General features: G+C 46.1%; 34 protein-coding genes and 2 pseudogenes (2 of these 36 cut by a window edge). 14 read left to right on the top strand and 22 right to left on the bottom strand.

Features of this window, described 5'->3' with window-relative positions:
- The 3 genes from ACFSR5_RS17245 to ACFSR5_RS17235 form a co-directional block, all read left to right on the top strand.
- On the top strand, nucleotides 1-1067 hold the final stretch of the coding sequence (locus ACFSR5_RS17245) for a SusC/RagA family TonB-linked outer membrane protein (RefSeq protein ID WP_380905712.1). Its footprint begins 2035 nt before the window's first position; only the last 1067 of its 3102 coding nucleotides appear in the window; its start codon lies off the left edge, out of view; its stop codon occupies nucleotides 1065-1067.
- A gap of 18 nt (nucleotides 1068-1085) precedes the next feature.
- Entirely contained in the window at nucleotides 1086-2654 is a 1569-nt protein-coding gene (locus ACFSR5_RS17240; RefSeq protein ID WP_380905711.1) for a RagB/SusD family nutrient uptake outer membrane protein, read from the top strand.
- A gap of 126 nt (nucleotides 2655-2780) precedes the next feature.
- Nucleotides 2781-4724, top strand: a complete 1944-nt coding sequence (locus ACFSR5_RS17235; RefSeq protein WP_380905710.1) for an alkaline phosphatase — start codon at nucleotides 2781-2783, stop codon at nucleotides 4722-4724.
- 301 nt (nucleotides 4725-5025) lie between these two features.
- On the opposite strand, the gene ACFSR5_RS17230 is transcribed toward ACFSR5_RS17235, so the two are convergent.
- The 9 genes from ACFSR5_RS17230 to ACFSR5_RS17190 form a co-directional block, all read right to left on the bottom strand.
- A complete protein-coding gene (locus ACFSR5_RS17230) occupies nucleotides 5026-5895 on the bottom strand; it encodes an endonuclease/exonuclease/phosphatase family protein (RefSeq protein ID WP_380905709.1) in 870 nt (289 codons plus the stop codon).
- A 34-nt stretch (nucleotides 5896-5929) separates the two neighbouring features.
- A complete protein-coding gene (locus ACFSR5_RS17225) occupies nucleotides 5930-6817 on the bottom strand; it encodes a phosphodiester glycosidase family protein (RefSeq protein ID WP_380905708.1) in 888 nt (295 codons plus the stop codon).
- 6 nt (nucleotides 6818-6823) lie between these two features.
- Nucleotides 6824-7984: a YdcF family protein gene (locus ACFSR5_RS17220; protein ID WP_380905707.1), complete on the bottom strand. Its 1161-nt coding sequence runs from the start codon at nucleotides 7982-7984 to the stop codon at nucleotides 6824-6826.
- A 4-nt stretch (nucleotides 7985-7988) separates the two neighbouring features.
- Nucleotides 7989-9692: a right-handed parallel beta-helix repeat-containing protein gene (locus tag ACFSR5_RS17215; protein ID WP_380905706.1), complete on the bottom strand. Its 1704-nt coding sequence runs from the start codon at nucleotides 9690-9692 to the stop codon at nucleotides 7989-7991.
- Nucleotides 9693-9833: 141 nt separating this feature from the next.
- Nucleotides 9834-11594 carry a RagB/SusD family nutrient uptake outer membrane protein gene (locus ACFSR5_RS17210; RefSeq protein ID WP_380905705.1) on the bottom strand — a complete coding sequence of 587 codons (1761 nt, stop codon included), beginning with the start codon at nucleotides 11592-11594 and terminating at the stop codon, nucleotides 9834-9836.
- Between the two features lie 21 nt (nucleotides 11595-11615).
- Entirely contained in the window at nucleotides 11616-15197 is a 3582-nt protein-coding gene (locus ACFSR5_RS17205) for a TonB-dependent receptor (RefSeq protein ID WP_380905704.1), read from the bottom strand.
- Between the two features lie 106 nt (nucleotides 15198-15303).
- Nucleotides 15304-16509 carry a FecR family protein gene (locus tag ACFSR5_RS17200; protein WP_380905703.1) on the bottom strand — a complete coding sequence of 402 codons (1206 nt, stop codon included), beginning with the start codon at nucleotides 16507-16509 and terminating at the stop codon, nucleotides 15304-15306.
- Between the two features lie 82 nt (nucleotides 16510-16591).
- The gene (locus ACFSR5_RS17195; RefSeq protein WP_380905702.1) at nucleotides 16592-17158 is read right to left on the bottom strand and encodes an RNA polymerase sigma factor; all 567 of its coding nucleotides are present in this window, start codon (nucleotides 17156-17158) and stop codon (nucleotides 16592-16594) included.
- Nucleotides 17159-17247: 89 nt separating this feature from the next.
- On the bottom strand, nucleotides 17248-17457 hold the full coding sequence (locus tag ACFSR5_RS17190; protein ID WP_380905701.1) for a hypothetical protein: 210 nt from the start codon (nucleotides 17455-17457) through the stop codon (nucleotides 17248-17250).
- A 180-nt stretch (nucleotides 17458-17637) separates the two neighbouring features.
- Between ACFSR5_RS17190 and ACFSR5_RS17185 the strand changes: the two genes are divergently transcribed.
- Nucleotides 17638-18261, top strand: coding sequence for a hypothetical protein (locus ACFSR5_RS17185; RefSeq protein ID WP_380905700.1), 624 nt, complete (start codon nucleotides 17638-17640; stop codon nucleotides 18259-18261).
- Nucleotides 18258-18497 (top strand): hypothetical protein, encoded by a 240-nt coding sequence (locus ACFSR5_RS17180; RefSeq protein ID WP_380905699.1) that lies wholly within the window; start codon nucleotides 18258-18260, stop codon nucleotides 18495-18497. Before ACFSR5_RS17185 ends, ACFSR5_RS17180 begins: the two co-directional genes overlap by 4 nt.
- 41 nt (nucleotides 18498-18538) lie before the next feature.
- On the opposite strand, the gene ACFSR5_RS17175 is transcribed toward ACFSR5_RS17180, so the two are convergent.
- From ACFSR5_RS17175 to ACFSR5_RS17135, 9 genes are all read right to left on the bottom strand, one after another.
- Nucleotides 18539-22618 carry a hybrid sensor histidine kinase/response regulator transcription factor gene (locus ACFSR5_RS17175; protein ID WP_380905698.1) on the bottom strand — a complete coding sequence of 1360 codons (4080 nt, stop codon included), beginning with the start codon at nucleotides 22616-22618 and terminating at the stop codon, nucleotides 18539-18541.
- 95 nt (nucleotides 22619-22713) lie between these two features.
- Nucleotides 22714-23481: a hypothetical protein gene (locus ACFSR5_RS17170; RefSeq protein WP_380905697.1), complete on the bottom strand. Its 768-nt coding sequence runs from the start codon at nucleotides 23479-23481 to the stop codon at nucleotides 22714-22716.
- A gap of 9 nt (nucleotides 23482-23490) precedes the next feature.
- A complete protein-coding gene (locus ACFSR5_RS17165; protein WP_380905696.1) occupies nucleotides 23491-26220 on the bottom strand; it encodes a sugar-binding domain-containing protein in 2730 nt (909 codons plus the stop codon).
- 23 nt (nucleotides 26221-26243) lie between these two features.
- Complete coding sequence (locus ACFSR5_RS17160; RefSeq protein WP_380905695.1) at nucleotides 26244-27431, bottom strand: glycoside hydrolase family 88 protein; 1188 nt, start codon at nucleotides 27429-27431, stop codon at nucleotides 26244-26246.
- Between the two features lie 105 nt (nucleotides 27432-27536).
- Nucleotides 27537-27818: a hypothetical protein gene (locus ACFSR5_RS17155; RefSeq protein WP_380905694.1), complete on the bottom strand. Its 282-nt coding sequence runs from the start codon at nucleotides 27816-27818 to the stop codon at nucleotides 27537-27539.
- A 114-nt stretch (nucleotides 27819-27932) separates the two neighbouring features.
- Entirely contained in the window at nucleotides 27933-29504 is a 1572-nt protein-coding gene (locus tag ACFSR5_RS17150; RefSeq protein ID WP_380905693.1) for a DUF4832 domain-containing protein, read from the bottom strand.
- 52 nt (nucleotides 29505-29556) lie between these two features.
- Entirely contained in the window at nucleotides 29557-30786 is a 1230-nt protein-coding gene (locus ACFSR5_RS17145) for a SusE domain-containing protein (RefSeq protein ID WP_380905692.1), read from the bottom strand.
- A 279-nt stretch (nucleotides 30787-31065) separates the two neighbouring features.
- A complete protein-coding gene (locus tag ACFSR5_RS17140; RefSeq protein WP_380905691.1) occupies nucleotides 31066-32709 on the bottom strand; it encodes a RagB/SusD family nutrient uptake outer membrane protein in 1644 nt (547 codons plus the stop codon).
- 17 nt (nucleotides 32710-32726) lie between these two features.
- Nucleotides 32727-35744, bottom strand: coding sequence for a SusC/RagA family TonB-linked outer membrane protein (locus ACFSR5_RS17135; protein WP_380905690.1), 3018 nt, complete (start codon nucleotides 35742-35744; stop codon nucleotides 32727-32729).
- An 843-nt stretch (nucleotides 35745-36587) separates the two neighbouring features.
- Here ACFSR5_RS17135 and ACFSR5_RS17130 point away from each other — a divergent pair.
- A pseudogene (locus ACFSR5_RS17130) lies at nucleotides 36588-36824 on the top strand (DUF4134 domain-containing protein); the annotation flags it as partial.
- A gap of 20 nt (nucleotides 36825-36844) precedes the next feature.
- Nucleotides 36845-37152 (top strand): annotated as a pseudogene (locus tag ACFSR5_RS17125) (DUF4133 domain-containing protein).
- Nucleotides 37153-37330: 178 nt separating this feature from the next.
- Here ACFSR5_RS17125 and ACFSR5_RS17120 read toward each other — a convergent pair.
- A complete protein-coding gene (locus tag ACFSR5_RS17120; protein ID WP_380905689.1) occupies nucleotides 37331-37915 on the bottom strand; it encodes a hypothetical protein in 585 nt (194 codons plus the stop codon).
- A 37-nt stretch (nucleotides 37916-37952) separates the two neighbouring features.
- Nucleotides 37953-38672, bottom strand: a complete 720-nt coding sequence (locus ACFSR5_RS17115) for a hypothetical protein (protein ID WP_380905688.1) — start codon at nucleotides 38670-38672, stop codon at nucleotides 37953-37955.
- A gap of 234 nt (nucleotides 38673-38906) precedes the next feature.
- Between ACFSR5_RS17115 and ACFSR5_RS17110 the strand changes: the two genes are divergently transcribed.
- Entirely contained in the window at nucleotides 38907-39674 is a 768-nt protein-coding gene (locus ACFSR5_RS17110) for a LuxR C-terminal-related transcriptional regulator (protein WP_380905687.1), read from the top strand.
- 112 nt (nucleotides 39675-39786) lie between these two features.
- Entirely contained in the window at nucleotides 39787-40569 is a 783-nt protein-coding gene (locus ACFSR5_RS17105) for a LuxR C-terminal-related transcriptional regulator (protein WP_380905686.1), read from the top strand.
- A gap of 42 nt (nucleotides 40570-40611) precedes the next feature.
- Here the strand turns inward: ACFSR5_RS17105 and ACFSR5_RS17100 are convergent, their stop codons facing one another.
- The gene (locus ACFSR5_RS17100; RefSeq protein WP_380905685.1) at nucleotides 40612-41892 is read right to left on the bottom strand and encodes a replication-associated recombination protein A; all 1281 of its coding nucleotides are present in this window, start codon (nucleotides 41890-41892) and stop codon (nucleotides 40612-40614) included.
- A gap of 623 nt (nucleotides 41893-42515) precedes the next feature.
- On the opposite strand from ACFSR5_RS17100, the gene ACFSR5_RS17095 reads away from it, so the two are divergent.
- The 5 genes from ACFSR5_RS17095 to ACFSR5_RS17075 all read left to right on the top strand — a co-directional run bounded on the left by ACFSR5_RS17095 (nucleotide 42516) and on the right by ACFSR5_RS17075 (nucleotide 55370).
- On the top strand, nucleotides 42516-45314 hold the full coding sequence (locus ACFSR5_RS17095) for a metallophosphoesterase (protein WP_380905684.1): 2799 nt from the start codon (nucleotides 42516-42518) through the stop codon (nucleotides 45312-45314).
- A 614-nt stretch (nucleotides 45315-45928) separates the two neighbouring features.
- The gene (locus ACFSR5_RS17090; protein WP_380905683.1) at nucleotides 45929-49240 is read left to right on the top strand and encodes a SusC/RagA family TonB-linked outer membrane protein; all 3312 of its coding nucleotides are present in this window, start codon (nucleotides 45929-45931) and stop codon (nucleotides 49238-49240) included.
- A 42-nt stretch (nucleotides 49241-49282) separates the two neighbouring features.
- Entirely contained in the window at nucleotides 49283-51382 is a 2100-nt protein-coding gene (locus ACFSR5_RS17085; RefSeq protein ID WP_380905682.1) for a RagB/SusD family nutrient uptake outer membrane protein, read from the top strand.
- 44 nt (nucleotides 51383-51426) lie between these two features.
- A complete protein-coding gene (locus ACFSR5_RS17080) occupies nucleotides 51427-53955 on the top strand; it encodes a hypothetical protein (protein ID WP_380905681.1) in 2529 nt (842 codons plus the stop codon).
- Nucleotides 53956-54257: 302 nt separating this feature from the next.
- The gene (locus ACFSR5_RS17075) at nucleotides 54258-55370 is read left to right on the top strand and encodes a hypothetical protein (RefSeq protein ID WP_380905680.1); all 1113 of its coding nucleotides are present in this window, start codon (nucleotides 54258-54260) and stop codon (nucleotides 55368-55370) included.
- 376 nt (nucleotides 55371-55746) lie between these two features.
- Here ACFSR5_RS17075 and ACFSR5_RS17070 read toward each other — a convergent pair whose 3' ends face one another.
- A protein-coding gene (locus ACFSR5_RS17070) for a carboxy terminal-processing peptidase (RefSeq protein ID WP_380905679.1) crosses the window boundary here: on the bottom strand, nucleotides 55747-57671 show its 3' portion. The gene runs 196 nt beyond the window's last position; 1925 of the gene's 2121 nt are visible here — the last part of the coding sequence; the start codon falls outside the window, past its right edge; the stop codon is at nucleotides 55747-55749.

Here is a 57671-nt window from a genome sequence, read left to right as displayed (position 1 = left end):
TAGTGCGGCACTATGCGGTGACCAAACAGTTTAATCCGGATATTATCTGGGAACGTACAGAATCGCTGGATATCGGTTTGGACCTGACCGTACTGAACAAACTGAGCATCAACGCGGATTACTACAGAAAGACCACTCTGGGAATGATCCAAGAGAATGAGGCGAATCCACACCTCGGTCTGGAAAGAGGATCGACAGCTAACGTTGGCGACGTATTGAACAAAGGTTTCGAATTTGGCGCGCGTTACAACGATCAATTTGGGGATTGGAAATTGGGATTAAACGCCAATATCGGGTTCAATGAAAACGAACTGCTAAATCTTGATGGATACTATAACGATTTTATAGCCCATAGTTCGCATGTACGCGGCGTGTTGCTACCCTACAGATCAACGGCCGGGCAGCCGCTTTATTCGTACTACATGATTCCTACAGCAGGTATTTTTGCCTCCGATCAGGAAGCCGCAGATTATAAAGGTGCAAATGGCAACGTCCTTCAGGACCAAGCTAAAGGAGGAGATCTACGCTTTGTGGACAGCAATGGCGATGGTGCGATTAATGATGATGATAGACAGTATATGGGAAGTGCAATTCCTAAATTCACCTACGGCTTTTCAGCGAACCTGGAATATAAAAATTTCGACCTGAGCATCTTAACCTATGGTGTCGGCGGAACAAAGATCTTCAACGGATACAAGTACACGGCTTTTAATGCTGGTTTAAACGGTTACAACCTGGACGCACGTGTCCTTGACGCCTGGACTCCGGAAAATACGGACGCTACGATTCCACGCCTAACGCGCCAAGATCCAAACAGTAACTTTGGAACGGTATCGGACTTTTACTTGGAAGATGGGGACTATTTCCGCATCAAAAACATTACACTTGGCTACCGCATTCCAGAATTACTGGGCAAACTACAGTCAAGAGTCTATTTCTCCGCTGAAAATCCATTCACCTTCACTTCGTATTCAGGAATCGATCCAGAAGTCGGTGATATCGGACTCGATGTAGGTAGATATCCACTAGCTAAGACCTTCACCGTAGGATTAAATGTCAATTTTTAAAAGTCAAAAAGCGTAACAATGAATTTAAGATTTAATAAATATATAGCATTAGCAGTGATCGGTCTTAGCATGAGCACCCAATCCTGCAACAAATCGTTCACAGACCTGACCCCGGAGGGATCTATCACCGACGCGAATTACTGGAAGTCGGAAACTGACGCGATCTTCGCTGCCAACGGGCTTTACGAGCATTTCAGCGACGACGCTATGTTCGGTCGCGGTCTTTTCTGGTATGTGAACGCTTCCGACGACATGGTAACCGGACGTACCGACGCCGGCTCGGCCGCCGTACGAAACTTCACCGCTACAGGCAGTGAAAGCCGTGTCAACAGTATGTACAAGAAATTCTATCAGATCATCCAACGCGCCAATACCATTATATCAAAGGTACCGGCCATGGAAATCGGAGATGAGGTAAAAAACCGCGTACTGGGAGAAGCCTATTTTATGCGCGGATACGCATATTTCTATCTAGCGCAGTACTACGGTGACCAGCGTGCGGGAATACCGATCGTCACCGAGGAAAATATGCAAGAACTGCATTTTGATAGACCGGCCCATGTTAGCGAAAACTTCGAGCAGATTCAAGCAGACTTACTAAAGGCTGCAGAACTTCTTCCTTTGGTTACAGCTTACAAAGGTGATGACCTGGGACGTGCTAACAAAGATGCCGCGTTCGCTTATCTTGCTAAGACAAACCTCCAATGGGCACGATACGATCAGAGCAAATGGGCTGAGGTCGTGAAATACTGTGATATGGTGACTAACTCAGGGTCCGGCCGTGCGCTAATCGACACCGACAACCCTGCCGAAGACTTTGCGAGTGTTTTCTACATCCAGAACAATTACTCTTCAGAGTATATTTTCTCCGTCGTTTCAAACCGTACACGAGGCTCGATTTTACCGGCTGTGATGTTCGAAAACACCGGATATGGTATGTACAACGGATGGGGATATTTTCATCCCACGCTCGAATTGTACAACTCCTTTGAAAAAGGCGACGCCCGCTTGAAGGCGACAATCTTGGAATTCGGAGATACCTACACGCTTTTTGGAGAGGAGAGAAAATACTATTCATCCAACTCACAGACGGGTTTCCAGTTTAATAAATACATGCACCCGTTCCGCACACCGGCCTCTGAGCATTTAAATCCAAACGGAGATTACCCTACTTCCGACCTGAACATACCGCTGGTAAGATACGCCGACATCCTGTTGATGAAAGCCGAGGGACTCATCCAACAAGGCCAAAATGCGGACGCGCTAATCAATCAAGTACGTGACCGCGCTGGCCTTCCTGATATCCAAGGAGCGGACATGGCTGACCTTAAACAAGAACGCAGATCAGAATTTGCAGGAGAATACACAGACCGCCATTCCGACCTTGTCCGTTGGGGCGATGCGAAGGCCGCATATGCAAAGCCAGCCACTGGCAGACAGCATGTGAACAAGGCGGACCCGGAATCTGACTTTACCGTATTTGAAGCTTGGCCGGCACGGAACTTTGATCCATCGATACATCATGTGTGGCCGATTCCGCCTCAGGACCTGAGCAATGCCAAGATACCACAAAACGAAGGTTGGTAATCGGCAAAACACCTTTTTCATAACCTGGATGACTGCTTCACTGGCTGGACTACACGGAGCAGTCATCCTTTCTCTTGCTTAAGGAACCTTATAAAACGTACATTTGATCAACAGCGAAAAAGAAAAATGAGAACTAGAAACCTTAAAAAGTTCTGTTGCATGTTAGGGATGGCGATCCCCGTCATAGCGGCCGCCCAGCAGCCTGATATGCACAGCCGCTTCGAGCAGCTTATGTTTGGCGAACGACAAAGCGCCACCGTATCGGTTAGGGGACATAGCCATAACGATTACAAACAGGATATCCCCTTTTTTACTGCCCATTATGCCGGGATGGAGTCGATAGAGGTAGATCTGTTCCTGTACCAGGATTCACTGTACGCGGCGCATGAAAAAAAGGAAATCAAGCAGGGCCTTACGTTGGAAAGGACATATTTGCAGCCCCTCGCCTCTCTATTTGAAAAAAACGGAGGTAAACCTTTCGCTGAACCAAGCAAGCAGTTGCAGCTGCTTTTGGACTTTAAGGAAGATTACAAGAAGCTCATGCCTCCCCTACTTTCGCTACTGGAAAGCTACCGTTTCCTGGTCGATCCACAGCTGTCCAAAACACCGGTCAAAATAGTCATAAGCGGTAATATGCCCCCTGCTCAGGAGTTCGAAAAATTTCCGTCCTGGATCTACTTTGACGGCCGTCCGGGAATAACATATACCGCAGCACAGCAGAAACATCTCGCAATGATCAGCGACGACCTGAAATCTTATACGCACTGGAACGGGAAAGGTGTGCCTGCTCCGGACGCCCTACGCAGGATACAGCACCAGGCATCCCAAGCACAGATGATGGGGATTCCGTTCCGTCTATGGGGTACCCCTGAGAGTGTGAATACGTGGCTTACCCTAGAGAAAATGGGCATCACCTGGCTCAACACAGATCATCCCGTCACCCTGAAAGAATATATTGGCAGCCTTGCCTCAAGCCGTTACCGGTCCGCTAAGGCATATGAGGTTTATCAGCCATCGTATAACTCCGACGGGAAAGATGCAAGCAACGTGAAAAACGTGATCCTGTTAATCGGCGACGGTATGGGAATGGGTCACGTTCAGGCAGCGATTTCGGCAAACAGAGGCCAGACACATATGAGTCAGATGAAACATATCGGCTTTTCGTTCACCAGTTCCTTTAGCCCAGGAAATACAGACTCCGGCGCTGGTGGTTCTGCCATTGCTACGGGGCAGAAAACGTTTAACGAACACCTGAGCGTGGACACCAACGGCAATGCGTTGCCACGGATTCCCTCCATTATCCGGCCTCAGGGAATACATTCAGGCATTATCACCACGGGAGATCTCTCGGATGCCACGCCTGCAGCGTTCTATACCTCCCACAAGGACCGCAACGCGTCGGAAGCTATTACCGAGTCGTTAACGCGCACTAACGATATTGATATCCTGATCGGCGGAAAGCCGGGCGCCTATCAAGATGCCGGGAAATGGCAAACATTAGCATCCGGATTAAGGGCGAATAAATTTGCGTTGCCAAACACGAAACAAGAATTCGTTAGCAACAGATCTGAAAAAGCTATCTATTTTCTTTCGGACTCCCTGACAAAACCTGTAAAGGACGGTCGCGGACCAATTCTTGCGGAGATGCTATCTGCTACGATAGCAAAGCTCAACAATCGCGATAAGGGTTTCTTCATTATGGCCGAAGGAGCGCAGATCGACTGGGGAGGACATGCGCGCGACATGGAATACACCTTAACAGAAACGCAAGACTTTGACTTGGCTGTAGGCGAAGCTTTACGGTTTGCAGATAAGGATGGAAGAACCTTAGTGATTGTCGTAGCGGACCATGAAACTGGGGCTCTGTCGCTTCTGGACACGGACTGGAGATCGGGATACGTGCACGGAAATTTTGCCTCCAATGACCACAGCAGTATGGTTGTACCGGTCATGGCTTACGGCCCAGCGGCACAGGATTTTACCGGATTTTTCCAGAATACCGCCATCTTCGATCGGATTGTCGCACTCTTTCAGAAAAACGGTGATGAGATCGGCGAATCGAAAAGGTAGATAGCCCGCTTGCCCAGACTATAGCCCTGTGACATATGGGACGACCGGTTTATCATTGTTGACCTATAAAACGTCCGGAGGTGTCTAATATATTAGCCGTCGTCATCGTTACAATAAGGAGGAAGCTGACGAAGCAATCTGACCATGTCAAAACATAGATTGCTTCGCCGCGCTTCCTCTATAAATACATCTTTCTGGGGCGCCTCGAGGCGAAGACAGCAAAATTATCTCACCAACATGGTTTACCTCGAAACGAGTGCACGCATCATCCGCCAGGCGATGGCACGGCGTTTTGGTCCCATCAACGTTTCAGTTTTAGTTTCATCATCATCGGATAATGGTCCGAGTGGTTATCGGTAAATTGGTCGACAATCACTTCTGCTTTTGTTACGCGTGAGGAAAACCTTTTACTGACGAATATATAATCAATACGTGTAGGCACATCGCGTCCTTGCTTTGGTTCAAAACGCCTCGGGTGCACCGTCTTCACAAATTCTGGATGATGGATTTTTAGCGCATCGGAAAATCCGGCCGCCAGAACTTCATCGATGACCTGATAATCTATTTTATTATCGATAAGCTTTTTATAGGGCGGATACTTCGCTTCGTACTTTCGGAGATTTTCCTTTAGTCGTCCATCCCGATAAGCCAGCGAATCGACGGAGGAAAAGGAATTGAAATCACCCATCAATACCCAATCCGTTATCTGGGGCTGATTTTTTACGTGGGCCAATAACAAATCTACCTCCGTTCTTCTGGTGCGATAGTCAAATGGACTTAAATGCAAGACGATAAACGTTTGCCCACCAATTGTTGCCTGGATAAACCCCCTATCCATATTGTCCGTCACCTTTTGTACGCCAGTAATAGGATACTTAGAAGTAAAGGCGACCGGATATTTCTCTCCTTCGATAAGCAGTACGGCATACCTGTGGCCGTAACTTCTTGCCCATTCTTCCAGACTAGACTGGGTAAAACCTGTCACCTCCTGAAGCCCCACCACGTCGGCGTCTTGCTTTCGGAACCATTCGGAGAATACGTGCTTGTTCGCCGTCGTGTCGGTTTTCATGCCGACATAGATATTGTAACTAATTATTTTTAGCTCTTTCATTTGCGCCTGCGAGGCAAACATGATGCACATCAACAGGAGAGTAAACTGTATTTTTCTCATTTCTTTTTCGCTTATAGATCAATGGCTTCCTTGTTTACGGAGCCTTCACTAAAATTGCAGTAGCTACTTCCCGCTGTCCATTATGATCGAATATGCCATTGTCGGTTGGATGGTTAACCACGCCCTGACTCTTTGTCCACGCAGTCGATGAGCCGCCACCGTCCATATTCACGGCGGCAGTGCAACCTAACGAAAGCATGAGTTCAGCAAGCTGAGCTGTCGTAAGTCCTTGCGATTGCGTGTTGCGTCCGTCGACAACGACCATGATAAAATGATTATCGGATGTAACACCAATAACCGTCCTAGGATGCCGTGTCGTGTTGAAGGTGTGGTTCAGTTGTGGCACTTCTTCTCCGTCATACACCAGCAGTGGTCCTCCCGCCAGGACATACGGAGCGGGTACGTCATCCCATCCATTTACTGGTTTCTTAACGATACCAGGTCTGCCTGCCGCTGAGATTGTAAATGCGGCATTTTCCCGAAAGGAATCGAAATTCGGGACAGTTTGCGTAATAACCGCACCGTTCTTCTTAAAATAAACCGTAGAGCCCCCATAGTTTGCACCGAAGTAACTTCCGTTGATTGCCACATCGGCTCCCGCTTGTTCACTCACTTCGCTGACCGTAAATAGATCGCCGGTAGCGGTATGCGGAATTTCAAACGTCGGATTTTTGCTCAGGTCAATATCTAAAATATTAATGTATTGACGGGAATCAAAAATGCTGGCGAAGTGAAAATGTTTCCATACAATGCCTTCGGCAATCTCAACAGGTTGCCAATCGGTCTCCTCGATAAGCTCACCTAAACCACCGTCTGAGACGACTTCTTCTACATACGGGAGTTGCGTTCCGTCATCATATTTCTGACAGGCAGTAAAGGTCGCTGTCGCTATAAACAGAAAATAAACAAAGATCTTTTTCATGTGCTTTTAGTTGTTTGTCGTTAATTCTACCCACTCCAATTTCAGTGGTGCCAGGGTAGCGTGTCCTGTATTTTTTAGGTGAAATGTTAGCGTTTCCCGATTTTTAAACAGGCAAACCTGCTGGCTGTCGGGATCGTATGTCGCGGCACTTATATCACCATTTGCCCAACCATACGGAAAGGCGTTAATCCATTCTTTCATTAGCAGCGACTTTTGAACGTGGTATTGGTCGTCTTGCTTTCGCGCGATATAAACAGCATCTCCCGAAAATAGATAAAGCAGGTCTGCTGCGATAAAGCCGGCATCCACGTGATATACGTTTCCTGGAAGGCCCTGCACCCATTGCTGTAGCGCCCGGTATCCGGCGATCCTCTGGGACGGTAGATGTCGGCTCTGAAGCTCAAGCCCTCGGATTAGGTGCAGTTGTTTTCCCTTGGTGTCCTCAATAACCGCGTCTATCTGTCCCTCCCAAGTGGGAGGCAGCTCCACAAACAGATCTTGTAATGACGAGACTTTCGGAGGGTGACCGCTACCATCCAATTGGTAGACCCGATCCAAAAACAGCAAATGCTGCTCTTTGTCCAAATAGAATACACCTAAGGGCGTTGGCCATGTACTGCGCACAATAAACGCTCGGTTATCCGTTATTTTATTAAAAATCCCGACATAATCCAAGGGCGCTCCAGCAGGTGGATCCAGATCCCCTTCTATAAAAAAGCGCGCATCTACCTGGTCGTATTTACGAAATCTGGCAGCCACAGCAATGGCATGCCAATGGTCCGAAACGACAAAGAGACGATCGCCCGGCTGGATTATCCGCTGGCCAGATTCATCAGCAAGCGCCCTGGAAAAAACATAATTCTGCGCTGTCGTCTTCGAATTTTCCTCTTTATATATCTTCTCGCCAGAGATGCCATTTTCTTCCAGCAATGCTTTCATTTCTGTCGCCTCGCAGATGGTGGAGGCATGCGCTGCACACCCTCCGGACACGATAATTTTATCAATGGGGGTGCTCTGGTATAGCTTTATGGCAACGGCTATCCGCTTCTGGAGGATTTCGCGTTTATCAGATCCGAGTACCAGCATGATATTTTTGGAAGCTTTCTGGCCATGGCCAGAAAGCACCAAAAATATCCAGATCACGAGCAAGAAATTTTGCTTTCCCATATGCTTACCGGACTAGTGCTCCCATCACCTTTTTGTTCTCCCGGCTTTCCCCTTCCAAGTCCCGAAGGATCTCTGAATTTAGAATCGGTGTATAGCCCTTGCCTATCACGTCCAGTGCCGATGCTGCCAGACCATAGACTTGTGCGGGATTGTCTTCGCCGATCAATCTAAACCCATTTCCGAGCATCGTTTGTGGGCGAAAAGTTATGCCGGAGAGCGCTGTGCCGGCATCGCTATATACCGAACTTCCCTCGATTACACTCTTCCGTATAGGTGCTGCGGCTTCCGCTTCGTAGGCATCGACATCACTGCTGGATGCGCTTTGCACATTCCCGGAAACAATCGTGTTAATTAAAGTAAGTTTATTGGTGTTTTGCCTACGAAAAATGCCGCCGCCCGGACCTGCCGCTCCATTAGCAGTTATGGTGCTGGAAATGATATCTCCCGTACTGTTGTCGTACAGCATTACCCCTCCACCACCATTGCCAGAGGTCGTGACATTGCCGGTGACCAAACAGTTGACAAGAATAATTTTAGAATTCTGACGGGCATAAATGCCCGCACCAAAGGAAGTATTATTGTTATCCTGTACCTTTGTATTATACAAATGGACTTCTGCATTGGGGAAAGCGTGTACCCCAGAAGCCGTTCCTTTCGCATAATTTGCGTTCACCTCACTGTCAAAAATCAGGGCTTTAGATTCATTCACCCAAAGTCCGCCGCCGTTGTTTACGCCATTGCTATTTTTATTTATTTTGCTGTTACGAATTTCCACTTCAGCGCCACCGAATATATAAAGTCCAGCACATTGCCCTGCCACTCCGGCACGGGAACTCGCTACGTTTTCAACGACGGCAACCTGATCTAAAAGCACCTTTGATCCTCCAATGATCATCCCGCCACCATTGCCCCGGCTAAACTGTTTATCGCCCACGGTGATGTTAATCCCGCGATCGGCCGCATCGCCGTCCCTCATGGTGATCCCCTCTAAGACTACCCGTTCATCAGTCGCAACCGGTGCCGTGATGGTCACCACGTGAAAAGATTTAGCACCGCCGGCTTGCAGCCCTGAAAACACGGTTTTATAACGTGTTGGATCAGCGGTAGTGCCATTTGTTGCTGCTGCAGGGTATCCACCGATCAGGTGGATATTTTTGCTAATTTCGAACGTAAGATCTCCGGGATTTGACGCATCTCCACCCGAGATAACTTTGGAAGGGACGTAGGTTCCTTCAGCCAGATGGATCACGCTGCCACTTGTGGCATTTTGCAGCGCGGTCGCCAGGTTTGCGGCTTGTTCCCATGAACGACCGTTACCATTCCCATCCGGTTTTACATAAAAGATGCTTACCAATCCTGCCTCCTGGAGCACGAGCAGTTCTTTGGAGCTCTCGTCTGCGGTGTTCACGGTAATCGTTCCGCTACGTTCTTCACCGTCGTTGGTGAGTGTGGAGAACCCGACCCGATGCTTGCCCTTGCCAAGTGCTGTCGTGTCCAATTGTATCCAATCGACATCCGTGGATAGCGTGGCGTCGTTATTAGATAGCAGATCAAAAAAATACGTACTGCTTTTTCCGGTGACGACTAGATAATCTGTATTGACCAGCAATACAGGTTCAAACGTTTCTTGTGATTTCTTGCATCCCCAACACACAAAGATGGCGGTCAGCATCACAAAGAGGCTGATGATAACAGGTTGCTTTTTCATTGTTCATCAATCGATTATATACGATCAAACGGCTCTAAACTTGTGTTCTTATTTATTGTGGTCAGTTTACCTGGGACGCCCAGGGAAGCTGACCACAACAGGAAACAGACTCCGTCCGTTTGTCTGTATGTTCAACTTATATTATTTTTCCCAGTTCGGATTCTGCTCCAGATTTTCATTTAACCGTAGATCTTCCAATGGAATCGGATAATAGTAATCTTTAGCTTCATCAAATTGTCCTCCCTGCGGAAACGGATCTAGGTTTCCCTTGGAGGCTTTTTCGGCTCCGGTGACTGGATCGCGGAGCGTGCGTTGTTGAATATTGATCAGGGATGTTACTGTAGATGGCGCGCCAGCATTCGTGCCGTTATACAAGTGTACATCCATTTTTCCATCCCCAGTGAAATCGTAGGAACCCACACCCGGAAAATAGATGCCTACCATCGGTTGGGTCAGTTTGCGTCCTTCTTTCCAGCGCATCAGGTCGTCCCAACGTAAACCTTCGTTGAACATTTCTATTCGGCGTTCCCGTCGGATTTCCAATAGCACACCCCGGTTCGGGTTGTCATTTTTTAGATTGGGATACAAAGTCCCTTGATAAGCGTCTGGATTCGTATTAGCCGCCGCCATGTTTAGTACTGGCATGGAAACACGCGCGCGCAACAGATTGACCGTACGGTCAAGATCGGACTGTTGTAGGGTTCCGAGTTCGGCTTTAGCTTCCGCTAGAATAAGCAGGGCTTCTGCATATCGGAAAATAACCACATCGAAATGTGCCGAGCTCCATTGATCGCGCGTAGGTAAAGCCTTGATGACGCGATACCCTGTTGTCGTGACGTTGAGCGTGACGGGCTCTGGTGCAGAAGCTCCGATAACCGTAAAGTTTGGCCCTGCGGTTGTCTGTGTCAAGCGAGGATCCCGGTTCTGGAATTCTTCGAAATATCCCGTTGTCGCAAATCCTGGCTTATCCGTGAAGCGCGATCCATCGGTCATCAGGTACGAATTGACGAGATCTTTATTGAGCCCCCAGGATCCCGCCGTAGGAGACGTCATTAAATAACCAAGGTTGTGTACTTCCAGACCCCGTTCAAAGTCGCGTGCTAGAATTGTTTCGGTCATATCCTGGTTATCCCGAGCAAACAAATTACGATAAGCCTGTTGTGGCCCGCCGGTAGAAAACAACGTATAGGCACCCGAACCGATCAGCTCTTCGGCCGCCTCAACGGCTGCTTGAAGGAAAGGTTCATGCCCTTCGATGCCGTGATATTTACGAAATGTTCCTTCATGCAGGCCGATACGGGCCTTGAGCAACAGGGCGGTATACTTTGTAATACGGTTCAGTTTTTTTTCTGCGGGGATATTTGCCACGGCAAAGTTGATGTCGGCCATGACAGAATCCATCACGAGCTTGCGGGGGTCTCTAGGTTTATAGAGATCCGGATCACCAGCCAATAACACCTTATTGTACCAAGGCACATCGCCAAAGAGTTTTACTTTTTCGAAATAAAAATAAGCCCTAAAAAACCGGGCGATGCCACCGTACATAGCTTTTGCCGAGGCATCATCAACCTTATGGTAATTTTCGAGAAAATAATTGATATCACGTAAGCTGCTCCACGACCAACCACCTGTACCACTAGCCGTCGGTGTAATCCGGTTGCCCCGTACACGGTCGGCCGCAATAAGCGGGACTACATTATCCGAGGAGGCATCGTCGGAATAGACCGACTCGTTGGGTAACATCGTGTAAAAATTATTAGAGGCAACCTCCAGATCTTTAGCGGTATTAAAAAAATATTCAGATTCTACCTGATCTTCTGCCGGTCGATCCAAGAAGTTCTTTTCACAGGAACTTAAGATCCAAACCGTAAACAGGCAGCTTATGAGTTGTATGCGTTTCATAATCATCTACAGAGTTAGGAGTTATAAACTTAAATTGACACCAAAAGAAAACGTTTTCCCCATGGGGTACGCCCGTAGATCGGCCCGATCCACAGCATCACCCGGGTGGGAATAGCTCACGGCGGAACCTGCCTGTTCGGGGTCTATATATTTGGTCAACCCTCCGAATGCCCAAGTAAAGATGTTTTCTCCCGAGAAATAAAACCGCAGGCGATCGATTTTAGCACGTTTTGTCCATGCTTGCGGTAAAGTATAACCGACAGTCAGATTCTTCACACGCATGAACGCCACGCTTTCTAAATAGTAGTCGTTCATTTCATACAATGAGCGACCGCCGTTCAATGAGGTATACCCGCGATAGATCTGCGGATAGGTTTTTTCTGGCATATCGGGACGCCACGCATTATCGATCAGATCCTTGCGGATAAAAGACAGGTAAGGACGTTGGTAGGGTCCCCAATAGATATCGCCTGTAGGATACCAATCCTGCTTGGCCACTCCGGCAACAGCAACGGATAGGTCGATATTTCGCCAAGAAGCCGATAGGTTGAGTCCGAACGGAAATTGAGGCATAGCATTTCCGATCGGCCGGACATCACCATGATCTGCCAAAGTATTGCTTCCACGGTCGATCCTTCCGTCGCCGTCCACATCAACATATTTAATATCGCCCGCTTTCAGCCTGTTCCATTCACTGTTCTGCACGACGTTCAGCTCGTAGTTGTACACGTTTCCCAGAGCGTTTCCCGCCGTGACGCCATCTCTGACAAAACTGTTTTGATAAGCCAACGCCTCTTCATCGGTCTGGAATTGCCCATCAATATGGTACCCCCAAATTTCACCGAGGCGCATACCCTCCCAATACGTATTCATCAGTCCATTCGGATTGTCGTACTTGGTAATATAGCCTTTGAAGTTCGATACGTTTGCCGTTAGGTTAAACGACAACGGAGAACCGGCCAGTTGAAATTTATCGCGATAACTGATGCCTATTTCGAATCCGGTGTTTTTCAATGCTGCGTAGTTCTCTTTAGGTTCAGCGGCGCCAAATACAGCAGGCAACGGTTCCCCGGGTAAATACATTCCGTAGGTTTTCTTCTGGTACCAATCCGCGTTGACAAAAAGACGGTTGTCCAAAACTCCTACATCGACACCGAAATCCAGACTTTCCGTATTCTCCCAGGTAACTACCTTCGGAAGCGGTAATGGAGCATCAGCAGCAATGATCGGCTGTCCGTTTTCCAGCCAGGAAGATCGTCCGATCGCTAAAAGTTGTTTAAACGTATTGACGTCCACGGTCTGATTTCCCAAGCGTCCATAAGAACCACGAAGTTTCAGGGAAGATATATACGGCTGTATGGGGTTCCAGAAATTTTCCCGGTCAACTTGCCAGCCAGCGGACAGCGAAGGGAAAAATCCCCATCTACTGTTCGAGGGAAACCGGGATGACCCATCGTAACGGGCATTTACTTCCAGGAGGTACTTGTTGTCGTAATCATAATTGAAACGTCCAAAATAACCTTGTATGGCCCAGTCCAAAGTTGATCCTGCAATATTGTACATGGTTGTTCCTAACGATAGGTTGGCGAGTTCCCGGATTAATAGACCATCCATCTGTGCTGCGACCCGGTCCCTGTCGAATTCCTCTTGATTATATCCCGCAAGCAACTTAAAATTGTGCTTTTCGGCAACAGACGTTTGGTAGGTTCCGAAGAAGTTCAGAGCTTTGTATTTGTCCTTCCACCGCCATTCACCCAACCGGTTGATGCCGGCGGTTATATAATCTAATTTACTGCCCGAAAGGAATTCGAATTCGTTGAATCGAGAGGTTTGTGACCGATTATCGAACCGGTGGCTGTAATCGAGGTTAAATTCTAAACCTTTGAGTGGTTTTACCTTCACACGGAAAGTATTGGTAAATTCTTCACTATTTTCTTTTATCCAGTTATTGCGCTGTTCCATCGCTGCGTGCCCGCCTTGCCCGCCATTGCCGCTAACACCGATGTCGGAAGGAATTCCGTCTACATGGCTGGGATAAAACGGAAACAGGTTATACCACGTCGTCGTACTCCATAATCCACCATACCCATTCCGGAAGCCGCCATACTCTTTATCAAATTCATTGATAAACTGGATATTGTTGGATATTTCTAGCCATGGATTTGGCGTAAAGGCGATGTTTGCCTTGATATTATACCGATCCATATCGCCATCGTCGGCAATTTTATTGATGGTCTCCCGGTTATACACCCGGCCGGAAAGATATCCTTTTAACTTGTCTGAACCGCCCGAAACCGCAATATTGTGAAAGCTGGAAGGTTGATATTTCTTAAACATATAATCGTACCAGTCCGTTTTATAGAAGAACTTATAGGTACCGTCTGACTGCCGTTCGTGAAAAGGTGCTATCTGCCCGCTAGCGACCAGCTTAATCGTCTCCCAATCCATTTCGTTATACCCGGTATAGCTGGTTCCGTTATAACCATACAAAGCTGCATCCACGGTTTTCCCATAGATATACGGATCGGATAAAAAATCTGTTCGGGTGGTCGGTGTCGTCCAACCAAAGTTGGTGGTATAGTCCACTTTCATCTGTCCGGCGACTCCCTTTTTTGTCGTAATCAATATAACCCCGAATGAGCCCCGGGCGCCATATATTGCCGACGATGCCGCATCCTTCAATACCGTGACGCTCTCGATATCGTTCGGATTCACTCGTGTTATATTTCCTTCGATCCCATCGATCAGCACCAGAGGCGATCCTCCGTTGATGGAATTGAAGCCACGCACATTAATATCCGGCGTTTCCGTTGGGTCGCCGGTATTGATCTGAACATTCAGTCCCGGCATAAGTCCTTGGAGCGCTGAGGTAATATTGGCGTCCGGGCGCAGAGCGATATCTTCTGCAGTAATTTGCGCAACGGCTCCGGTCAGGTTAGCCCGTTTCTGTACGCCGTATCCGACGACTACAACCTCATCGAGATCGCTGACCAGGGCTTTTAGAACAATCCGAAGGGGTGTTCCCTGCCTGAAAGAAATGGTCTGTTCTTGGTATCCTAATGTCGTAACATGCAACTGACCTGCCTGCACGTCTGCCTGCAATCGAAAGCTGCCGTCCTGCCCGGTGGCTACCGCAATATTGCTATTTAAAAGACGTACAGAAGCGCCAACGAGAGGCTCGCCCTGCTCGTTATGCACGGTACCTTGTATCTCACGCTGCATCTCTTCCATCGCCACTTCCTGGGACAATGCCTTTTTTATCAAGACTGTCTTGTCGTCGATAATATAGATTAAACCGCGCGGCGTCAGACAGGCATCTAGCACTTTTTTTAGATCTGCGTTTTTGACGTGCATATCTATTTTTGCGACTTCTTGAAGCTGGGTATTGTTATACAGAAAGTCAAGATTGGTTTGCTGTTGAATCTGAACCAACACGTCAGACAGCTCTGCGTCGGTAACAGAAAGGCTCACTTTTTGGGCGAAGGTGTGCGCACTAGCGTGCACAAGAAATCCAAAAAGCATAAAAGAGAGCATCTTCACCATAAGGAAACACTTATACAATAGCCGCCTACTGGGCGACAATGCCACAATATTTTTATACATTTGATAGGTATTTGGTAATTCTTTTATTACAACTGATGAGTTCCATGTACATTTCGAAAGGGGGGTGTTGGTCGCACCTCCTTTTCTACTTTTGCTATCCCATTGTCTATTTCATGACAACCACCCTCCTTTCTTCGACAACAAAACGTAAATCAGAGACTTGCTCTATAGCACGAAGCAAATCTGTTAGTTTTTTCGAGCGTTTTATGCTACCGGTCAGACGATCGTTTGCTCCGGCAGGTACAACGACTTCATCCATGGGGTACCATTTGGCGAGCTCATGGAGTATGTCAGAAATAGGCTTATTGCGGAACCGGAAATATCCCTCTTTCCACGCCAGTATCTCCGACATATCGACCTTTGTACGAAGGCGAATTGCAGTTCCTTCTTCGACTACGGCTTGTTGACCGGGCTTTAGAAGAAGACGATGTTCTGATACAGTGAGGTCTACAGACCCCTGTACCAATGTCGTCAGCATTTTTTTGTCAGCTTGATAAGCTGAAACATTGAATTGCGTGCCTAGTACACGAATGGTTGTTCCCTTTGCCGTTACATAAAAAGGAACTTCTTTTCGGTGACGAACATCAAAGAAGGCTTCACCATCGAGCGCAACTGCTCTTTTTTCTTGCCCATAAGAAGCCCATACATGTATAGAGGATCCCGAATTTAACCAAACAATAGAGCTATCTGGTAAGATAACCCGTAGGGAAACGCCAACTGGTGCTGACAGCCGATGTTGGTCGTCTCTTCGAAAATAATCTGTTCCCCGACTTTGCGTCATCGCCAGACTACCATCTGCAAGGCGCGTGAATTGGATACCTTTATGCTCCACAGCGGTACCGGCTATCGTGTCGAACGCAATACGTTTACCGTCTGCCATGGTGATCATGGCTTCTTCGGAAAGTTGCACGTCGGAGATCTCAACGGTAGCGTGTTCGCTGTTGATTTCGTGTTTAGATCGGTCACTGAGGGTGTAGATAAGGGCGGCAATGGACAGAACAATAAACACACTGGCGGCTATGCGCACCATAGGGCTGCGCATCCATTCAGCTCCAAATGTCTTACGCGCGGGTAGCGTATCCATCTTGCGCTCTAGGGTCGTATAAACACCGTCTTTATTAAATTCGGCGTTATCCTTCACATCTACAAGCGTATCTACCCATGCGGAAAAGGTTTCTTCATCCACATGCTTCAGTCCTTCCTGAAGTTCCTCCAGCTCGTTGGATGTCAAGTGACCTTCTACATGTTTTCTAAAAAGTAAATAAATACGGTTGTTGTCCAATGTGCTCGTCTTAATATATAGATAGTACACATCAGAACACGGTAACGACTAGTTAAAATGCGTTATTGAGAATAAAATAAATATAAATGCCTGAATATCAATTAGAAAAAAATCAACAAAGAAACCAGATGATTAGGAATTGGATATAATCTATTTTGATCAAACTTTTTCGTAAGGATTTCAGCGCCTGTGTGATGTGGTTCCGCACAGTATGTTGGGAGATTCCCATTTGGTCGGCAATTTCCTTATGGGAATACCCGGCATCACGACTGAGACTCAGCGCCTTTTTTTGCTGCTCCGGAAGGTTATCGATGGAGCTTCGAAGTTCGTGCACGAGTTCCCGATAAAAAACCAAGCCTTCTACATCATTTGTGGAGGCAGGTTCTGGATGAATGTCCGCGTTAGAGACAAGACGTTCATCGCGCAGTGTGTTTAAACACAAACGTTTAGCAATAACGTAGATATACAGCCAAATATCACGGTCTATATCGATACGTTCCCGCCCCAACCAAAGCTTTAAGAACGTTTCCTGAACTATTTCTTCTGCTTGGGCGCGGTTCTTTAATATTTTATAAGAAAGGTCGAATATACGCGGAGCGTAGCACTCATAGATCTCTCGAAAAGCAGATTTGCTTCCTTTGACCAGTTGAGAACATATTTTCCTTGAGGCTACATTCATTTCAATTCGGGCGGATAATTTAGATTCTTAAATAAAGGTATTGACAAAAAATCTAATTTCCAATTGCCTCGCAAGATACGAAGGGAATGTTAATCTAACATTAAATCTACAGAATACCCCTCGCAATCCATCCGATATATCTGCGTTAACCGGTATACTTTCTCTGCATTACTTTTTAGAAATTTGCGCAGTTTGCTGTCAGAAGATGTTGTCCGATCGTAGATCAATGTGCCATCCAGTTTATCAAGAAAGAATTCCTGCCCATTTAGATCACCATTTGTACAGACGATAGTTATCATCTTGCGGATTATTCGAAAGATAACCTCGAAGTATCAGAATCAAGTATTGACATTCAAGCAAAAAATAGTGTCAAAATAAACTAAAGTTCTTATAATCTATTGTAATTTTGCATGAATTTTCAATTCATATTTTTACATATCATAAGAATTTTCAGATATTTGTAAATAAAGGAATCGTAAATGGCAAAGCTGGATGAACTAAAGAAACATTTAAAAAAGGGAGAAGTCTACCGTAGGACCGACTTGGCACAATGGTCCAAGTCGGTGGACAGGCATCTTGATGCGTTGCTAAGGGATGGTACGCTTCAAAAACTTTCCCAAGGAGTATATTACTATCCTAAAGAAACGGCTTTTGGAAAAACTCCACCCGAAGAAGAAGTTTTGGTTCGCAGTTTTTTGAAAGATGATCGCTTTTTGCTGACTTCTCCAAATCTATACAATAGTCTGGGCGTTGGCACAACCCAATTGTACAATCTAAGGAGAGTGTACAACCACAAACGGCACGGTGAATTTATGCTTGGTAATCGGAAATTCGATTTTCAGGTCAAGCACCATTTTCCAAATAAGCTCACCCCCGAATTTATTTTGGTTGATTTAGTCAATAATCTTGATAGACTGGCAGAGGATAAACAGGAAGTCCTAAAAAATGTCTTGAACAAGGCCGAAACAATGGATGCTAGAAAATTGGCACATTCCGTTACGCTATACGGTACAGCCAAAACCAAGAAATTATTGGCTCCGGTCGTTTCCACAACTAATATCCTTCATCGCAGAAAAAAGAACGCTGTCAAATATGCCAGTTGATTATCTTCACAACCACAAGGAATTCGCAGTCAGCTGATCAGCAGCAGCTTGCGGCTGATGTATTGGAGAAAGTGGACGGAACAGAAATCTACCAGCTCCAACAACAGGCGCTAGCACCTGCCGCTAAAAAGGTTTCGGAGTTGTTTGACAGCAGTTTTCCCAGCCTAGCAACTGATCAGCTCGAGAAGTCAGGAGCTCTAAAAAGCCGGGACTTTGATATTGAGGATTCTGTTTAAATCTCGGCTATTGACTTTGTCCTAAAATTATCTAAAGGTATCTATTTAACTTCACCTCCTTTGGATGCGTTAGAATAGATTTTCTTTTTGAAATCCGAGGGGCTGCACGCGAACTGTTTTTTAAAACAGACGCTGAAATACTTGGCATTATTGAAACCTGTTTGATAAGCTATTTCTGATATGGTCAGATCGGAATGTTCAAGTAGGTAAGCGCTACGCTTCAATCGATAATCCAAAATAAACTCTTTGATTGACATGCCCACAATATCATGGATCTTCTGATAGAGCACCGTTCGGCCTACGTTCATATCCGACACAAAATCTTCTACCGAATAATCCGGATTTGAGATATGCTGTTCAATCAGTTTCATTGCTTTTAACAGCAATTCTTCATCCATTGATGTTACGGTGACTTTAGCAGGGTCAACCGTAATCCTTTTGCTATATTTGTCTTTCAGCTCCTGTTGGGTTTTTAATATGGTCTCGATTTGTTGCAACAGGTAGCCTATTTCAAAAGGTTTGTCAATAAATACACTGGCTCCATATTCGAGCGCTTTGATCTTGTTGTGTTCTTCTTCGCCGGCGCCGGATATTACAATGATTGGGATATGACTTGTCTTAAAGTTTTGCCGTAAACGTCTGCAGACTTCAAACCCATTGTGATTCGGCATCACCAAATCGGTAAGGATCAACTGCGGATATATCTTCTCGGCCTTGGTAATCCCTTCCAGTCCATCGCTTGCGGTATACACGTTGTATTTTTCCGACAACTGCTGTTCCAGATAGCTACGCAAGGCCAAGTCATCCTCGACGAGCAGTAGGCTGCTGGCTTTTCGGGCTGTTTTTTGCATACCCGCTGAAGCGGATGTATCGAGAATAATATCGTCGATTTCAGAAATGGTGTAGTCGTAAATATTCTCCTGCAAATCACCGGGCCTTGCCCCCTTTTGCAGGGGTAGTATGATCGTGAATGCGATCTTGTCTGTTTTATTGATCATCCATATCTTACCCGATAGCACTTCTACCAATTCTTTCACGATGGCAAGTCCGAGCCCCGAACTTTCTTCGAAAGTTGGACGGTGGTGCGACAGGCGATTAAATGAGGTAAAAAGGTTTGCAATCTGCTGTTCGGAAAAACCGTCCCCACTATTAAGCACCTGAATGGAAACGTACGTTAGATCGTGTTTCTGCGATCGATTAGGCAGTTTTCCCATTTCTTCGGCCGTTGATTCGTAGATACGCACTCCCACGTAGCCCTTGTTTGGGGTGTACTTGATTGCATTTGAAAAAAGATTGGTCAATATTTTCTCGATAATATCATAATCAAATGCAACATGGAGATGGTCCATGGGACTACCGAAATTTGTTTCGATCTCCTTTTTGTTGGCATACAATTCAAATAGACCGAATATATCACGTACAAAATTGATAAAATCGCCATGTTGCGGGCTTAGGGTGATTTTCTGGCTTTCGATTTCCCTAAAACGCAACAACTGGCTGATCATCCGCTGGATGCGGGAAACGTTTCGCTCGATGTGCTGCATATACCCGGCAGTGCGCTCCTCAACCACTATAGTCTCCTTAAGTTGCCTCAAGGGCTGTAGAACCAACGTGAGTGGCGTTTTCAGGTCGTGCGAGATATTGGTAAAGAAATCGATTCGCGCTTGGTTCAGTTCGCGCATGTTCTTTTCTTTTAAGATCTCCAGGGCAAGGCGTTCAGCGTAAACCCGCTTATTGGTGTAATATCGAAACACAAAAACCAAAAGCGTAAGCAGCGCGCATATATAGATACAATATGCCCACCAAGACAGGAAAAATGGTGGATCAACCTGCACATAAAGCCGCGAAATAGCATCTCCCCACATACCGTCATTGTTTGCTGCCTTAATTTCGAAGATGTAGTCACCAGCTGGCAGATTAAAAAACTGAACGGATTTCTGACTTCCGCTTGTTACCATCCATTTATCGGAGAGTCCCCGCATGCGGTAAGAAAACTGATTCTTATCCGCTGCCAGGTAGCTGTTTGCCGCGAAGCGGATTTCAATATTGGACTGCTTGCTACTCAGGCGAATTTCTTCCTCTTCCTTGTTGGATAAACTGGAGATGTCTTTACGGATTGGGGAATGCACCGATCGAGAAGTTACCGGTTTGCTGTTCACCAAAAATCCGGTAAAAAACACCCGCGGCTTTTGAGGGTTTCTGTTCATATTAACCGGATCAAAAAGCAAAAAGCCGTTGGTTCCCCCGAACAGCATTTCGCCAGCTCGGGTTTTAGCGGCCGCTCGAATATAGAACGACCCACATGCATTATCCCGGTAAAATCGCGCTTTCTCGAATACATCTGCTTCTGTGTCATAATAGAATAGCCCTTCGTTGGTACTTAACCAAATATTTGCACTTTGGTCATCTTCCAATATACCGAATACCATTTTGGCGGGCAATCCTTCCTCCACGCTAAAGTTCAGGTAACGACCATCTTTTTTTAGAACGTTTACCCCTCTACCAAGTGTTCCTAACCATAAATCTCCATTAGCGGCCTGGTAATAACTGCATAATAAATTGGCGGCATAAGGTGCATTTTCGATCAGGTAATGTTTAAGGACTTTGAGCGTTTTAGGCGAAACAATGAACAGTCCCTGATGGGTAATGAGGCGAAGCTGATCTTGCTCATCAATGTAAAGCGCTTCGATTTCCACGTTCAAAGGTTTATCGTTCTGTCCAATAATTTGCACCATATCGAGTTTATTTCCGGTTTTCCGATACAAGTAAAGCTTGTCTGGATCGGTCATCCACAGGCGACCTTCTTTGTCCTGAGCAAAGTCGTACACAGTCAGCGGTTGGCGGGATTCAGGATGATATAGTCCAAGATCCCGAAACTTGTGTTGCACAAAATCATACGATGTTATTCCGCCATTAAATGCAGCGGCCAGTATATTTTTTTTGTGCGGATCAAGCTTCACCGTTTTTATCATGTTAGAGTTGGGCGAATTACCGGCTGCTTTTACAAAGTGGGTGAAGGTATCATTCCTCCTATGCCAATAATTTAATCCCCCTCCCTCAGTCCCGATCCATATGTTGCCCTTGAGGTCTTCCTGAAAACTGCTGACCACGGGGTGATTTAAAGCCCCTGAACTTGGGTTAAAGTAGCGAATATGCGCATCGTACAACGAACAGTAGGCCATCTTTCCGCCGTACGTGCCCACCCAAACGCCTTGATCGGGATCGGGATAGATCGTCCAAATGGAATTGTTGGGCAGGGAGAACGCATCATTCAAATTCATTCGCAAGAACCTTCGTGCGGTGGTGTGCGGCTCATATATAAATAGTCCAACCTGTGTGGCCACCCAGATCAGGCCATCCGGGTCGGCATACAGCTTTTTGGAAAGTGCAGATGTACTCCCCGTAGTGGCTACGGGCACATTTTTTTTAATGTCTCCCGTATTATCTGTCACATAAATACCATCGCGCGGGGTAAGAAAATAATACAGTCCGTTATATAGTACCGCATCATTTGCCGTGCTTGCCGTTGCTGCAAACTTCGCAAATAGCTCGCCCCGGCGTTTGCTACTATCGAGCTTGAAAACCGCTCCCTCCTTGGCAAGGTAGAGGTCCCCGTCCAAGCTGAGTATAGTATTGAAAAATCCATGTTTAGGCAAGGGAAATCCCGTTGTCTTTTTTCGCGCTTGATCGTAGCACAGCAAGCTATCACCGGATAGCATATACAGTTTTTCATCATCGTGTAGTACGACCGACCTTATTTTCCCAAAAACCAACAGATCAAACGAAAACTGCTCATAGTTAAATTGAAGCAAGCCATAGTTTGTCGTTAAAAACAAACGCCCCTGCCGGTCTGTAATTAAAGAACCATATCCCCATTTCACTTGCGGGCGAATGGCCGAGACAATGTCATTGAACTGATGGAATTTACTCCCATCATACATAAAGATGGCATCCGGCCCCGTGTACCACATCCTTCCCAAGCTATCCTTGCTGATGCTTTGTATCCCGCCGTAATATGAGGTTTCGGGCATTACGTGAAAACGGTATTTCGCTATACCAATCGCGGATACCCATTGAAAAAGAACTAATAAGCAACAAATAATTAGCCCGTACTTTACCATGTTTTCGTGTTTTCCTTGATTAGAATACCAATGTACTACAAAATCCCCTCAACCCCGAACGGTGCGTCAAAAATCTATGACTCTAAGCTCAACGCTTATTTAAAGACAGCATCTTTCGCAAGCTTCATCGTTCGTTCGGGATGATCTTTTAATTCAAAAACAATTAGTACATTTTCGCCTTTCACTAAATCTTCTGCAGCAATATGCAACGATTGTTGTTTTTCCTGTTCCCAGTAAGTCCCTAGATAGCTATTATTGATCCATACTTCGCCCATTCCCCAGCCAGAGATGTCCAGATAGGTGTCCTGTACTGCCTGAAGCGAGAAACTGCCTTTAAAAAACCTGGGTGCCGCGGCCTTGGCATCCTGGTCAAAGCGTAGATCACCCAAGTTCTCCTTTTTAATCGCCAGCGGTATCATAACCCAGTCCGTTAAGGCCGCTCCGTCCAGCCGAGCTTCTCCAAAAAGACCTTTCGCATTATCAAGTATTTCGGGGCCGTAGGTTATTCTACCAATATTCTCTACATAGATTTGCAGCTGATGGATTCCATTTAGTTTGTTCAGCACCAGACTCTTTCTTGCGTCGGTTAGTGTTCCCTGCAGCTTACCATCAACATATACCGCCGCATAGTCGCGCACATGTTCCAGGATTAGGTTAGCCTGCGCCGCAGCTACTTCAAAGCTCGTCTGGTATAACAAGTAGCCTGTCTCCATACCCACATCATTCATTGGCAATAAGGCCTCATCAGCGACCGTATCCATATAGACCTGCTCGAGGGAAGCACTTTTATCGAAGGTTATTTCTTGGCCCATCGAATGGAGGCCAGCTCCCAAGATCAACATCGACATCATTATCTTAAGCATTTTTCTTGATTATTTTTTTAGAAAAGATTTTATAAATGATTCTTCGACCTCCACTTGAGGCGAAAATCCATCGCCTTTTACATAACGATCAATGCTGTACAGCAATTGTTGTGTCGCAGGGCGTTTGTCCAGGTCTTTCTTGGTATCCACTGCCAGTACCAGCAGTTTACCGCCATTCACCTTGGCCTCGAACCCGATACCCAGCTTTTGATTATTATCATAAGCGTCGATAACCTGTATAAACGGACGAAGTGCCTGAGGTGCGCCATCCATCTCGATGACTTTGGCCTCGTTCAGGATGTCCCACCACTGCCAATCTGTATGGTACGCTGTTGTGAAATTAGCAAATACCGGCGCATTTTCTTGCAGGAGACAACCAATAGTCATAGGATGCCAAGCGAACATGATAGGATTCCAAAAATGGTTATGAAACACGGACTTCCGGCCTTTCAAATTTCTGGGCAAAGGGCAAAGAACAACCGTTTTTCCTTCGGCAAGCTGCTTTTGTGCTGCCTCATCGTACACCTCGGTGTACCGCACCTCATCGGTGGATTGCATCAGCTGCTTATGCTTCGGATATACCCAGATATCCCAGCTGTTTTTTACAGAGTTATTGATCGAAAGATGCACCGTTAGCTTTTGCTGGGCACTTACGCCGTTTAACGGAATGGAGAAGCTACCAATGGGCGATACACTATCGTTTGCGATCGTCTGTGTCTTCAAGGTTCCTTTTTTCAGTATTCTCCCCGATGCATCGGTCAGCCACCATTTGGGGTGGGCATTCCTGATAGCTCCAGTGCTGTAATTATATACCTCGGCTTTCCCTTGAAATGTTTCACTGTTGAAGTATGCGCTCTTGTCATAGCGCAGCAAGGCGACTGTAGGACCGCAAGATTCTCTAAATTTCTCGGGTCTCACCAGGCCTTTACTGTCCCAGAATGGATCCAATAACCCCACCGGCGCATAGCCCTGTCCAGGAAAATCATTCAGCGAGAGTAACTGGAATCCAGCGGACTTACTACTACGCAATAGCGCCTCAATAACTGCTTTGTACTCCAGCACGGTTAGTGCGCCGGAGGCCCGAAAGAAATCTCCGGCCTGATCCAGCATCCCGTTTTTATCCAAAAGCTCCCGAAACACTTCGAAGTTACGGGGCTCCACGGGGCTGTCCGCATACTTTGTAATCTCTTCAAAATTAGGATATACGCAGCGCTGCCCCGACTCGTGCGATATTACGGGAACGTCTACATCCGATGCTGTATTTCTATCCCAGTCGGTACTGGGCAAGCCTTCATACACTTTCACATCGCCCTTGTTTGTTTGTTGGGAGACATAATATTGATCTGATTTAACGCGGGTACGCGCCGTAGATCCGCTGTACAGATGTCGCGGATCCACGCTACGTCCGCCGGCTGTCAATTCTTCAATGAAGTCAAAATTACCGGTAATTTCATTGCCGTTGCAGTACAGCACAAAAGATGGATGATTGCCATATTCTTTGAGGATTGCCTGCATCTCCCGGCGAAAGAAATTATAACGGTCATTATCGGGTTCCGCATCCTTACCCCACATCGGCATTTCCACCTGAAAATAGATGCCGTGCTTGTCGGCCATGCGGAAAGCCGCTTTTGGCGGGCACCAAGAATGAAAGCGCAAGTGGTTCAACCCATATTCTTTCATTAATAACATAATCCGTTCCCACGATACGTCATCCACCGGGGCATAGCCCGTTTTCGGGAAGACGGCATTTTCCACATTCCCCCGCAAGTGCAGCTTTCGGTTATTGAGCAGAACATGGTTTTTGCCTTGGATCACTTGGCGCATCCCAAAAGTGCTGACCTTCTCATGCTCATACTCCATCGTGTCGTGCGCGGTTTTTAACTTACATTTCAGGGTATAAAGGTTCGGATGAAATTCGTTCCATTGCTTCACCTTTTTGCCCAGGAAAATTTTTGTCTCAAGGAAGGCGACCGAATCTGTACTGCTTACGAGGATATCCTTTTGCAGATGGTAGTCTTGACCATCAATCGTAAATTCTGCACGTCCTTTTATTTGCTGCTTTAGCGTATTGTTCAGCTGTAGCTTGACACGGATGCTGTTTTCGGAGATATCAGGATATATCTGTAAGTCTTCTATATAGATGGGATCAACGGCGAGGAGTTTCATTTCGCCCAATATCCCGTTCCAGTTGATTTGCGTAAACTCCGTATGGGCGTGATTCCACTTGTGGGTACTATATTGAAACCTATTATCGATGCAAATTGTGATACGGTGGGTTTTGCCGGGATGCACAAATGCCGTAAGGTCATGGTTATGCGGTACGCTGATGTAATCAATTTTGCTTACTTCTTTGGTATCTACATAAACAGAGCTAAGCCAATGCGTACGCTCAAAGTACAGAAATATCCTTTTGCCCTTCCAGTCGGCCGGAATCTCGATATCCCGCTGGTACCAAGCAGGCCCCATATACTCGTATTTACGTGTCAGGCGGTCAATATGCCGATAGGGCGATTTGTAGCCGATTTGGTAATCATCTGTAGTGCCTGGCAGGTCGATCTCCGCTTGTAGGCGGTGGTTATACCGTGGGGAGAGCGATCCTCTTCGAAAATCCATCAGATCAGTTTGAAATCCCCATTTGCCAGACAGATCCTTTTCAACGGTCTGTGCGTGTAAAAAATTTGGAAAAGGGAGCAGAATAATTAGTAAGCGCGTTAAATAATACTGTAAGCTCAGGTTCATATCGTTTTTCTATATTTGGAACATCAATGGATCTTTCTTTTCAATTTGGTCAAGGCCTCCAGGTAATAGTAGTCGGCATAGGTTAGTGGCACATCTACCTCTGATTTTAGCGGATAAGCGCCCACGCTATGCTTTAAAATAAAACAACCATTCTCGCCTAATTTGGCGGTATATGCTGGTGAAGCCAATGTAAGGATCTGGGTGGCGATCACTTTGCTATACTGCTCTACACGGTCGCCGTCGACAAAACTGCTCAGGTCGATCAATGCCGAGGCCATAATCGTAGCAGCCGAAACATCGCGGTAAGTTTCCGGTATCTCCGGGCTATCATAATCCCAGTACGGAATGTAATCTTCAGGCATATTGGGATGATGTAGCAAGTAATCAGCTATAAGCACGGCCTGCCGCAGATACCGTTCATCTCCCGTCTCACGATACAGATAGGTATATCCGTATAACCCCCAGGCCTGTCCGCGGCTCCAAGAAGATTCATCTGAATATCCCTGATGGGTTTGTTTTCGGTGCGGTATTGCTGTTACCGTATCATAGGAAACCACATGATAGGAGCTGTAATTACGCCGGAAGTGATGTACCATAGTCTTATCGGCATGCGATAAAGCGATGTCCTTGAGTCTTTTGTCGTCCGAGTTGACCGAAGCCCAAAGCAAGAGCTCCAAATTCATGATGTTATCGATGATTACCGGATATTGCCATTGCTCGCGGTTATGGTCCCAAGATCGGATCAATCCCACTTTCGGGTTATAACGTGTGGCCAACGATTGTGCCGCAGTAAGCATCACCGCTTTATAATGAGGATCCTGTGTCAATCGGTAGCCATTACCAAAACTACAGTAGATCATAAACCCTACATCGTGATTATCTGTGGTATATTTTTCCCGTTCGACCCGAGCCGTATAGAGCTTAGCATATTCTAATACATCGGGGTTAGGATCATTTTCATATACATACCACAGTACACCCGGAAAAAACCCGCTACACCACCATCGCGAGTCGGAGGAAATATCCTTACCCTGTTGGAATGTCCGGGGCAATTCCCCCTCCTGGTATTTATACTTTTCAGCCATCCGCATGGATTGTTTCGTGGCGAAAGCCAAGGCACTATCTACCGTTGATTTTAAGGCTTGCTCGTCTTTAGATGCTTGAATGGGCACGCAGCTTACCAATCCCAGGAAAGCTACCAGATAGAACATATTGTATTGGTGCATAAATATTTATATTAGATTATTTCGTGTTAATTTGCTGATCGCGTGTCCTTATCAAAGCAGCTTGGCCCTGCAGTATCCTTGAGCGGGAAATTAGTCCACTCCGGTTTCTTCCTTCTGGTCGTCAGGATGAAAACGAAAGGCGATCGTGCTGTCTCCGCAAACATGGAACGTGTTTAAAAATCGCTGGATTAATTCGATAAAGAGGCAATTGTCTGTCTTGGCCCCGGGGAGCTGGCGACATCCCTGCTCCGATTCTCGTAAAGCGCGCTGCCCCCATTCGGAAATAAGCAGTGGCCGGCGCATCGCGACATCCCATACAGCTTGATTGATGAATGTTAAGCTCCCTAATTTTTTTAATCCTTTAGCAGACATTTGTTGTCTTAATAATGACCAACCGGAATTGTGCTCCGGTTGGCCAATTTTTGTTTTGCAAGCGAGCAAGTCCCTTCGCTTTTACGGCACGGGCAATCCTATCTCCCCTATCGGTTACTGTACTTTTACGTTAAGCAGGCGTAGCCAACCACTGCTCGTAACATCGCCATTTACAGCAAGTTTTATTCCCGGCAGGTTCTCCTTGCTGGTGTCGATAATGGCAACAGCCCAAACATAATTACCTGGCGACACCTGGACTTGAGCATTAAAATCATATGCCGCTGGATTATCCTTTAACCAGTTCGACGGTTCCGCTTGTTCATCGATAAAGATTTTTGTAGGTTGGCCACTTGCATCTAAGAGCGCAAAAGCCACCTTGTATTTGAAGTTCCATTGGGGAATATTGTTCGGGAAATAGCCCCACCCCATATTCCGCCAGCGGTGGGAGATGGTCGCTTGCGATCCGCTTTTTATCGTTTCGGGCAGGTATATCTGGTCCGGGTAGAGGCGATACCCTCCTTCGGATATAAATCCCTGTACCAGGTTAAACGTCTTTTCAAACCAGGAGTCTGTATCACCAACCCGAAAATCCATCATGTTAACATGGGCTTCAGCTGCTGCATCAAACTCTCCTTGGCGCACATCTTCCGGATGCCCTTCTCGATATTTGCCACTGGGATCTGTCCAGTACCGGTGCGTTCCGGAGGTGATCCAACCGCCTTCCATTAAGATTGGGCGCTTATAATTCCAGGTCTTGGCGAATTGTTTCTCCCAACTTTGGTAATAATCGGTCATACCAAAAGCGTCCTGCCGGAGGCTGTAGCCTTTATTGATCATTTTGACCAACAGTTTATCGCTATTTGCATTCGGGCTTCCCCAACTTGCCGGATGTCCAATTAGCCGATGGTAGTTGATGATCAATGGAATTTTTGTAAAGCAGCGTGTGTACAAGGTGCTCACCCAGTCCAACACGTCTTCTTTGAGTGCCTCTGTATTGGCTCCCGTGGCCGTATTTGGGTCTTCGTACACGACATTGTGTGCTTCCCCCCATTTACCGAAGCCATAAGCGTCAATAAATGCAACCTTGTCCGGATCGTTAAAATCCTGCGCAAGTGCTTCGATAAATTTTTCATAGTACTGCCGGAAAATGGGATCTTGCGGGAAAGGGGTAATACGTGTGGGAAAGGAACTATTTTCCAGATACGATTCTGCTCCAGCATCAAATACAAACTGTGGTGTATTCATCCCTTGATCACGCCCGTCCACCACTATACGAAAAGCGATGGGAAGTCCGCGCTCCAGTGCTCCGTTGATCAATTTTGCGATCTGGGAGTTGGGATCCCGCCAAGCGTAAACGCCGTCCGATGGATTAAGAGTTGCCCAGCTCGTGCGGATGTAACCTGCCGAGGCATATTCTAGGGCTTTCACCCGCTTGCCAAGATCTGGGACGTAGAATTCTTGGTCCCAGTGGGAAGGTTGTGCCGTACGTGCGGCATACATCACCCAGCCATTTAGTGGGTTGCGCAGCGCGCTATTGCGGTTGTATTTGGGCGAAACTAATGTGCCTTTATTTTTAGTTGCTGCAGCCTGTTCATCCAGACTACTGGAAGAACAGGAGAGTGAAGTCAGAAAAGCAATAAGCGCAAAAGCAAACTTCATGGCGGTTGGACCGTTTAGTTTTTTCATAAATATTGACGTTAATTATTTTTTTGATATGTTTTTAATTCTATGGATTGACCTATCGCTTCTCTGCCAGCAGTGTCATGTTTCTTAAGTCAAAAACGAGGAAATTGGCTCCCGCTGGAATCGTATAGTACGAATTTCGTTGTGCGCTTGACATCCCTCCCGAGAGTTCCGAGACTTTTCCTATGGTGAGCGTAAGCTCTTGCTTATCACCGGAACCTGTCAACGGGCAACTAAAGGCATAGGCTAAATTTTTGTTGTTATCATTCTCCCCGTATACAATAAATTTCGCTTTTCCGGTTCTGCCTCCCTGATAGATGAGCACCTGCGGATCGGCAAGACTAACCGAGCAGTCCATTTTTATCGGTGCTGCCCAGCCGTTTATAGCACCATGCATCCAAAGTTCATTGACTTCAGTTGTTCGCGAAATGCCACCATCAGCGTTCCATGTCACTACTTTAGGCTGTAAGGCCGTTGCTGGCGAATAAATCGTGCAGGTCGCCTTTTGCATGTTTACCACCAGGCGGTACTGCCCTGCCTGCGGAATCTCCCAACCGATCGGTTGCTCACGCATATTTACCTCCACGGCTGTACCATCATGCAGGCCGCCATCGCTATTTTTTGGACAGAGGAAGTTGGTGGCACCTTCATATTCGACGGGAATTTCTAGGCTACCCGCTTGCAGGTCAAGCAGTACCGCATACTGGTTTTCGTTTTCAACGGTTCGTTGAAGTTCAACCTTCGCTGATCCGTTGATTGCCGATCCGGTTAGAAAGATCTTATCAGCATCAAATACAACAGTCCGAATAGGCTGTACATTCACTGTGACCGTCCGTACTTCAGGTGCATGAAAGGCCTGGCCGCCTTCATACTCTGCAATCACCCTAAATTGTAGCGTAAAAGGTTTGTTGACTGGCAGCCCCCATTTCTCATTGGCCCAATTTTGCAGCTGTTCGGAACTAAAGCTTTTGGTGAGAACACCTTCATCTTCATGGCTCATGATGGTGGTAGCCACACCAAAGTTGTTACCCAGCACATCTAATTTCGTACGATAGGAGACCATGCTTTCGCCTGACACGGATCTAGCTTCCGTCCAGTTGAAGGTAATGATATCAGCGGTCAACTGATCGGCGTTGAGTGTCACCTCAAGTGCCGAACTTTGCAGTTCCATACGCTCTTCAATTTCCTCGATATCTTCTATTTCGTAACCGCAGCCCTGAAGGCCAATTCCCAAGAGCACGATCCAACAGAGGCGATATAGTGCTAATGTTTTTTCCCCGTTCATAAAGCAATTCATTTTTCTCATAATTTAATCTGTTTAACAACTGCTCCTTGAACCACGTTCGATAGAGGAGCAGCCGCATTGGGTTTCTGTCAAGTAAACCGAGCATTTCAGCCCGAGATTCTCATAGATCGTATGTGAAAGTCTCCCTTCATACGGCTCTTATCATTCAACCATTGACTTCGTGTCAAGCATCCCGTGTGCGAAGGCTGAATTTGTTCATTGTTGTATCCATTTACTAACGTGGTTTTACTCCAAGTTCCCAATGAGGATTCGTGTCGCCTAATAACCAGTATTTTGTGGAAATTCAGCATCCCGATTTGCATCGATGATCGCCTGTGGAATAGGCCAAAGCGCATGGAACTCCTGCACCTTACTTCCCACAGCGGTGTTGTAGGTTTTTACACGTTCAAGAAACTTTTTCGTGCGTACCAAGGTGAACCGTCTACTCTCCTCGCCCACGAGCTCACGTATCCGCTCGTCCAGTAGATAGTCCATATTGACTTGGCTTACCGATGCGGGAGTGGCCCCGGCACGTGAGCGCACCTGGTTAATGGCCTCTGCCGCCTTGGTGGAATTGCCTTGACCGATATAGGCTTCAGCAAGTAAAAGATATGTTTCTGCCAGACGAAACTTCATGCGATCCTTGTAGCTGCCGGTAAGTCCTAAGTTTTCTGCCCGCCCATAAAAGAACTTCGTTAATGCAGGAAACAGGGACTTGGTCGAAAACCAGGTTTGTTCGGTGATTGTGGCTCTTTTCCCATACAAAGCGGCATTACTCGCGTTGTTATAGTACCAGTCACGCTTGATATTGTGATTGGAGTTCCGTATATCAGCGGCATCAAAAATACCAGGCGCATTGCCTGTTGCGTTGGTGCGGCTGGTACCTATCCACCATTTCATAGGAATAATTTGTGCCAAGCCACGTCCTCCCAAAGTATCTGCCAGCACAAAACCCGAAATATCAAAATATTTGGGATTCCAGGCCCTTCGCGTCCAATCGTCTGAATTGGTACCTCCGCCAATGGTATTAAATTCAAATTGTAGTACCCAAATACTTTCCTTATTTCCCCCTTTTCGGTTTTGATTGTGCTCAACAAACAGGTCGCTGAACACGTCGCCAGGATTTTCCTGGTTTCTTCCAAACCTGGTTTTCATCAATTCATAGTAGCCACTATTGATTACCTCTAACGCCGCCTGTTCGGCAAGCGTGTATTGCTGCTGTGCCAGATACATCTCACTGAGCAGATGGAAGGCTGCCCATTTGGTGAGTTTTCCTTCTTGCAACTGATCGGGATTATCGGGCAGGTTTTCGGCAGCAAATTTCAAGTCATCAACCACGTGCTGCAGTACTTCGGCACGGGGCGTCCTGGAAAAGTTCAGCTGAAAGTCGTAGAGGATAGTCTCAACATAGGGCACATCGCCATATAGGTACAGTAGAGTCCGGTAGGCGTAGGCCCGAAAAAAACGTGCTTCGGCCTGAAAGCGGACTTTATCAGTTGGGCTATCCCAATTGTCGTTAATCTCCGCATACATTAAAATCTCATTTGCTGAGGAGATCAGGCTATATGACCAATTCCAATAGGATAGAACAAAACGCTCCGACGGGGTCATCGTCAAATTGGCAAACGCCGTCAACGAGGCATCACTATTTACCACATCGACAATGTCTGTGGCCGCTTGGAGCGCCTCGTAAGGTGTTGCATTGTTATGCAGAAACGCTCCGCCTTCGCCAAATGTATTATACTCAGATCGCGTGAGCGCATATAAACCTGCGGAACCTACTTCAAATCCATAGGTACTGGTAAACGTATTGGTTGGAGCCAACTGCGATTTCAGATCTTCTACAAGGAAATCCTTACAACCGGCGCTAGTCGCCACCAATAGCAAGAATAATCCGTTTTTTATAATATGCTTTACTTTCATGTCTGTTCATCATTAAATTAAAAGGTCAAGTTCAGTCCCAACATATAGGAACGTGCGGTAGGGTAAGATGCCATCCAACCATTGTCATAGTTGAGCACCTGCCTGATATTTGAAAAGGTATGCAGGTTATTTACACTGATATTGGCATCGATTGCACGTAAACCTACTTTTTGAGCAATATTTTGACCCATCCGGTACCCCAGGGTGATGTTCTTTATCTGGAGGTAAGAGGTCTTTTTATAATACCCATGGCCGAATGTGTTAATATAACCTGGAGATGCGATCTGGGCATTGGGATTTTCGGGCGTCCAATAATTTGCGTTGTGGACATAATTGGTTATGCCGTAAGTCCACGAGCCCATGTTAGCCAGATTATCTTCTCTCCAGACACCGAACACGCCGTTCACCAGGCATGAAAAATAGATGTCGCCAAATTCGATCCTGTTCCCCAATGAGGCCGTAAAGCTGGGCAGCCTAGATCCGATGATTTTCCGATCATCTGCATTTATAAAGCCATTACCATCCACGTCTTCCAGTTTTGAGGATCCGGGCGTTGCTCCGGTCTGTATTTCGCGCTCATTACCATCAGCATCGGTATAAAAAAAGTTGTCATCCTGCTGCCAGATCCCCACGACGTTGTAGTCATAAATCACGCGCAAAGGCTTACCGATAAACCATTGGTTGGTAATATCGTCTTTCTGATCGCCCCGCAGTTCCACTATCTTGTCACGGTTAAGCGCGAAATTCACGTTGGCGTTCCACCGGAAATTGTTTTTGCGGATAGGTGTGGCATTTAGTTCGATCTCCATCCCTTTATTTTGCGTTCCGCCGATGTTGTCATAGATCCTGTTGAAACCGTTCATGATGGGCACGGTGCGGATCATAAGCAGATCCTGCGTTTTAGAAAGGTACACGTTTACGGTTCCTCCCAGTCGGTTATTGAACAGTTGGAAATCTAAGCCAATATTACTCGTGTAAGTCGTTTCCCATTTCAGGTTGGGATTGCCCACGCCATCGCCTGCCAAATAGACGGTGTTGATGGGTACCCCGCCATCGCCCCAGATATACTTCACACTTGAATAAAGCCGATCAAGTGTTTGGTAGGGGCTAATAGCTTGGTTGCCGTTTGCGCCATATGAAAGTCTAAGCTTAAGCAAGTCCATCCAAGACGCGTTGTCCTTGATAAAACTTTCTTCGGCCATATTCCACGAAACGGCAGCAACCGGAAAGAAAGCGTATTTATTGTTCGCCCCGAATACAGAAGCCCCGTCCCTACGCCCTGTTAAGGTCGCTAGGTATTTTCCTTTGTAGCTGTAATTAAGGCGGAACATGTAAGATAACATCGCTGTTTCGGACAGACCTGAAGATATCGATTGATTTCTTTCTGCCGTTCCCATCATATAAAAGCTGGTGTTGTCCGTTACAAAGCCTTGTCCGCTTTGACCTGAGGAAACATTTTTCGTTTTTTGAACGCTAAATAATCCGGTGGCATCGAACCGGTGATCATCGATTTGGCGTTCGTACCGCAGAATATTTTCCCAGGTATAGTCGGTGTTGTGTGCATTGCTAATACTTGCACTACCGCCGACTTGCCCGCCCTGCTCGCGCCCGATAAAGGTGTCTCGACCATAGTAAGTTCCCGTAAAATTACTCCGGTAGTTATAGCCCAGGTTCGAGCGTAACGAGAGCCCCTCCAAAGGCAGCTTAATATTGGCATATCCATTTATAAAGAAACTGCGGTTGGTCCGTTCTTGATCCGCATTGACATTTAGCATAGGATTGGTGATCAGCGAATATTCCATTGGCTCGGCAACATAGTTACCCAGATCATCCTTGTAACGCCCGTAGGGACTCTGTTTAATGGCATGCTCTATATTGGGTTGAACACCGCCATCTCCGCGTTGTACAAATTGAGTTCCGATCCCGGTAGTTAGCCAGTCATTGAATACCTGGTCAATGTTGGAGGAGATATTCAGCCTAGAGAGCTTTGAATTATAGACAACCCCTTCCTGCTCGAGATATGATGCTGCCGCCATGTATTTGGTCGTACTGGTCCCCCCTGCAATGCTGAGCTGCTGATCCATCGTTAAACCTCTGCGAAAGATATAGTCCTGCCAGTTATGCGTGATGCCATCGGCATAGTTCTGTCTTTCGGTTTGGCTAATAATATTGCCAGCAATCGGATCGAGTTGTTCACCGCTCAAACCTTCGCGCAGTCGACCAATATCCTGTTGCAAACGAATATATTCCTCGGGCCCCATTACCTGAATATATTGCATAGGCTCAGCAACGCCAAAGAGCCCTTTGTAACCGACCTGGGGTTTTCCTTCAAATCCTCGTTTTGTCTGTATCAAAATGACCCCATTGGAACCACGAGAACCATATATTGCTACTGCCGAGGCATCCTTAAGCACAGTGAGGTTGTCGATTATATTGGGGTCAAGATCTACCAGGGATCCACTATAGGGTATACCGTCGAGAATGATCAATGGGCTGTTGTTTGCCGATAAGGAGTTTTCTCCACGGATAAGTAACGACTGGCTTTGGCCTGGAGCTGCATTGGAGGTGGTAATATTTAATCCAGCCACTTGACCGACCAAACGGTCCATTAAATTGGGCGTCGATACCATCTCCAGTTGCTCCTTTCCAACGATGGATAAACCGCCGGTCAGATCTTTTTTGCGAGCCGTACCATACCCCACGACCACCACTTCATCCAACAGTCCATCTCCCTGCATGCTGATATCGATCGTACCAGACTGCATTGCCGTGGCTTCCTGTTCATCATAGCCAACGTAGGAGAATAACAAAACAGATTCAGAGGGCACTTCGAGGGTGTAGTACCCTTGCGTATCAGTCATGACCTGCTGTATGTCTTTATTTTTTACTTTTACCGTCACCCCGCTGAGTGCTTCCCCATTTTGGTTGGTGACTTTTCCTGAGATCTTGATCAAGCTTTCTTGCGAATAGCCGTATAAAGACGTCAACACGAGTAGTGCGACCATCCCAATAAAGCTGATCAGCTTTTTGTTCATTATTTTTATCATAGATTTAAATTTGGTTAAGCTTTAAAAAAGATCGGCACGCGAGGTTGTTTAAGGATCGCTTACCGAAGCGTTGATAGTCTTTATTTTGTGTTGTTTTTACGTCAATAGGCCTAAGGTTTAATGATACACAACTTTTTTCCAGCACTATTTATTCTTAAATAAGTTTCGATTATATATAGCTTTATACTGGCATGTCCGATGATGGTTAGCGCATTTGACATGGTACAAAAATAGCCGGAGCGCCGCTTGGCAAGGGTATTGATTCGTTCAGAAATGGTTCACTTTTGTACGGAAAAACGGCATTTATGGCTTATGCAGAGGTTTTTCTGAAAATAATGGCAAAATATTCTATTCTCCCCGCAGATTGGCTGTTCCTTTTTTTATCTAACCACACTCGACACGCGACCTCGTGTCACGATCGCACTGGAGGTAAAATCCACAACTTTTCCAGATCTATATTCCCGATATTCCGAGCACTAGCCTACTACGTGCCCTCGATACTTTGAAGCAAACTTACAGTGGTCGGCAAGCCGGTTTTTTAGGATCAACGTAAATAGCCAATACGTTTGGGTTTCAGATTCGTGTCTCCTTTTCCATTTGCGTGATAGCTTGAGCCGCACAGGGATTGCTATGCAAATCGTCATAGATGCCAATGTGCGTCAATGTATACCCTCCCGAGCCTACTGAAGATAACCGGGCACTTTCTCTTGCATTTTTGATGTGGCATCTAAATAGGTAGGGCCGAAACTAAAATTATTTCATGATGAAAGAAACAACAAAGAAAAGGAGCATTGTGGCTATCGCTTTGCTTTTAGCCAAGATCAGCGCGGGCAAGGGAACGGTACGGCCGGTATTACCGAAGCAACGCAAATGGTGGCCTCTTACTTTGATCCTGCTACCAAACTGATCTATGCGATCGGCGCTGTCGTAGGATTTATCGGCGGGGTAAAAGTTTATAACAAGTTTAGTAGCGGAGACCCTGACACCAACAAAACCGCGGCATCGTGGATTGGTGCCTGTATCTTTCTGATTGTAGCAGCGACCATCTTGCGGTCCTTTTTCCTTTAATCTATGTAGTGGCTTTTACTATGAATACATACCACATCAATAAAGGGATCTGCCGGACTGTTGAATTTAAGGGACTCAAAGCGCAGTATCTTTCATTTTTGTTGGTGAACTCTTAGGGGCCCTGCTACTGATCATGATGCTGTATATGGTCGGCGCGAATTCGTATCTGTGTCTGATTCTTGGCAGCGGCGGTGCTTCGCTTATTATCTGGAAGACATTTTCCTTAAACAGGAAATATGGAGAACATGGCATGATGAAAGTAGCAGCGCGCAAAAGATATCCGCGGTACATTATCTGCAGACGGTCTGTTTATCGAAATACATCCTAACGGATCGAACAACATCTCACGGGATTTTTTCAAAATACCGCGATATTCGATAAGATCATCTCGATAAAAAAAAAGTAGTATCGGCCAATGTCAAGGCTATTAAACGTGACAAAGCAGAGCTGTAAACCTTAACGCAAAGGTTTACAGCTCTCATTATTGCCAGTTGTGTTGTCTAGCTTTATTTTTTAAGCTTAATATATGTCTCGTACTCATCATCGCCGATACGTAACACCAGTTCTCTGGCAGTTAGCTCCTCGATCTCAATGCTACCATCCTCGATGTCGAGATCTGCGCTGGATAGCGACAATGTAGCATCTTCCGCATTTAAGACCCAGTTTCCGCGGGTTGTCAGCTCGTGGCTATCGTCGTTGTGATTAAGTTTACAGTCTCCATCATAGACGGAACTCTTATCGTGTTCTTTTAAATACAGAACCATGTTACCGTCCCTGGAAAGATCCAGTTCAAACGCTAGGATCTGCCCTTCGTAACTATCTAATTTTCCCGGGCAAGTGGTACTCTCCATCTGATACTTGATCATCGTCTCAATTTGGTTAACATCGGAAAAATCTGTTCCTCCTACCACATCAGAAGGATCGACCACCTCGTTCGAGAAATATTCGACGGCTTTCCATTTACCGATTAACAATTTTTCATCGATTTGCTCTTCATCAAGAAGTTCATCAATCAGCGAATCACAACCGCTAAGGGACACCAGTGTAAAAATGCACAGGAATACCAGTACCGAAAATTTCAGTTCTTTCATTTTTTAATAGTTATAGTTGTAGATAAAGTAGGTTTTACTAAAAGCTAAAGGCTACGAATATACGCGGACCTTTTAAATGGAACTTCTCTTTTTGCTCAGATGCTCCTCCGAAATCATCGTCCTCCAGATCAGTGGTTAGCGTACGATGTTTGGCACTGCCCCAGCGCTGCTCAATACCTAAGCCTATGCCTCCGTAATTTGCTGATATGCCCGAAACAAAATAAGATCCGAAACCGCTGCTAAATTCTTCGTTATACGTATCATACATAGCCGAATAGGATGGCGCGTACCGAAAGTAAGCCTTCACTGCCAGCCGGTTAACCGGAAACACGGTAATTGACGGACCGATATGCATACCGGCCTCAGCGGCATGCACCTTTACTTCGTCCTCAATCCAGTTCCCGTCTACATCTTCCTCCAAGATCGGCTCTTTATAGGTTGTATAATTCAGATCAATGTATGTCCAGTCTAATCCGATTTTTAGCATGCCGGCAAGTGGGTCGCGGTGCAGAAAGAATGTTCGTCCGGAACTTAAACTAGCGCCAAATTTGCTTTTGAAAGATACCAGATCGGCGTCGTCACTTAATGTATGGGAAACGAACCCGAGGTGAAGGTACTTCTGGCTTTTTTTGTGAAGTTCCATACGTTGGCTGACGGCTTTGGTAATACGTTCTTCCTCTTCCTTGCTGAGGGTGGATTGGGCAATTGCGTGCACGCTACAGATGACGCACCATACTACTAGTAGAATTCTCTTCATAATAAATCAATTAATGGTTTTCAATACGCCAAAATTATAAAGGGTCCCCTTACGGGAAAATACCGCAATAGAGGTATTTTCCTGAGTACAGTCCGATTCCAACTGTATCAGGCTCCCTGCCATTGGCTGGAAAACTTCTCCGTGGTATATCAATAAATCCGTTGGTTGCACAATTAATATTTGTATCTTTGATTACCAATCTATTAACAGGCAGCGTGGTGCTGCCGGCTTCTTATGAAAAAGAAAAGACACCTTTTATCTAAGCTCTGGGAAAGCTATCCGGAATTTGTCACGGCGCAGCCCTCTACCACGCACCAGATCGATGTCGCAAAATTTATTGCCGATATGCTGTCTGTCGGCCCTTTCTACTATTATGTGATTAACATTGCCGATTATTCCCTAAGCCAGGTTTCGACAGATGCACCACTGATACATGGCCTTCCTAGCCCACCGGCTCACCTGCAAGACATCATGGATTTTATTCATCCCGAGGATATGGATTTTGTCGTGCGGGCCGAGAAGGCGAGCATCGAAAAGATGAAGGAGATCGGCGTAGAGCATCAGCTGCTCCTTAAAACCAGCTACTGTTTCCGCATGCGTGTAGCTGATGGATCGTATCATCTATTCCATCACCAAGCGATTCATCTGGCAAAGGACGAGCAGGATAGACTGACCTTTGCGCTGAACATCCATACGGATATCGAACATATTACCAAGATAAACAACCAGATCGTTTTGGTCAACGGCGTTGGAGCGCGCAGAGATTATTGTCTGCTCGACCTCTCACTTTCTAAGGAAGACCGGTACATCCCGACATTGTCTCTGCGCGAGATGGAAGTGTTACGGCTCATCGCTAAGGGACACGCCAGCAGTCGCATCGCGGATCTACTGTTTATATCCGAGCATACCGTAAAGGTCCACCGGAAAAACCTATTGCGCAAGACAAAGACCGTGAACAGCAATGACATGATCCGAACCTGCATGGAATGCGGGCTACTCTAAACCTACATACAAAATACCGCAAACATGGTATTGCCCGATGTCGGGGAAATAAAGACTTTAGCCCTGTCATTCGCGCCCACCGTAGGGGCGGGCGCCAGAATACGATAGTGTTATGAAAAACCAGACGCATGCGCTACAGCCGATATGGAAAAAGGTGGGATCGATTTTCTCTACAGAGCAAAACGATAGCCCAGCCGCGGACATTGCTGCCCGTCTTTCCGAAGTACTGGTTATCGGCGAGTTTTACTATTATCTGATCGATATTCACACACAGGCCTTAACCATGCAGCACCCTAAACTGTGCACCATTCACGGTCTGCAGCAAGTTCCGGATCATCTCCAACAGGTTATTGACCTGATACATCCGGACGACATGGAATTTGTACTGCGCGCCGAAGAAGCGTGCTACAGCGAAGTAGCCATAGAGAACCATAGTATAGCGCAAATAAAATCGTCCTACTGCTTTCGTATGCTGGTGGCCGACGGTTCCTATCATCTATTCCATCATCAAGCAATTACGATTGTCGTCGACAAATGGAACAGGATCGTAAAAAGCCTGAACATCCATACGGACATACAGCATATTTCCGGCACCAACAGCTACCTCGCATACCTTTTGGGAATCAATGGCCTGAAGTACTTTCGTCAGTTCGACTTATCGCACCTACGTAATGAGCATGCCGATACACTCCGGATCACCAAACGAGAACACACGGTCTTACGATTACTTACCGAAGGTTCCTGTTCAAAAAAAATAGCCCTTCAGCTCGGCATTTCGTTAGAAACTGTCCGGGTACATCGCAAGAATCTTTTAAAAAAAACCGGTATGCCCAATACAGCCGCTTTGATACGCCGGTGCAGTGAATTGGGTGTGCTAAGATCCGATAAGAGCTAAACCGTCACACCAATTATCCACTCTTTCAATTCCCTTTTATCTTTAGTAGTCGTATTTTTCCTTCCATTTACTTTTAAGGGATTCGCGCAGTTTACCTTCAGAAGCGTTGTTACCCGGATCGTAAAGCAAGGTGCCGCTCAGTTTGTCGGGAAAGAATTCCTGTTGTACAAAGTTTCCGGCGTAGGCGTGGGCGTATTTATATGCTGTGCCATAATCCAGCTCTTTCATCAGCTTTGTCGGGGCATTCCTTAAATGTAGAGGCACAGGTAAATCGCCGGTCGCACGGACGAGTGCCTGCGCTTTGTTGATCGCTTCGTAAGAGGCATTGCTTTTGGCTGAAGATGCCAGATAGGTCACCGCCTGCGATAAAATAATCCGCGACTCAGGCCAGCCGATTACATTCACTGCCTGAAAACAGTTGTTGGCTAACAGCAATGCATTCGGATTGGCATTACCAATATCTTCGGAAGCTAAAATAAGCAGACGCCGAGCAATAAACGAAGGATCTTCTCCCCCCTCGATCATGCGAGCAAGCCAATACACCGCGGCATTGGGGTCGCTTCCCCGGATGGATTTGATAAAAGCGGAAATGATATCGTAATGTTGTTCTCCGGTCTTATCATATAACGCCATATTTTGTTGTACCTGCTTTAGGACAAACGCGTTGGTAATCTTCTGCTTCTGTGCAAATGCCGCATGTACGACCAATTCGAATACATTTAATAATTTACGCGCATCGCCCCCCGACAGACGGAACAGCGCTTCGTATTCCTCTATGTCCACCGGGTGTTCTACTAAATAGGGATCTCGTGCGCGAGCCTGATCTAGGATATCCCGCAAATCGTTTTCCGACAAATGTTCGAGCACATATACCTGACACCGGGAAAGCAAAGCAGAAATGACCTCAAACGACGGGTTTTCGGTGGTTGCCCCTACCAATGTAACAAGCCCGCGTTCAACAGCGCCTAACAAAGAATCCTGCTGAGACTTGGAAAAACGGTGTATCTCATCAATAAACAAGATGGGTTGTTCACCGTTGAAGTTACGTAGCTTCTCGGCTTTATCGATGACTTCCCTTATATCTTTTACACCAGATTGTATCGCGCTCAACGAAAAGAAAGGCCGCTTTAATTCGCCTGCAATCAACAGGGCTAAACTTGTCTTCCCGACGCCCGGAGGTCCCCAAAAGATCATCGACGGAATATTTCCCTGCTCGACAGCATTGCGAAGTACGGCGCCCTCGCCAATAATATGTTGTTGCCCAATATAATCCGCGATGGTTTTGGGACGCATACGTTCTGCTAAAGGTATTGGTGTTGCCATAACACAAAGATAAGAAATTTAGCAAAACACACATGATCCAACGGCCATCAATGATTTATACAGGTTAAATGATTAGCTCGAAAAAAAAAATACAAGTAAGAATAATTTCAAAATTTATGGTAACAAATTCCCTCTCTATTGGCCCACGCGCCCTTTTGGAAGAGACTGGATATGCAACGTAGAACCTTGTTATAGCGATATCTTTCCAAAATCCCTTTTTTTATCTTTCAAAAAGCTGGGTAAATGACAAAAGCTACCATTGACTGTTAGCTCGCTGAGTCTTGTACATAGCATCCACTGTAAAACAGCATATATTTTTCAATTATTATATAATTTCAAGCCAATAAATAACATCATAATTCTGTTTATTTAAACATCTTTATCGACTAAATCATGAACAGATCTTGTATACAAATTAGCTAAGCCTCATCCTTAAAAAACATAAATTACTCAAAATTAGATATTAACAAAAATATAACAATTGTATTTCATTCTTTTTTATATATATTCGTTGTTGAATACTTGATTAGTAAGGCAAGAGCGGAAAAATATTAATAAATCTATTAATATTGAATCGTAACAAATGATATACCGACGTAAACAATAAACTTAAACCTCTCAATATGTTATCAAGCTTTCAAAACCCCAGAAATCCGCTGGCTGCCGCGTGGGCATCGGCGGCAGAGACTTTTTTGCGTAAGCAACATCCAAACGCAAGTATCCAACAAATTCGGCAGTTACCATTTATGCAAGGCGTCTATCATCATTTAAGCCTCTTAAAGCAAAAAAAACGCTTAGATAAACCACCGGGTGATTTAACGTTGGAAAGCCCTGTGCAAGATGCTACTGTGGAACAACTTGCCTATCTCTCCCAGACCTATTTTGACTTAGCTCTTACAACAGCAGCATTCTGTGCTGTAGAACAGGAATGGCCTGGGAAATATGAGTGGCTATATTTAGATTTTCTGAACAAATTGGAGGAGCATAATGAGAAAAAGGGGATAATGGATTTTAGCACTTCTGATCTCTGGGGATTTTCATTGTGCGTAATCATATGGATAGCGTTAGTAGGCTTGACTGGAGTAGATAAAATCAGCAAGAAATTGGTGGACTACATCCTAGATAAGACAGGGCTCACACAAGATCAAAAAAATATGGTGCGTAACTATATCAATGATTTTTGGCTAGCTGAACCTGTAGGGACATATTCTTCCCAGTACCGTGATGCGGACCTAAACGCGAATTACAAAGCTATACCCTGGAGAATTCCTGTGGACGCGCACATTGTCTTGCTGGGCGACTGGGGAACCTCTTTGGATGATGCTCACGAATTCCTGAAAGCTTTATGGAGGAAAGCCTATCAAAACAATCCAGGTGGAGCGATTGTATTTCTGCACCTTGGTGACATTTATTATTGCGGATTACCCTATGAATGCGAGCATAACTTCCGACAGGTTTTTGAAAAGGTAGGGGGAGATCTGCAAAGGGAGATCAACAATACCAACTTCAATCCTAACCCACCGATATTTACTATACCGGGCAACCACGAGTACTACTCTTATGGTTACGGTTATTTTGAACTACTAGACAATCTTAATCAAAATGTTCCGAATATAAGCCGATCAGAACTCGCTCAACAATGTAGTTTCTTCTGTCTACGAACTGCCGATAATAAATGGCAATTTTTGGGTATGGATACCGGACAAGCAGACGGAAATGGCTGGTTGTCATTTTTACAGGGAGCTGGAGAAGTGCTTAAAGGCATTTTGGACGAACAGAGCAAGTTCGATTTGGTAAATGCTGTAGAAGGTCTAATAATTGCTGCATACGAAGATGTTGCAGGACCATTCCAACCCACCTTGAAAACGAGTGAAGTGAGATGGTTGCAGGACAGAATGAACGAGTTCGGAGGAAAAACCATTATGCTGTCTCATCACCAATTTTTTTCCCGTCATGCAGAGATCAACCATGACAGCCCGCAATATCTAAACACTTGGCTCGATAGCCATTTCAAAGAATATTTTTCCAAGAACATCGCTGCATGGTATTGGGGGCATGAACATAGTTTCGCAACCTACATGGATGGATTAATGGGCTTAAACAAAGGACGTTTGCTGGGAAGCAGCAGTTACGAAGCGACAGAGGCAGATGATGCACCATACGTCATGAATTATCCGATTCCTTTCTCCGCAAATATGAAGGAGGATATAATCCTCAATCAAGATGGCTTATACTATCACAGCGGGGCAATAATGTCGTATGATGGCTCCAATATGAATGTGCGTTACTATCAATTTCCCGCCTGGTCCCAGTTGAGCCCAAGGCCAAACAACATGGAACTACTGGAAATAAGCACGTTATCCGAGTGTATTACATCATCATTTAAATCGTTACGTCCAAGCTGGATTGGAGACGTTATGATCGCCGAGGATGAGGTCACAACAGATCACAGCCCTGCTACAACCAGCTGGGACGATAAACTTTTCTTACTGTTTGTTGATGGACATGACAATCGTAGTTTAAGGATCTGTACGGCCAATGCGGCAGCTTTCCAAGAAGAAGGACGGGAGGCAAGATTGGACTGGAGTAAACCAAGATACATTAAAGTTAATAACAGTTCGGTCTCCACGCAGAATTCACCGACTATCGCCGCCGTCAACGGAAATTTATTCGCATTTTTCAGAGATGGCGATACGCTTCGGGGAATCACAACGCCCGCATCGGGAAATCTGGAGGATTGGAGTTCTATTGGGCAAATGCCCGTAAAAGTAGATAATGCAGCCCCTGCGATCTGCGTATTCCGTAGCAGGATATATCTCGTGTACCGCAAACCCGACGACGATAAGAAGATGAGCTGGGGATATTACGACATAAAAACCGGTAAATGGAAAGACTCGGGACATCTAAAGGATGACAATAATAGCACATTTACATGCAGCAATACGCCTGCATTAGCAGCAGATCCATACTGTATGTATATGGCTTTTCAGAAAAAAGACGGCACGGATATTTACTGGGCTTATGGAACTCCTTCCGAAATGAAAGACGATGGAACTGTTGATAACATCTTCTGGAAGAACCAAGGCAAAATCAACAGTATAGGTAAACAGGTTGACGGCGATAAGTATACGACCAATCCTGACACAGCGATTGGTTTGACATTGGAATATGCCAATGGGGTCTTCTTGCTTATTTATGTCGCAACCAATACAGAGAATAACCTAACACAGTGCGCTCTCAATGATACCGGAAAGGATAGCTACGGTCAATGGGTCGGAAGTAATACGGTAAAAGTGATAAACTCACACGGACATTCAACAGCACGAAGTGCGAAAGCTCCGGCACTGGCGATAACCGAAGGAGGAGGCTATCTACTATACCGGGGAAAAGAACATGATGAAATTTACTGGGCATATTATTAACGGTCAGGAGCAACGACATTAGGTAGACAAATACTACTTTCCGGTTACAATGTGAGTCGTCAACAAAAGTGGACACACTATCTTAAAACCTTAAGGATTATTTTCATCAAAACATTAGATTTAATTGTGGGAACACCTGCGTATTCTGGAGTAAATTTACTCCGGAATATGCATTATTCCGAATGTAGAACATACACCGCATAAAGAAGGCCCAGAATTAACCTTCAAAGCAGCAAAGCGGTTAATCCAGCTCCCCACACCGCGAAACTTAGCGGTGCGCCATGTTCTTTATAAGTAATCGCAAAAGCGTCGCCCAATGCCAATTGATGAGCTTTCTATCCTAATTATGAGGGCTAAATATCTTTTCGAAATCGTTACCGGCAACGATTGCGCTTTTTTATTGTATCATTTTTTATACAAATGACCGTAGATAATTGTATTATCGCATATGCTAATGGAATGTTTTTCCCTGTAGAGGAAAAAACTTCACCAACATAAATCGAAAAATACGTAGACGATGTCTTGACCGCTACCCGATATTTTCCATCGTATGCAACGTGCAGGATGTCTATCAAACACTCGAGCTATAAACCTTTAATAATTAGAACATGTTAATGAGCAAATTAAAAGCGCTGTGCATGATGATTCTCCTGTATCAAGGAGCTTTCGGGCAGCAGCGATCCATCTCCGGGAAAATTACGGACACAAATATGCAACCGCTTGCAGGTGTTACGGTACGCGTTCAGGGAGATCAGCAGCAAGCGATGAGTGACGCTTCTGGTAATTATTCATTACAAGTAGATCAGGCGGATGCCCGGCTGCAATTCAGCTTCGTCGGTTTCGTGTCCGCTGAATTTCCTTTACCCAGCAGCGGTATACTCGACGTAACGCTTCAAGCAGAATCCTCCAATCTAGAGGAAGTGGTGGTCATCGGCTACGGAACCGTCAAACGAAAGGATCTGACCGGGTCGGTGGCATCCGTCAGCGGCAAGGAAATAGCCGCGGTTCCAGTTGCCAATGCGGCGCAGGCTTTGGCGGGCAAGCTTCCAGGTGTTAATGTCACAGCACAAGACGGACGGCCGGATGCCGATATCTCGATCCGTGTACGCGGAGGAGGATCTATTTCCCAAAGCAACGAGCCCCTATATATTGTAGACGGTTTCCCGGTTTCCTCCATTACAGATATCCCATCGAACCAGATTGAAAGCATTGATGTGCTCAAAGATGCATCGTCAACAGCGATTTACGGCGCCCGTGGGGCCAATGGTGTTATCATCGTCACCACCAAGAACGGGAAGAGCGGACAGACCCGCATTAGCTACGACGGTTACGGGCAGTACAATCAGCCTACAAAATACTTGGCCTCCATGAACGCCTATAATTACATTGCTTACAACTGGGCATATGCCAAAGCCCTAAGCGACAGCTATGCTTCGGCTTGGGAACGCCTGTGGGCCATTGGAGACTATGCCGATGAATACCAAAATAGTGCAGGAATTGGTCACTACAGAGATGTTGCTGCGACCGATTTTTCGCGGGAAGCTTATCAATCGTCCATGTCCCAAAACCACAACATCAGCTTAACCGGAGGTAACGATAAAACTAAGGTGTTGGCCGCCTTGAACTACATCAACAACGATGGTATGAAAATCAATTCATGGTTCAAACGCTATAATGCGGCCTTAAAAGTAGACCAAAAGCTAGGCGAACGTGTGTCTCTTTCGGTAGACACCAGATATACGAATATCAACGAGATGAGTAATGAGTCAACAACCAATGGCAAAGGTTCTATTCTCTCCTCTGCCTATCAATTTCGGCCGATAGCGACGACGGACGTGCTCGGCGAACTCGACGATACGAAAAACACGCAACTGGGATTGTATGATATGGTCCTCCAGGATATGTACAATCCTGTGGCGCGTATGGGAGACTATTTTCCGGAAGCGAGCAACCGCTCCTTGCGCGCAAACACGAGTCTGAGCTGGAACATTATCGATGGGCTGACCTTCCGGTCGGAACTTGGACTGAACAGTTTTTGGAATAGGGCCAAGACTTGGTCCGGTGCCATCTACAATAATTACCTGGATGCGACCGGTCAAAAAACGTTCGCGGGTAATGCTGCTATCTCATCGGCCGAAGGCTGGAATTTAAGGTGGGCGAACGTGTTGTCGTATACCGTAAAAGGGTTGGGTGAAAATCACGCGCTTGATATCCTGGCGGGGCAGGAAATGATGGACTCCGATTCGGAGAGTATCAATATCTGGGGGAATCGCTATCCAACATCGTTCGATTCGGAACGTGCCTTTGCCATGATGGATCAATATTTTACAGGCGACAATGCCGTTAACCACGGCTACAGCTCGGAACGCGGCACCGCAAATCGGTTACAATCTTATTTCGGTCGGGCCAATTACAGCTTATTGGACAAATATTTGTTTACTGCAACTTTCCGTGCAGACGGATCTTCCCGTTTCGCCCCGACCAACCGTTGGGGGTATTTTCCGGCAGCAGCCTTTGCGTGGCGCCTTTCGGACGAGTCTTTCCTTCAAAACACATCGTGGGTCAATAATCTAAAAATGCGCCTATCATATGGAGCAGTGGGGAACGATGGCATCAGCGCCAACCTATGGCGTATGAACTGGAAATCAGATGGCATGATTTCCTATTCAGTCAATGAAGAGCAACAGGTCGCCTATTCTCCGGCATCAGAAACAATTGCCAATGCGAATTTAAAATGGGAAACAACCATTACCCGGAATCTGGGCTTCGACTACTCTTTATTTGGCAATCGGATCTTTGGTACCATTGATCTCTATAAAAACTCGACCAAAGACCTATTAATGCTGACGTCCATATCGGCCATCAGCGGTTTCCGGCAAACATATGACAATGTGGGAAGCACCAGCAACCGGGGAATAGAGGTCGCCGTGGGTTCTGACCTGATACGCAAGGATCATTTCAAACTCAGCGCAAACATCAATGTGAATATCAACCGAGGCCGCATTGATGAATTAGCCGAAGGGGTCAATGGTTTATATATGTCAAACTGGGGATCGTCATCAACACGACCTTCAACGGGAGACTATGTTCTGGAGGTCGGAAAACCTGTCGGACAAGTACGCGGATTTGTATACGAAGGATGGTATAATGTTGACGACTTCAATTATGACAATGGACAATATGTATTGAAGGAAGGAGTGGCGGACATCGCCTCGGGAATTATCGGAACCGTATATGGTACAACTGCACATAAACCGGGTGATCAGGTAGCCTACCCTGGCGTAGTACGCTTCAAAGACTTGAATGATGACGGGGTCATTAACGAGGAGGATGTGACTATCATCGGAGATACGAATCCGAAACATACGGGCGGATTGAACATTAACGGTAGCTACCGACAGTTTGACTTTGCCCTGAATTTCAACTGGAGTTATGGTAGTAAAATCTATAACGCCAACTACCTTGCTGCATTCTCTGGTGGTAAAGAGGACGGTTTGTATCGCAATCGCCTGGATTACCTCTCGGGAGCGTACCGCATTTATGATATCCAGAATGATCAGATTACTAGTGTTACGGATCCTACTGCGCTAGCCGCGCTGAATTCAAACGCAACGACCTACTTACCTTACCATGAAAATGCGGTCGTATCTACACAAGGAATAGAAAACGGCTCATTCTTACGGCTCAATACCATTACGCTGGGTTATAGCCTTCCCGATCACTTGCTCAAAAAGGTAGGCTTTAAGGGCGCTCGGGTCTATGGAACAGTATTCAACGCACTATTATGGAGCAATTACCGTGGATTGGATCCGGAGGTGAGCACAAACCTCAGTCAAGGTGGCGCAGCCTATCCCACCACCGGGCTGGACTGGGGAGCTTATCCACGCGCACGATCGTTCACATTTGGCGTGAATCTGCAGTTGTAATTGCAACTTCAATTTGGCATACACAAAAAAAACAATGTTACCATGAGAAAATTACCTATATATACCATGATGATTGCGTTGCTAGCTATTTCAGGTTGCAAACGTGATTTCCTAGATGTTTCCTCTCCTTCGGCAGTCGACCAGGAGTTTGTATTTTCTTCGCCCGAAGAGGCCTACAAAGTGATGATGGGTTGTTATGAAATCTGGCGGGGAGCCAACAACGGATTGTTTTATGATTTGGATGCTGTAGGTTCTGACGCAGAAACGCATCCGGAAAGCTATGACGCACAAACGCGCCATATCCCAGAGGGGCTGTATGCCTCAGAACTTGCCATCGACTACCCCAATGCAGTAAATGCGTGGGCTAACCTGTACAAAGTGGCTAACCGCGCTAACCTGATCATGGAGGCCATCGCCGCCAAACCGGAATACCAACAGGCTTTAACGGGTTCTACCGCGACGGACTGGACACAGTTGTACGGCGAGGCGGCCGTCTTTCGCGCATACGCCTATTTTAACTTGATCCGTTATTTCGGGGACGTCCCCTATTTCGATGTACCGATCACCACGTTGGGCCAAACGGATAGCGCAGCATTATCGTCTCGTGATTTCATTTATGATCAGGAACTTGAGAACCTTCAAAAAGTGGAGCCTTTCATGTACCGACTTGGGGAGGGCGGTGTGAACGCTGAGCGATTTTCGCGTACCTTCGTACAAGGATTCATTGGTAAAATGGCTCTTTTTGCCGGCGGATACAGTCTGAGACGAACAGATTTTGACTATGGTTCAGTCTCCCTGGAGCAGAAAGGCACAGAACAATGGGAGGCGCATTATGCCCGCCGAAGCGATTACAAAACGTACTATGAACTAGCTAAAACATATCTGAAAGCATGCTTGGACAATCCGGGGTCGGCCTATTTGATCACAGCGGATCCACGCGGAGAGGCGTTTAACAATCCTTTTCAGTATAATTTCCAATACAACATGAACTTGCAGGTCAGTCCGGAGTCGCTCTACGAAGTTGGGGAGACGCAAGGCAAATTTTCGGAGCGGCCGTATGCATTCGGACGACCGTCTAATGGTGGCGGTTCCAATGCTTATCCTTGCAAGTCTTACGGCCAAAGCCGACTATTTCCTGCTTTCTACTATGGTGATTTTGATCCGGCTGATGTGCGTCGGGATGTGACGGTTGCCGTAACAGTAAACTCAGGAGCTGCCTCTGAAGTACTGGTCAACTTCACCCCCGGATCCAGAAGTCAGGGTGGTCTTCCCAACAACAAATGGGATGAAAGCCGAATGGCAAATCCGTATACGGTCACCCAGCGGCAATCCGGCGTGAATTGGGTGCAGATGCGTATGGCCGATGTGATCCTTATGCTTGCGGAGGTCTATGCAGAACTCGGGGAGGAAGCAAGTGCTAAAACCGAGCTGACAAAGATTCGTGCGCGTGCTTTTAAGTCGGCCGACCAATCACAGAAGGTGACGGCTTATATCGGCGCGTTGTCTGGAGCCTCTCTTCGGGAAGCGATACAGCAGGAACGGAAGCTGGAATTTGCCGGCGAAGGTCTGCGCCGCTACGACCTCATCCGCACGGGAAAAATGCCGGAAAAGATCAAAGCCGTCCGCGACCTACAGAAAGAGATGATCGCAGGGTTGCAGAGCAAAGGGTATTATACCTTTGACAACGGCAATACCATCTCAAATTATATCTATGTGAAGGCTATGAACGTAACGACGGTGGGAATGTCTAAAATGTTGACAACCGAATGTACCGTGTCAGAAACAGATCCGACACATCCGCTACGTTATCCGGGATGGCGGGGCAACTGCGACCTATGGACGGCACAGAATTTTTTACCAAGCAATGGCAACCGAAACCTAGCCATCAAAGGGTTGTTTAAGCATATCGACCCCGATGGCGCAGAGGCCGCAGCTCTCGTTGCCGATGGCTATGTGAAGACAGCTTGGGGCATCAACATCGTCACTTACAAAGACCAGTACGGTAGCAATATTTTTAAGGGATATACGGATGCCCATTACGCTGCGGGAGCGCCCCCACGTTATTTACTCCCGTTGTCTTCAGAAACGATACTACGGTCCAACGGATTAATATCCAACGGATATGGCTTCGCCCAACAATAGTGTACATCATGAATATTTTTGCTACCCGGACATAAAAACGAACTATGAGGCAGACCCGACAGATCGCTCTTTACATCTTAATATTCATAGTGACGTTACTGGCTAGCGGCAGGCAAAGTCGCGCATATGGCCCAGCGGCCAGCTCGGTAGACAGCGTGATCTATTACGGGGAACAACGCGTTGTTCTTGGTCCGAAAAGTTTTCTTATAGACGGTAGTCTTTCCGATCAGGAAATAGTGGGCAAAAAATATGTGTTTAATTCGTTACAAAAAGCGGTACAGTATCTCAAGGACGGTACCGCTTCCGAACCCATGCGGGTTTATATTGCACCGTATGTTTACTGGCTGGATGACCCGGACGATCCAGCCCTTCGGGTACCAAAACCAGGAGAAAACGTGCCCTTCGGCCTGGAAATAGACTGCCAATGGTTATCGCTGATTGGTCTATCCGATGATCCATCGGACGTCATTCTCGCGGCCAACCGGGGGCAAACAATGGGCGCAAAAGGAAATTTTACCATGTTACGGATCCGCGGCGAAGGCCCCTCTGCCGAGAACATCACCTTTGGAAACTACTGCAACATCGATTTGGTATATCCCAAGAATCCCTCGTTGAACAAAAAGAAAAGAGGGGCGGCGATCGTTCAGGCACAACTGGTGTTCTGTGATGGTGATAGGGTATTCGCACGAAACTGCCGGTTTATTTCCCGGTTGAATCTCTGCCCGTTTGTTGGCGGCAAGCGTACTCTTTTCGACAGGTGTTATTTCGAGCTGACCGACGACGCGCTAAATGGTAACGCCGTCTATCTGCGCTCCACTTTCCATTTTTATGGGAGCAAACCGTTTTGGGGCGCTTCGCGCACCGGAGCCGTGTTTCTGGACTGCGACATCCATTCCTTTGTGGAATCAAAACAATATTTCGTAAAGACGGCAGGACAGGTGACGCTGATCGATACAGATATCGATTCGCAAACAGCGTCTTATGTGGGTTGGAAGGCGCTCCCAGATGCGGAATCTAGCTATCAATATCAAATTCGGTTTAACAGCAAACCTTATACGGTTGGGCATCATCATCCGCAACATGTGCATCCCTTCCTGGCTACGCAGGATGCACTCCTCGCATACCGGTTTACCCATAGTGGCAAGGTATATTACAATGTGTATAATCTTTTGGCTGGAAAGGATCAATGGGATCCGCTGGGCTATCGTTCACTCATCGAAGCCCAGGAACACGCTACGGGGATACCGCTGACCAATATTCCGACGCAACTACGCTTCGCGCCACACAATACCCGTTTGGAAGCAAAAAAGGATTCCTTATGCTTGCAAACACAACTCCTGCTATATAGTGGTGAGGTCCTACCTCCAGGATCTGTTTCCTGGACGGCAGAACGTGGACAGAAAAGCGTAAATATACGGCCGATGGGAGATGGACGTTGTGTCGTTATCCCCGTGCTCGACACCGACACTGCTCAACATATAACAATATATGCCAACCATGTCTCTGGTTTACGTGCTGCCACCACGTTAGAAATCGTGCCACAGCAGTACGACGCGCCATCTTTCCTTAAGTCTCCAAAGCTACAACTCGCCGATGGTATATTGCATTGCTCCTATACGTTGGACAGTTCTTACCCGGATGAAACTCGGATCACCTGGTCTAGAAGCCGTACTTCTGATGGAAGAGACGCTATTCCGGTACAAATCTCTCCTGATAAATATCCGCTCAAGCAATATCGTCTCACAGCGGCTGACAGCGGATACTACATACACTGCCGGGTGGAACCAAAGCATATACGCAGCGGGCTTGGCCTTCCCGTGGACCAGGTATTTGCCACCCGCTTGACCCCAGCAGAGGTTGGTCCGCCTGATTATTCCTGTGCAGTCCCGCTTGCGACGATGCCCACACAAAACCAACCGCAGCTGATTCCGGGCTTTTGGAGCTTAGATGCTTACGCGCCAGCGGATACACGCGAATACGACTGGCAGGTAGACACAAGTAAACAGGCTTGGTATTATGGAGTGGGCGTGGATGGAGCAATGTGCGACACGGGATTCGTGCAAGCGGTGCAAGGAGCGCGGATGCGCTATACCCCCTTGGCACGACATCAAGGGGATATGTCTATACAATTTACGGCTGTACCCGCCAAAACCGCTGGGCAGGGTTTTGGTAGCGCTCGGGCACAGTACTTGGATGTATACATCAAATTTGACCATAGCCGCTTAACGGGCTATGCTCTCCGGATTATCCGGACGACAAAGTATGCGGACGCCGTCGACTTCCAACTATTGCATTACAAGGACGGTCATATCTCGCCAATCAGCCCTCCTGTCAGCACAACTGTATTTCGGGCGCCCTGTTATATCCAGATCGCTATCACCGATCACAAATTGAGCGTAAAAGCAATTACATCGACAGAAAATCGCAAATCGTTGCCGAGTGGCGTTCGTAATGATGTGATGCTCGAAGCAGTCGTTGGAGAAACCGGACACGGCGGTGTGGGATTCCAACATACAGGTACGGTTGGTAGTGGAGCTACCTTAATCAAAGATATAGTAATCGACTGGAACTAAAAGGGCGCCGCAGAGTGCGACGCCCTTTCTCTTGATAATAATAGTATCTGTCAGCCCGAAACTCTGGAACAGATTCTACCCCAAGTGCTGCAACGTCTATCTGGTACGTCCTTCGCTCAAACCTCGAAACGAAATCGGATGCTCATGAATCCTGCTATATGGCCACCTCAAAGTCTCATCAAATCTGGAAAATTTCGCGGGGATCGAGTACTATCAAATTGGCAATTATATCTTAAATTAGTAGAAAACTGTTCAAAAATATAAGTGGAAAAACCGAGGTTGTTAAAATGACATAGTTAAAAATGCAAATATTAAATACGATTGATTTAGGCCGTAAAATTTCAAAGTCGCTACTTCATGAAAATGGCAATACGGCTCTGATATTATTTGATGGTTCTTCTGAATTTGCAATACTGAATATTCTTCATGATGAATTGGCTCTCGCATACTACCACAAATTCGATTTTGCCATATTAGATGCTTGTTTTTCGGGGGAGAATTACATATGGTTTGCCTTGGACGGTGCAATAAATATGGAATGGAGTATCGATACACGGACCATTTCACGAACATGTGGAGAAGTTGTAAACAATAATTTGGCCCCGCATTTAAAAGGATATTCCTGCATACGCGTGATCGCTTCGAGAAATCTCTTAATCGCGGCAAACGCCGGTTCATTCAAAATAGAATTTTATCATTTGGATTCGTTATCTAAACTGGACAATGCTGATGCACTATGTGAGGTGTATACAAAGAATATAATAATTCATCCCAATGAGCAAATAATTGCCGTACAAGTAACCGAGTCAGAAGATAGTGGGCATATTCGTTTCTATCAAATAAAAGACGTATCAATAAGGCTCTACAAAAAATATATATTCACCTTATTTTCTCCAAGTTCCTGCCGTTTTTCTGAGCATGGCGACCAGTTTATTACAACAGGCGGGTTCCCTCCGTTTAGTTATCAAGCGAACAGATTTCCCTCGTTGGAGTTTGTTAACGAATTTACAGACGATGAAGGTTTAACTCTTCCAACACCATGGGGAAACATCAGAGGTATAACATTTTACAATGATTTTTTGATTTCGTCATCCAAATTGATCGTGCCCTACTATGATGGACATCTGAAATATATTGAATTGGAAACGGGAAAAATTATAAAATCAATCAAATGCTGCCATTCTCTTTGCAACTCATTGACTAGATCGCAGAATGCACAGCTATTGTTATGTTCCTCGCTGGCAGGAGAGGTTGTTCTTATCAGAAACGACGATTTAGACTTTAGTACGACGAGCGATACCATAATTTTAAAAGATACCGACACTACCACCAATTTATTAGTACCCTTAGCTGAATTGGAAGAATACTGTTCCACTTTGGACGACCCTGTACCAATAATAAAGATCGTTACATAAATATACAACAAAAGCTTTTCCGATCGAACCACGGTTCGAATCAGCGCCCAAACAAATAAATACAACTCTTCTTAGTTTTGTCAGAATACGGGATGGCTCCAAATCTTCGCAAACATTTGATAAAAATTTACATAAAAACTAATCACCTTTTAACGTAGGTAGCTTTCTTAGGTCATCCTATAATAAAAAAGATGTTCTCTTAGTTAGCAGTCATTATGGATTAATGACAATAGACTATTAAAAACGCAAAAAAGACTGAAATCCCAAATATGAATGCTAACTGAAACACGCGGAATTGCTTTCGTACATTCTAAAAAAATGGCCTCAAGAATAGTAGTTCCTGAGGCCACAGAATGATCTGGTATCGTATATCGAATTATTCCTTCGTTTGACTGATGAAGTCGGTCATCACATTTAGACTTTCATCCAGCACGAAATCGAATTCAGTTTTCGGTTGTGGCTGCCCTTCTTTCCAGAGCGGCAATCCACGAAGTTCTAACCCTTTATTGATCCGTGCCCTGTTCTTTACTTTCGTTTTATCACGCTCTTTTTGCAACTCCACTTGGTTGAGGCTGATTTCCTGAATCGAATCTAGCTTTTTAAACTCTTCAATGTCTTCTAACAGATAGGCATACTCCGGAGATTTTTGCATCCGTTTCTGATGAATATCATTGAGCTTTTGATTCACCGTGCCAAGGTCTGCTACGCGGGAGAATGTCGATGGTTTAATTTGATCCCAAGGTAGTGCCGACGGCTCAGAGCTTTCGCCAAATTTTTCCGCTGTATATTGCGTTGGGAATACCACATCGGGAGTGACACCTTTGTGCTGCGTACTGCTTCCCGTAACACGGTAAAACTTACCCATTGTGATGTTTATCTGTCCAAATTCAGGAGCCCCATTGGGGGTATCTGGATCCTTATCTTCACCTTTAGCTTTTAACAAGAGTTTATTGGTTGCGCTGATGAAACGGGACATGTCAATCGCCGATTGTACCGTGCCTTTTCCGTATGACTGCGATCCTAAAATAACACCTCTTCCGTAATCCTGTATAGCACCGGCAAAGATCTCAGATGCCGACGCGGAAAACCGGTTAATCAATACACCAAATGGACCATTCCATGCAACGCCCGCCTCTTCATCATTATCCACTTCTACCCGGTCTCTTACATCACGTACCTGCACCACAGGGCCTTTGTCGATGAACAATCCCGTTAGCTCAATGGCTTCTTGCAGGGAACCTCCGCCATTATTGCGCAGATCAAGCACCACTGCATCCACCTTTTCCTGACGGAGAGTGTCCAAAATTAACCGCACATCGCGGGTGGTGCTCTTGTAATTGGGATCACGCTTGCGGAAGGCATCGAAATCGATATAAAACTTTGGCAACTTAATGAGCCCGATTTTGTAGGTTTTACCGTCCTCTCCTTTTACTTGCTTAACTTCCTTTTGCGCAGACTCTTCGGCGATGACAATTTTTTCCCGTTTTAGCGAAACCACCTTGGGCTGTGCCGTTAGCTCTTGACCAGCCGGAATGATCTTTAACCGTACGACCGTACCTTTCGGCCCTTTGATTTTCGCAACTGCGGCATCAAGACGCCACCCAATAATATCCTCAAACTCGCCATCACCTTGTGCGACACCAATGATCCGGTCGTCAACATGTAAGCTCTTGTCCTTAAATGCGGGACCTCCGGCAATAATTTCCTTAATGGTTACCATTTCGTTCTCCATCTGCAGGCGTGCACCAATTCCTTCGAAAGTATTGGACATGCCTTCATTAAATGCTTGGGCAAAGGACGGATTGTAATATGTGGTATGCGGATCCACGGCGTCGGTCAACGCTGTCATGATTAACTGGAAAGCGTCATTGGAGTTGGTTTTTTTCGCCTGTGAAATGATGTTTTGATAACGCTTGCGCAGCGTCTCCTTATGCTTGCTGACATCAACAGAATCCTTGTCTGTGCTTGTCAGGCGTAAGTTGAGCAGGTCGTACTTCACGCGTTTGCGCCATTGATCTTTTAGCTCCGCATCTGTTTTGAAATAAGGCAACTTCTCGCGGTACGCAATGTAATTCTCATTTACATTGAAATCATGCGGCACGTCTATTTGCGTCAATGCGTATTCCATCGCTTCTAAATAGCGTTTTGAATACATATTGAAGATATAGAATGGTGCTGATAAGTCTCCTTTTCTAAAATCCTGACTAATGGTATTCTGGAATTGTTTAAAGTCCTCCACATCGGACGCTAACAGGTAGTTTCGTCCTTGATCCATCGACGTAAGCAGGTTATCAAAAACGA

The sequence above is a fragment of the Sphingobacterium suaedae genome (assembly GCF_042684625.1).
Taxonomy (GTDB): domain Bacteria; phylum Bacteroidota; class Bacteroidia; order Sphingobacteriales; family Sphingobacteriaceae; genus Sphingobacterium; species Sphingobacterium suaedae.
The sequence above is the reverse complement of the archived record's forward strand: the minus strand, read 5'-3'. Positions and strand labels throughout refer to the sequence as shown.

Coding starts and splice junctions, on each gene's coding strand:
- ACFSR5_RS17210 (WP_380905705.1), bottom strand. CDS start 11,594: ATGAAACGCATACAACTCATAAGCTGCCTGTTTACGGTTTGGATCTTA.
- ACFSR5_RS17145 (WP_380905692.1), bottom strand. CDS start 30,786: ATGAACGGGGAAAAAACATTAGCACTATATCGCCTCTGTTGGATCGTG.
- ACFSR5_RS17185 (WP_380905700.1), top strand. CDS start 17,638: ATGGCAAAGCTGGATGAACTAAAGAAACATTTAAAAAAGGGAGAAGTC.
- ACFSR5_RS17175 (WP_380905698.1), bottom strand. CDS start 22,618: ATGGTAAAGTACGGGCTAATTATTTGTTGCTTATTAGTTCTTTTTCAA.
- ACFSR5_RS17090 (WP_380905683.1), top strand. CDS start 45,929: ATGAGCAAATTAAAAGCGCTGTGCATGATGATTCTCCTGTATCAAGGA.
- ACFSR5_RS17215 (WP_380905706.1), bottom strand. CDS start 9,692: ATGAAAAAGCAACCTGTTATCATCAGCCTCTTTGTGATGCTGACCGCC.
- ACFSR5_RS17120 (WP_380905689.1), bottom strand. CDS start 37,915: ATGAAAGAACTGAAATTTTCGGTACTGGTATTCCTGTGCATTTTTACA.
- ACFSR5_RS17235 (WP_380905710.1), top strand. CDS start 2,781: ATGAGAACTAGAAACCTTAAAAAGTTCTGTTGCATGTTAGGGATGGCG.
- ACFSR5_RS17195 (WP_380905702.1), bottom strand. CDS start 17,158: ATGAATGTAGCCTCAAGGAAAATATGTTCTCAACTGGTCAAAGGAAGC.
- ACFSR5_RS17150 (WP_380905693.1), bottom strand. CDS start 29,504: ATGAAAAAACTAAACGGTCCAACCGCCATGAAGTTTGCTTTTGCGCTT.
- ACFSR5_RS17075 (WP_380905680.1), top strand. CDS start 54,258: ATGCAAATATTAAATACGATTGATTTAGGCCGTAAAATTTCAAAGTCG.
- ACFSR5_RS17190 (WP_380905701.1), bottom strand. CDS start 17,457: ATGATAACTATCGTCTGTACAAATGGTGATCTAAATGGGCAGGAATTC.
- ACFSR5_RS17095 (WP_380905684.1), top strand. CDS start 42,516: ATGTTATCAAGCTTTCAAAACCCCAGAAATCCGCTGGCTGCCGCGTGG.
- ACFSR5_RS17115 (WP_380905688.1), bottom strand. CDS start 38,672: ATGAAGAGAATTCTACTAGTAGTATGGTGCGTCATCTGTAGCGTGCAC.
- ACFSR5_RS17160 (WP_380905695.1), bottom strand. CDS start 27,431: ATGTTCTATCTGGTAGCTTTCCTGGGATTGGTAAGCTGCGTGCCCATT.
- ACFSR5_RS17230 (WP_380905709.1), bottom strand. CDS start 5,895: ATGAGAAAAATACAGTTTACTCTCCTGTTGATGTGCATCATGTTTGCC.
- ACFSR5_RS17080 (WP_380905681.1), top strand. CDS start 51,427: ATGAGGCAGACCCGACAGATCGCTCTTTACATCTTAATATTCATAGTG.
- ACFSR5_RS17085 (WP_380905682.1), top strand. CDS start 49,283: ATGAGAAAATTACCTATATATACCATGATGATTGCGTTGCTAGCTATT.
- ACFSR5_RS17110 (WP_380905687.1), top strand. CDS start 38,907: ATGAAAAAGAAAAGACACCTTTTATCTAAGCTCTGGGAAAGCTATCCG.
- ACFSR5_RS17240 (WP_380905711.1), top strand. CDS start 1,086: ATGAATTTAAGATTTAATAAATATATAGCATTAGCAGTGATCGGTCTT.
- ACFSR5_RS17225 (WP_380905708.1), bottom strand. CDS start 6,817: ATGAAAAAGATCTTTGTTTATTTTCTGTTTATAGCGACAGCGACCTTT.
- ACFSR5_RS17105 (WP_380905686.1), top strand. CDS start 39,787: ATGAAAAACCAGACGCATGCGCTACAGCCGATATGGAAAAAGGTGGGA.
- ACFSR5_RS17165 (WP_380905696.1), bottom strand. CDS start 26,220: ATGAACCTGAGCTTACAGTATTATTTAACGCGCTTACTAATTATTCTG.
- ACFSR5_RS17140 (WP_380905691.1), bottom strand. CDS start 32,709: ATGAAAGTAAAGCATATTATAAAAAACGGATTATTCTTGCTATTGGTG.
- ACFSR5_RS17135 (WP_380905690.1), bottom strand. CDS start 35,744: ATGAACAAAAAGCTGATCAGCTTTATTGGGATGGTCGCACTACTCGTG.
- ACFSR5_RS17220 (WP_380905707.1), bottom strand. CDS start 7,984: ATGGGAAAGCAAAATTTCTTGCTCGTGATCTGGATATTTTTGGTGCTT.
- ACFSR5_RS17205 (WP_380905704.1), bottom strand. CDS start 15,197: ATGTATAAAAATATTGTGGCATTGTCGCCCAGTAGGCGGCTATTGTAT.
- ACFSR5_RS17155 (WP_380905694.1), bottom strand. CDS start 27,818: ATGTCTGCTAAAGGATTAAAAAAATTAGGGAGCTTAACATTCATCAAT.
- ACFSR5_RS17170 (WP_380905697.1), bottom strand. CDS start 23,481: ATGCTTAAGATAATGATGTCGATGTTGATCTTGGGAGCTGGCCTCCAT.
- ACFSR5_RS17100 (WP_380905685.1), bottom strand. CDS start 41,892: ATGGCAACACCAATACCTTTAGCAGAACGTATGCGTCCCAAAACCATC.